Source organism: Eubacterium sp. ER2 (assembly GCF_000765215.1).
Taxonomy (GTDB): domain Bacteria; phylum Bacillota; class Clostridia; order Lachnospirales; family Lachnospiraceae; genus Claveliimonas; species Claveliimonas intestinigallinarum.
The window spans coordinates 1-56,026 of record NZ_JPJE01000036.1; the positions used below are offsets into that span (position 1 = coordinate 1).

The 56,026-nt window shown below is 52.6% G+C and carries 54 protein-coding genes, 2 tRNA genes, 1 pseudogene and 3 riboswitches (1 of these 60 cut by a window edge); of the genes and pseudogenes, 9 read left to right on the plus strand and 48 right to left on the minus strand.

Going from position 1 to position 56,026, the window contains the following annotated elements; genetic code table 11:
• Positions 1–87: 87 nt before the first annotated feature.
• Positions 88–1,536: a DUF4975 domain-containing protein gene (locus tag NI21_RS0112690; protein ID WP_033126578.1), complete on the minus strand. Its 1,449-nt coding sequence runs from the start codon at positions 1,534–1,536 to the stop codon at positions 88–90.
• Positions 1,537–1,815: 279 nt separating this feature from the next.
• On the opposite strand from NI21_RS0112690, the gene NI21_RS0112695 reads away from it, so the two are divergent.
• Both NI21_RS0112695 and NI21_RS17310 read left to right on the plus strand, forming a co-directional pair.
• Positions 1,816–2,871 (plus strand): substrate-binding domain-containing protein, encoded by a 1,056-nt coding sequence (locus NI21_RS0112695; protein ID WP_033126579.1) that lies wholly within the window; start codon positions 1,816–1,818, stop codon positions 2,869–2,871.
• Between the two features lie 57 nt (positions 2,872–2,928).
• Positions 2,929–3,156, plus strand: a pseudogene (locus tag NI21_RS17310) (YesL family protein); the annotation flags it as partial.
• A 178-nt stretch (positions 3,157–3,334) separates the two neighbouring features.
• On the opposite strand, the gene NI21_RS17110 reads toward NI21_RS17310, so the two are convergent.
• The 6 genes from NI21_RS17110 to NI21_RS0112725 form a co-directional block, all read right to left on the minus strand.
• Positions 3,335–3,547, minus strand: a complete 213-nt coding sequence (locus NI21_RS17110; protein WP_242842866.1) for a hypothetical protein — start codon at positions 3,545–3,547, stop codon at positions 3,335–3,337.
• A gap of 65 nt (positions 3,548–3,612) precedes the next feature.
• On the minus strand, positions 3,613–4,941 hold the full coding sequence (locus NI21_RS0112705) for a glycoside hydrolase family 32 protein (RefSeq protein ID WP_033126581.1): 1,329 nt from the start codon (positions 4,939–4,941) through the stop codon (positions 3,613–3,615).
• A 48-nt stretch (positions 4,942–4,989) separates the two neighbouring features.
• Positions 4,990–6,093, minus strand: coding sequence for an ABC transporter ATP-binding protein (locus NI21_RS0112710; protein ID WP_033126582.1), 1,104 nt, complete (start codon positions 6,091–6,093; stop codon positions 4,990–4,992).
• 6 nt (positions 6,094–6,099) lie between these two features.
• Positions 6,100–6,951, minus strand: a complete 852-nt coding sequence (locus NI21_RS0112715; RefSeq protein ID WP_033126583.1) for a carbohydrate ABC transporter permease — start codon at positions 6,949–6,951, stop codon at positions 6,100–6,102.
• Entirely contained in the window at positions 6,923–7,822 is a 900-nt protein-coding gene (locus tag NI21_RS0112720) for a carbohydrate ABC transporter permease (RefSeq protein ID WP_033126584.1), read from the minus strand. Before NI21_RS0112720 ends, NI21_RS0112715 begins: the two co-directional genes overlap by 29 nt.
• Before the next feature lie 3 nt (positions 7,823–7,825).
• Positions 7,826–9,148: a sugar ABC transporter substrate-binding protein gene (locus tag NI21_RS0112725; protein WP_033126585.1), complete on the minus strand. Its 1,323-nt coding sequence runs from the start codon at positions 9,146–9,148 to the stop codon at positions 7,826–7,828.
• 285 nt (positions 9,149–9,433) lie between these two features.
• Between NI21_RS0112725 and NI21_RS0112730 the strand changes: the two genes are divergently transcribed.
• Entirely contained in the window at positions 9,434–10,459 is a 1,026-nt protein-coding gene (locus tag NI21_RS0112730; RefSeq protein WP_033126586.1) for a LacI family DNA-binding transcriptional regulator, read from the plus strand.
• A gap of 19 nt (positions 10,460–10,478) precedes the next feature.
• On the opposite strand, the gene dnaJ is transcribed toward NI21_RS0112730, so the two are convergent.
• The 4 genes from dnaJ to hrcA all read right to left on the minus strand — a co-directional run bounded on the left by dnaJ (position 10,479) and on the right by hrcA (position 15,541).
• On the minus strand, positions 10,479–11,663 hold the full coding sequence (dnaJ, locus tag NI21_RS0112735; RefSeq protein ID WP_033126587.1) for a molecular chaperone DnaJ: 1,185 nt from the start codon (positions 11,661–11,663) through the stop codon (positions 10,479–10,481).
• A 196-nt stretch (positions 11,664–11,859) separates the two neighbouring features.
• On the minus strand, positions 11,860–13,749 hold the full coding sequence (gene dnaK / locus NI21_RS0112740; protein ID WP_033126588.1) for a molecular chaperone DnaK: 1,890 nt from the start codon (positions 13,747–13,749) through the stop codon (positions 11,860–11,862).
• Between the two features lie 44 nt (positions 13,750–13,793).
• Complete coding sequence (gene grpE, locus NI21_RS0112745; RefSeq protein ID WP_347562459.1) at positions 13,794–14,480, minus strand: nucleotide exchange factor GrpE; 687 nt, start codon at positions 14,478–14,480, stop codon at positions 13,794–13,796.
• A 17-nt stretch (positions 14,481–14,497) separates the two neighbouring features.
• Complete coding sequence (hrcA, locus tag NI21_RS0112750; RefSeq protein WP_033126589.1) at positions 14,498–15,541, minus strand: heat-inducible transcriptional repressor HrcA; 1,044 nt, start codon at positions 15,539–15,541, stop codon at positions 14,498–14,500.
• A gap of 260 nt (positions 15,542–15,801) precedes the next feature.
• Between hrcA and NI21_RS0112755 the strand changes: the two genes are divergently transcribed.
• On the plus strand, positions 15,802–16,719 hold the full coding sequence (locus tag NI21_RS0112755; protein ID WP_033126590.1) for an RluA family pseudouridine synthase: 918 nt from the start codon (positions 15,802–15,804) through the stop codon (positions 16,717–16,719).
• 73 nt (positions 16,720–16,792) lie between these two features.
• On the opposite strand, the gene NI21_RS0112760 is transcribed toward NI21_RS0112755, so the two are convergent.
• From NI21_RS0112760 to NI21_RS0112840, 16 genes are all read right to left on the minus strand, one after another.
• A complete protein-coding gene (locus NI21_RS0112760) occupies positions 16,793–17,086 on the minus strand; it encodes a hypothetical protein (RefSeq protein ID WP_033126591.1) in 294 nt (97 codons plus the stop codon).
• Between the two features lie 72 nt (positions 17,087–17,158).
• Positions 17,159–18,094: an MOSC domain-containing protein gene (locus tag NI21_RS0112765; protein ID WP_033126592.1), complete on the minus strand. Its 936-nt coding sequence runs from the start codon at positions 18,092–18,094 to the stop codon at positions 17,159–17,161.
• A gap of 9 nt (positions 18,095–18,103) precedes the next feature.
• Positions 18,104–18,823, minus strand: coding sequence for a HesA/MoeB/ThiF family protein (locus NI21_RS0112770; protein ID WP_033126593.1), 720 nt, complete (start codon positions 18,821–18,823; stop codon positions 18,104–18,106).
• Between the two features lie 26 nt (positions 18,824–18,849).
• Positions 18,850–20,757 (minus strand): molybdopterin biosynthesis protein, encoded by a 1,908-nt coding sequence (locus NI21_RS0112775; RefSeq protein ID WP_033126594.1) that lies wholly within the window; start codon positions 20,755–20,757, stop codon positions 18,850–18,852.
• 20 nt (positions 20,758–20,777) lie between these two features.
• Positions 20,778–22,010 carry a gephyrin-like molybdotransferase Glp gene (gene glp, locus NI21_RS0112780; RefSeq protein WP_033126595.1) on the minus strand — a complete coding sequence of 411 codons (1,233 nt, stop codon included), beginning with the start codon at positions 22,008–22,010 and terminating at the stop codon, positions 20,778–20,780.
• Positions 21,940–22,611, minus strand: a complete 672-nt coding sequence (locus NI21_RS0112785; protein ID WP_081958080.1) for an ABC transporter ATP-binding protein — start codon at positions 22,609–22,611, stop codon at positions 21,940–21,942. The genes glp and NI21_RS0112785 overlap by 71 nt, the downstream gene beginning before the upstream one ends.
• Positions 22,598–23,281, minus strand: a complete 684-nt coding sequence (locus NI21_RS0112790) for an ABC transporter permease (protein WP_033126596.1) — start codon at positions 23,279–23,281, stop codon at positions 22,598–22,600. Before NI21_RS0112790 ends, NI21_RS0112785 begins: the two co-directional genes overlap by 14 nt.
• A 16-nt stretch (positions 23,282–23,297) precedes the next feature.
• A complete protein-coding gene (locus NI21_RS0112795) occupies positions 23,298–24,200 on the minus strand; it encodes a substrate-binding domain-containing protein (protein WP_033126597.1) in 903 nt (300 codons plus the stop codon).
• A gap of 94 nt (positions 24,201–24,294) precedes the next feature.
• A riboswitch (molybdenum cofactor riboswitch) is annotated at positions 24,295–24,416 on the minus strand.
• A 68-nt stretch (positions 24,417–24,484) separates the two neighbouring features.
• A complete protein-coding gene (gene moaA, locus NI21_RS0112805; RefSeq protein ID WP_033126599.1) occupies positions 24,485–25,462 on the minus strand; it encodes a GTP 3',8-cyclase MoaA in 978 nt (325 codons plus the stop codon).
• Between the two features lie 40 nt (positions 25,463–25,502).
• On the minus strand, positions 25,503–26,249 hold the full coding sequence (locus NI21_RS0112810) for a 2Fe-2S iron-sulfur cluster-binding protein (RefSeq protein WP_033126600.1): 747 nt from the start codon (positions 26,247–26,249) through the stop codon (positions 25,503–25,505).
• A complete protein-coding gene (locus tag NI21_RS0112815) occupies positions 26,246–28,048 on the minus strand; it encodes an NADH-ubiquinone oxidoreductase-F iron-sulfur binding region domain-containing protein (RefSeq protein ID WP_033126601.1) in 1,803 nt (600 codons plus the stop codon). The genes NI21_RS0112810 and NI21_RS0112815 overlap by 4 nt, the downstream gene beginning before the upstream one ends.
• A 4-nt stretch (positions 28,049–28,052) precedes the next feature.
• Positions 28,053–28,523 carry an NADH-quinone oxidoreductase subunit NuoE gene (nuoE, locus tag NI21_RS0112820; RefSeq protein ID WP_033126602.1) on the minus strand — a complete coding sequence of 157 codons (471 nt, stop codon included), beginning with the start codon at positions 28,521–28,523 and terminating at the stop codon, positions 28,053–28,055.
• Between the two features lie 20 nt (positions 28,524–28,543).
• On the minus strand, positions 28,544–28,819 hold the full coding sequence (locus NI21_RS0112825) for a MoaD family protein (protein WP_033126603.1): 276 nt from the start codon (positions 28,817–28,819) through the stop codon (positions 28,544–28,546).
• A 48-nt stretch (positions 28,820–28,867) separates the two neighbouring features.
• The gene (locus NI21_RS0112830; RefSeq protein WP_033126604.1) at positions 28,868–30,670 is read right to left on the minus strand and encodes an aldehyde ferredoxin oxidoreductase family protein; all 1,803 of its coding nucleotides are present in this window, start codon (positions 30,668–30,670) and stop codon (positions 28,868–28,870) included.
• The gene (locus NI21_RS0112835) at positions 30,667–31,146 is read right to left on the minus strand and encodes a 4Fe-4S dicluster domain-containing protein (RefSeq protein ID WP_033126605.1); all 480 of its coding nucleotides are present in this window, start codon (positions 31,144–31,146) and stop codon (positions 30,667–30,669) included. Before NI21_RS0112835 ends, NI21_RS0112830 begins: the two co-directional genes overlap by 4 nt.
• A gap of 44 nt (positions 31,147–31,190) precedes the next feature.
• Positions 31,191–31,322: riboswitch (molybdenum cofactor riboswitch) on the minus strand.
• A gap of 74 nt (positions 31,323–31,396) precedes the next feature.
• Positions 31,397–31,864 carry a hypothetical protein gene (locus NI21_RS0112840; RefSeq protein ID WP_033126606.1) on the minus strand — a complete coding sequence of 156 codons (468 nt, stop codon included), beginning with the start codon at positions 31,862–31,864 and terminating at the stop codon, positions 31,397–31,399.
• A gap of 196 nt (positions 31,865–32,060) precedes the next feature.
• Between NI21_RS0112840 and NI21_RS0112845 the strand changes: the two genes are divergently transcribed.
• Positions 32,061–32,801 carry an ABC transporter ATP-binding protein gene (locus tag NI21_RS0112845; RefSeq protein ID WP_033126607.1) on the plus strand — a complete coding sequence of 247 codons (741 nt, stop codon included), beginning with the start codon at positions 32,061–32,063 and terminating at the stop codon, positions 32,799–32,801.
• Positions 32,795–33,640 (plus strand): ABC transporter permease subunit, encoded by an 846-nt coding sequence (locus tag NI21_RS0112850; protein WP_033126608.1) that lies wholly within the window; start codon positions 32,795–32,797, stop codon positions 33,638–33,640. The genes NI21_RS0112845 and NI21_RS0112850 overlap by 7 nt, the downstream gene beginning before the upstream one ends.
• A 91-nt stretch (positions 33,641–33,731) precedes the next feature.
• Here the strand turns inward: NI21_RS0112850 and NI21_RS0112855 are convergent, their stop codons facing one another.
• The 3 genes from NI21_RS0112855 to ilvB form a co-directional block, all read right to left on the minus strand.
• On the minus strand, positions 33,732–34,757 hold the full coding sequence (locus tag NI21_RS0112855; RefSeq protein WP_033126609.1) for a branched-chain amino acid aminotransferase: 1,026 nt from the start codon (positions 34,755–34,757) through the stop codon (positions 33,732–33,734).
• A 156-nt stretch (positions 34,758–34,913) separates the two neighbouring features.
• Complete coding sequence (gene ilvN, locus NI21_RS0112860; protein ID WP_033126610.1) at positions 34,914–35,423, minus strand: acetolactate synthase small subunit; 510 nt, start codon at positions 35,421–35,423, stop codon at positions 34,914–34,916.
• A 16-nt stretch (positions 35,424–35,439) separates the two neighbouring features.
• On the minus strand, positions 35,440–37,161 hold the full coding sequence (gene ilvB, locus NI21_RS0112865; RefSeq protein WP_033126611.1) for a biosynthetic-type acetolactate synthase large subunit: 1,722 nt from the start codon (positions 37,159–37,161) through the stop codon (positions 35,440–35,442).
• 598 nt (positions 37,162–37,759) lie between these two features.
• On the opposite strand from ilvB, the gene NI21_RS0112870 reads away from it, so the two are divergent.
• The gene (locus NI21_RS0112870; RefSeq protein WP_033126612.1) at positions 37,760–38,143 is read left to right on the plus strand and encodes a hypothetical protein; all 384 of its coding nucleotides are present in this window, start codon (positions 37,760–37,762) and stop codon (positions 38,141–38,143) included.
• A gap of 39 nt (positions 38,144–38,182) precedes the next feature.
• Here NI21_RS0112870 and NI21_RS0112875 read toward each other — a convergent pair whose 3' ends face one another.
• From NI21_RS0112875 to NI21_RS0112920, 10 genes are all read right to left on the minus strand, one after another.
• On the minus strand, positions 38,183–38,866 hold the full coding sequence (locus NI21_RS0112875; protein WP_033126613.1) for a PHP domain-containing protein: 684 nt from the start codon (positions 38,864–38,866) through the stop codon (positions 38,183–38,185).
• Between the two features lie 41 nt (positions 38,867–38,907).
• On the minus strand, positions 38,908–40,119 hold the full coding sequence (locus NI21_RS0112880) for a glycosyltransferase family 4 protein (RefSeq protein ID WP_033126614.1): 1,212 nt from the start codon (positions 40,117–40,119) through the stop codon (positions 38,908–38,910).
• Positions 40,116–40,616, minus strand: a complete 501-nt coding sequence (locus NI21_RS0112885) for a dihydrofolate reductase (RefSeq protein WP_033126615.1) — start codon at positions 40,614–40,616, stop codon at positions 40,116–40,118. Before NI21_RS0112885 ends, NI21_RS0112880 begins: the two co-directional genes overlap by 4 nt.
• 27 nt (positions 40,617–40,643) lie before the next feature.
• Positions 40,644–41,492: a thymidylate synthase gene (gene thyA / locus NI21_RS0112890; protein ID WP_033126641.1), complete on the minus strand. Its 849-nt coding sequence runs from the start codon at positions 41,490–41,492 to the stop codon at positions 40,644–40,646.
• A gap of 194 nt (positions 41,493–41,686) precedes the next feature.
• Complete coding sequence (locus NI21_RS0112895; RefSeq protein WP_033126616.1) at positions 41,687–41,968, minus strand: DUF2325 domain-containing protein; 282 nt, start codon at positions 41,966–41,968, stop codon at positions 41,687–41,689.
• A gap of 36 nt (positions 41,969–42,004) precedes the next feature.
• On the minus strand, positions 42,005–42,439 hold the full coding sequence (locus tag NI21_RS0112900) for a flavodoxin (RefSeq protein WP_033126617.1): 435 nt from the start codon (positions 42,437–42,439) through the stop codon (positions 42,005–42,007).
• A 34-nt stretch (positions 42,440–42,473) separates the two neighbouring features.
• Positions 42,474–43,070, minus strand: coding sequence for a DUF3793 family protein (locus NI21_RS0112905; protein WP_033126618.1), 597 nt, complete (start codon positions 43,068–43,070; stop codon positions 42,474–42,476).
• A 134-nt stretch (positions 43,071–43,204) separates the two neighbouring features.
• Entirely contained in the window at positions 43,205–43,636 is a 432-nt protein-coding gene (locus NI21_RS0112910) for a MarR family winged helix-turn-helix transcriptional regulator (RefSeq protein WP_033126619.1), read from the minus strand.
• 15 nt (positions 43,637–43,651) lie between these two features.
• Positions 43,652–44,215: a folate family ECF transporter S component gene (locus NI21_RS0112915; protein ID WP_033126620.1), complete on the minus strand. Its 564-nt coding sequence runs from the start codon at positions 44,213–44,215 to the stop codon at positions 43,652–43,654.
• Positions 44,216–44,281: 66 nt separating this feature from the next.
• A riboswitch (THF riboswitch) is annotated at positions 44,282–44,382 on the minus strand.
• Between the two features lie 135 nt (positions 44,383–44,517).
• Positions 44,518–45,804 carry a homoserine dehydrogenase gene (locus NI21_RS0112920; RefSeq protein WP_033126621.1) on the minus strand — a complete coding sequence of 429 codons (1,287 nt, stop codon included), beginning with the start codon at positions 45,802–45,804 and terminating at the stop codon, positions 44,518–44,520.
• 148 nt (positions 45,805–45,952) lie between these two features.
• Here NI21_RS0112920 and NI21_RS0112925 point away from each other — a divergent pair.
• Positions 45,953–46,025: transfer RNA gene (locus NI21_RS0112925), tRNA-Gly, on the plus strand.
• A gap of 85 nt (positions 46,026–46,110) precedes the next feature.
• On the opposite strand, the gene NI21_RS0112930 is transcribed toward NI21_RS0112925, so the two are convergent.
• Entirely contained in the window at positions 46,111–46,848 is a 738-nt protein-coding gene (locus NI21_RS0112930) for a metallophosphoesterase (RefSeq protein ID WP_033126622.1), read from the minus strand.
• 146 nt (positions 46,849–46,994) lie between these two features.
• Here NI21_RS0112930 and NI21_RS0112935 point away from each other — a divergent pair.
• Positions 46,995–47,067: transfer RNA gene (locus NI21_RS0112935), tRNA-Gly, on the plus strand.
• Positions 47,068–47,230: 163 nt separating this feature from the next.
• Here the strand turns inward: NI21_RS0112935 and NI21_RS0112940 are convergent.
• From NI21_RS0112940 to NI21_RS0112970, 7 genes are all read right to left on the minus strand, one after another.
• Positions 47,231–47,497, minus strand: coding sequence for a hypothetical protein (locus tag NI21_RS0112940; RefSeq protein ID WP_033126623.1), 267 nt, complete (start codon positions 47,495–47,497; stop codon positions 47,231–47,233).
• A 197-nt stretch (positions 47,498–47,694) separates the two neighbouring features.
• Positions 47,695–49,491 carry an aspartate--tRNA ligase gene (gene aspS, locus NI21_RS0112945; protein ID WP_033126624.1) on the minus strand — a complete coding sequence of 599 codons (1,797 nt, stop codon included), beginning with the start codon at positions 49,489–49,491 and terminating at the stop codon, positions 47,695–47,697.
• 79 nt (positions 49,492–49,570) lie between these two features.
• Entirely contained in the window at positions 49,571–50,836 is a 1,266-nt protein-coding gene (gene hisS, locus NI21_RS0112950) for a histidine--tRNA ligase (protein WP_330635913.1), read from the minus strand.
• Complete coding sequence (gene hemZ, locus NI21_RS0112955; protein ID WP_369792828.1) at positions 50,827–52,221, minus strand: coproporphyrinogen dehydrogenase HemZ; 1,395 nt, start codon at positions 52,219–52,221, stop codon at positions 50,827–50,829. The genes hisS and hemZ overlap by 10 nt, the downstream gene beginning before the upstream one ends.
• 200 nt (positions 52,222–52,421) lie before the next feature.
• Positions 52,422–53,042 (minus strand): MBL fold metallo-hydrolase, encoded by a 621-nt coding sequence (locus NI21_RS0112960; protein ID WP_033126627.1) that lies wholly within the window; start codon positions 53,040–53,042, stop codon positions 52,422–52,424.
• 94 nt (positions 53,043–53,136) lie between these two features.
• Positions 53,137–55,425, minus strand: a complete 2,289-nt coding sequence (locus NI21_RS0112965; protein WP_033126642.1) for a bifunctional (p)ppGpp synthetase/guanosine-3',5'-bis(diphosphate) 3'-pyrophosphohydrolase — start codon at positions 55,423–55,425, stop codon at positions 53,137–53,139.
• A 115-nt stretch (positions 55,426–55,540) separates the two neighbouring features.
• Positions 55,541–56,026: the 3' portion of an adenine phosphoribosyltransferase gene (locus NI21_RS0112970; protein WP_033126628.1), read on the minus strand. 39 nt of this gene lie beyond the right edge of the window; the window shows 486 of its 525 coding nt (coding positions 40–525); its start codon lies beyond the right edge, outside the window; it ends in the stop codon at positions 55,541–55,543.

The following is a 56,026-nucleotide window of genomic DNA, read 5'->3' on the forward strand; positions in this document are numbered from 1 at the left end:
TTTTGTCGCAGGCCTATTTGTTGTACCCTTTTTTATCTGTTTTCATTGAAATCTTTTTTTATCACCTCTTGACATATCACCAAATTGCTATCTCTTTAACAAATGAAAATTTTTCACCTTTACTTCGCCCTGGATAACATATACTCCAATATTTCCACCTTTATGGTCATACATTCTCCAGGAAAGTGCCGTCTCCTCATTGATGTAGACTATACAGATATCTTTATATTTCAGAAGCTGGATATGATATATATCATTATGTGGGATTTTTCTTTCTGTCTCGATCTGGCAGGGAACATCTCCTTTTATCTGCCATTGGTAAAATCCTTTTTCAGATCTGGGCCACATATCCCATGCAGCTGTACCCTTCTGAGGATCCATTCTGAGAAAGTACCCTTTTTCCATCATCTCGTCTGCATGCACTAAAATCCCGAATTCTGATGCTTTCCGGACCTCCACATCAAATTCTGCCAGAAAGCACTCCGATGACAGCGGATACATGGCCGCCCCCAGCGTTCTGCCGGCAAGACAAATTCCATCCTGCTCCTGTCTGATCTCTCCCTGATAGCTTTTTATCTGCAGATCTTTCTCCTCATGTTGAAATGACTCCTGTATACCTTTGATCATCTTTGTCCCAAGACGGCCTGTTGTCGGATCCTGTATAAGCTCGTGAAAAGCCATCGTTCCTCCCCATTCCCATGGGCCGAAATCCCGATTTTCATATTTGCTTGCTATCCATCCAAAAGCATATCTTTTTTTTCCATCAGAGGCGGTCTTTATGGCATAGTTCGCACGCGTATCAAACAAGTCTTCTTCCGGGATCTCCCACTCTCCGTTCAAGCTCCTGCCAATACGGTAATGAGTGGCAAAACGATCTGAAAATGTTGAAAAGACCAGATACCAGTACTTTCCCATCTTAAAAACTTCCGGACACTCCATTGTGATATACATTCCCGGTGCATAGAAAGGTTTTTCGTAACTCCAGTGCATAAGATCCCTTGACCTGCACAGAGCCACACATCCTCCTCTCCGTTCGCCTGATCCCTTTATACGAGCTGCCAAAAGCATATCGTAACAGCTTTCTTCTTCATTCCAAAAAACATATGGATCTCTCCAGTCAAACTCTTCGTACAGTTCTCCATCTGCTGTAAAAATGAAATCTTCAACAGTTTCCAAATGTTCAGGATCCGGGCCTGTCGCCTGCATGACCGACTGAATACTCTTTCCATTTATCATTACACGACTGTTATATGCCGTGTAAAACGCATGATATATTCCGTCCCTGTCCTTTATAACAGACCCCGTATAAATATTATAATTTGGATCTTTCTCTCCCCCTCTCTTTATCGCCTCACCCTTATACTCCAGATTCACAAAATCCTTTGTCTTTACAAGATGCCACGTCGTCTCCTCTGCATATTCTTCAGGATTTTTTCTCGGATCATGCAAATAAAACGCATAGAACATTCCGCCATCATAATAGGGTATAAGGTCTCCTACCCAGGCGTCCTTTGGTTGATAAAGTAACTCTTCCATATTCACTCCTTTCTAAAATGCACATTTTGCACTATGTATTTCGTGCATTTCTTTTTTTGTTTCTGTGCATATATATTACCATATGCACTATTTATTTTCAATTATTTGTCCTCTTTTTCCTTTTTTCCTCCCTTTTCCATATAAAAAAAGCCTTTGTTTTGTATATTTTCTATAATTTGTTCTACTATTTTTGTGCGTTTTGTGCATTTTTGTTTTTATTTCAAACTTCTCTTTCCTTATGAGAAAATTCGTGTTAGAATATGCGCAGGAGGTGAATGCATGAAATGCACAATTAAGCAACTAGCAGAAGAGCTCGGTCTTTCAAGAAATACCGTCGCAAAGGCGTTGAAAAACAGTAGCGATGTTTCTGACAAAACAAAACAGATTGTTCTAGCCAAAGCAAAAGAACTAAATTACAAAAAACTTGATCCGGACACTCTAAGTCAATTGCCGAAACAAGAGGAGATTCCTGAATCTCCGGTAACAAATGGATCCATCCTTTTTCTCACAAGAACATATGCAACCGATTCCGAATTCTGGACAACTGTGTTGACCGGCATAGAATCCATTCTTTCAGCTGCTCATTACCACCTGGTCATTGGAATTATGTCTGAAAGTGACCTGAAAAAGCTGGAATTTCCAAATGCAATAGAAGATCCTTCTATCAAAGGCATTATTATGGTGGAGATTTGTGATGAAACCGTGTGCAACGCACTGCTAAAGTATGGCCTGCCCATTGTGACAGTTGATATGCCAAAGAAATATACAAGCGCCATGGAACATATTGACGTGATCACGATGGAAAATAAAAGAAATGTATATACGATTGTCAGCCAGATGATTGAAAAAGGTTCCAAAAAATTCGCCTTTATCGGAGACCTATATTCAGCAAACGTGGGACGGGGATTTCAGGAAAGATACGAAGCTCTCTGTGAATGTCTGTCAGACCACCATCTAGAGATTGAGCAGGCCTGTTGTCTTTTGCATGAGACATCTGAAGATTTCAGAGATTTTCAGTTTGTCATCAAAAAAATACAGGATATGCCTTATCTTCCAGATGTCTTCATCTGCGGCAACGACTGGACAGCTATTCAACTGATATATGCGCTCCAGGCATTGGGCTATCAGATTCCCAGAGACGTAAGTATAGTAGGTTTTGATGGTATTCCCGCATCCGAGCGTATTGTCCCTTCGCTGACCACTATTTATACGCCCAAAAAATACCTGGGCATAGCTGCTGCACGGCAGATGCTTGAGCGCATCCAATATCCTGATTCACCGAAAGTATATTCAGAGTACAGCACCCAACTGTTCATACGTGACTCCACAAAATAGAGATGAGGAGGGACCCAAATGGAACATATTTTTGATATAAACGGGAAATTTTTTTCTATGTTCACCCGTCTGGCAGATATAATCCTGCTGAATATTTTATTTATCATCAGCTGCCTTCCGATTGTCACTGTGGGAACAGCTCTCTGCGCTCTTTATCAGACTGCCATGCAGATAACCGAACATACAGAATCGTATATACACCAGGATTTTTTTCGCAACCTGAAGCAGGGATTGTATCCCAATGGACTTGCTGGACTTCTCTCAACAGGATGTGTCTGTATATGCGTTCTTAATCTCAGAACACTTCCTTTTTTACACAAAGGATCTGCTGGTATAGTTCTTTTCTGGTTGCAACTGTTATTTCTGTTTTGTCTGTATGTTTTTTTACTTTATATCAGCATTCTTCCAAAGCCATACAGAAGGACACTGAAAAATGCCTTACGCAATGTTTTCTATCTGGCATTTAAGCATCTCCCCACCAGCTTGGTTTGCTTGTGTATCTCCTTGCTCCCAGTCGGATGCTTTCTACTATTTCCAGGGGAAGTGAAATGGATCCTTTCATTCCTTCTGACAGTAGGATTTTCATTAATTTCTCTCGCCCATTCTTTCCTGCTGCTGAAGGCCTTAAAGAGAGAGAACATTGAACTGTAAACGTGTATGTCAAAAAGTTTTCCATAGTAAAAGCCCCTCCTAAACAGCTCCAGCATTTTGCTTCATCTGTCTAGGAGGGGCAGTCTTTCATCAGTTCTCTCTTCCGGTGAAAATCCGCATCTTCTTTCCCTCACCGCTGTACCCGATCTGGTCCTCCAGGCCGTACACAGCGTTGGTGATCACGTACTCTCCGTCATTCACGAAGACCTCAACCAGGTTCTTGTCCACCACCACGTCCAGGTGGAAGCCCCCCTTCAGGGCCGGCGTCTCCGAGTGGATATGGGCTCCCTGGAAGGCGGGGAACACGGCGCTTCGGTCTGTGCAGATCCGGTCGCCCTCCCGGCGGATGACAAATCCGCCCACATCAAGCTCCTCCCCGTCCTCCAGGTCAAGGGAGATCAGGTAGCCGTCCTGGGCCCTCTGGGAGCCTGCCGGTATCTCCTCCGAGTAGGCGGCACGCACGTTGGGGTGCATGCGGAAGAAAATGTGTCCGTCCTCCATCTCCACAACCCTGGGGGTGGAGAACATGCCGATCCAGCCCTCGTCTGTGACCTTGGGCATCCTGACCCAGGCGGAGAGGACGCGTCTTCCCTCCCTGTCCAGTGTGGTCTGGGGCGCGTACAGGTCCATGCCGTAGTCCAGGAACTGGTACGCATCCGGGATCTCCATCCGGCAGGAGTCCTGATCAAACTCCACATGGAAGCAGATGGACTGGTTTTTCTCCTTCTCCCCGTTTTTCAAAAAGCCCATAGCGGAGAGGATCAGCACCTTGCCTCCCTCTGTCTCAAAGTAGTCCGGACACTCCCACATCCAGCCAAACTCAGGGCCCTTGAAGGCCTTGTCCACGTAGGTCCATGTGTGGAGATCGTCGCTCCGGTAGAAGAGCACCTCCCCGTACTTCTCCTCCACAGTGCTTCCAAGGACGAGGTACCAGTGGTCCCCGCTCTTCCATACCTTGGGATCCCTCGTGTGGGTCCGGTCCCCGATGGCCGGGTCCGTGATGGGCGGGATGATCACCTTTTTCCCGTTCTCGTTGTCAAACTGAAAGCCGTCCTCCGAGGAGATCATGAGCTGGGCTGACTCGAACTGTTCGTTCAGGCATGTGTGGGGATCCTCCGGATTTACCACCTCATACCGGACGCCGGTGTAGACAAGGTACAGCTTTCCGTCCTCCTCCACCGCGCTTCCGGAGAAGCAGCCGTTCTGGTCCTCCCGCATGGTGGGATACAGAGCCATATCCTTGTGCTCCCAGTTCACCAGATCCCTGCTCACCGCATGGCCCCAGTGCATGGTCCCCCACCGGGGACCATAGGGGAAATACTGATAAAACAGATGGTAGTATCCTTTGTAGTATATAAAGCCGTTGGGGTCGTTTACCCAGTTGTCCGGCGCCTTCAAGTGTAATCTCTGCGTTTTCATACTGCCTCCGTAATAAATAGTAGTTTTTCTTTTTTTCTGTCAGCCCTTCTACTGCATCTCCGTGTAGTTCACACCTGTCTCTCTGTCAAAGAAATGCATCTTGGAGGGCATAAACACGAAATCAATTTTGTCGCCGATCTGGCTGATCTCGTACTTGGACACTCTGGCCACTGCCTGGGCTCCGCCAAAGCTAAAATACAGGTTGTTCTCATTTCCCATAACCTCTGTGTCCGTGATGACTGCGTGAAGTCTGTTCTCGCCGTTGATCTCCATATTCTGGGCGTCCATCTTGATGTCCTCTCCGCGGATACCGAGAATCATCTCTCCCTGTCGGCCGTTCAGCTTCCTTACCGTTCCCTCGGAGAGGGTGATGGTATTGCCGTCGCTGAATTTCACAGTATCATTTTCCACTGTCACGTCAAAGAAGTTCATCTGGGGAGAACCGATAAAGCCTGCCACAAACTGGTTGACCGGGTGGTCATAGAGCTCCATGGGCCTGCCTACCTGCTGGATGACGCCCTCCTTCATGATGACAATGCGGTCCGCCATAGTCATGGCCTCCACCTGGTCGTGAGTGACGTAGATGGTGGTGGCTCCCAGCTGTCTGTGGATCTTGCTGATCTCCGTCCTCATGCTGACACGGAGCTTGGCGTCCAGGTTGGAGAGAGGCTCGTCCATGAGGAACAGCTTCTGGTTCTTCACGATGGCCCGCCCCAGGGCAACCCTCTGGCGCTGGCCGCCGGAGAGGTTCTTTGGCTTCCGGTAGCGGTACTCCTCCAGTCCCAGCATCTCAATGGCCCAGTCCACCTTCTTCTTGATCTCATCAGCCGGCATCTTCATGTTCTTCAGGCCGTAGCCAATATTCTTCTCCACAGTCATGTGGGGATAGAGAGCATAGTTCTGGAACACCATAGCGATGCCTCTGTCTCTGGGCGCCACCTCGTTCACCTTTTTTCCGTCTATAAAGAGCTCTCCCCCTGTGATCTCCTCAAAGCCGGCGATCATGCGCAGGGTGGTGGATTTTCCACATCCGGAGGGACCTACGAAAGCGATAAACTCCTTCTCCTCGATATTGAGATTTAAATTGTCCACTGTATTTTTATCTGATCCGGGATACCTTTTACATACATTTTTAAATTCTATAAAACTCATCTTCTCTTATCCTTCCTTTGAACCTGTTGATGTCACACCCTCCACGATCTGCTTGGAGAACAGAGAGTAGATGATGATGACAGGGATTGTTACAAGCGTGATGACCGCCAGGGTCTGACCCATGGTAGTATTTTCATTTGACGTGATGGAGTTCAGACCGATCTGGGCTGTCAGCATATCGCTGGATGTAAATACAAGTGCCGGCCACAGGTAGTCGTTCCACACATTCAGGAATGTAAATACGCTGACTGTCGCCACCACAGTCTTGGACATCGGGATGACCATGGTGAAGAAATATTTCACAGGTCCGCAGAAGTCCAGCTGGGCCGCCTCGTACACGTCGTCCGGAAGGCTTACGAACACCTGCCGGAACAGGAAGATGTTGAAGGGGTTGACGATGGACGGCAGTATATAGCCCAGGATGGTGTTCAAAAGTCCCGCCTTGGCGATGATCAGGAAATGGATCGTGATGACCGTCTCTGTGGGCACGATGAGCAGCATCATGATGATCAGCAGCCACTGCTCCCGGAAGGGAAAGTCGATCTTCGCCAGGGCATATCCCGCAAGGCCGTTCACGATGATACCGAGCACGATCAGGATAGCCGCGTAGAGAAGAGTGTTCCCCATGTATCTCAGAAAGCTTGTGTTTGTAATGATCTCTATGTAGTTGTCAAAGAAGCTTCCGTCCAGCGCCGGCGGGATAAAGGCCGCGATGGAGTTCATGTCCGCCGTGATGGCCGCGTCCGGCTTGAAGGAGTTAGCCAGCATCCAGATCACCGGGAACAGGAAGAAGATGGAAAGCACCAGCAGCACAGCTACCAGGATCCAGTTAATTCGCTTTTGCTTTTTTGATACCATGCTTTTTCTCCTCCTTGTCCTTAGTCAGTACATTCTGGATGATTGTCAGAATGACTACGAATACAGTAAATACAATGGCCATTGTGGACGCCAGTCCCATCTCCCAGTTCACGGTGCCGGTCTCGTAAATGTCGTACACGATGGTGTAGGTGGAGTGGTCCGGTCCGCCTCCGGTCATGACCATGGGCTGTACCAGCATGCGGAACGCGCCGATGGTGACTGTGATGAACACGAACACACACAGGGGCTTCAGCTCCGGCAGAGTGATGTCCTTGAATTTCTGCCAGGCGCTGGCGTGATCCATCTCCGCCGCCTCGTAGAGGGCCGGGTTGATGTTCTGCAGCCCTCCCAGGAAAATGATCATCTGGTATCCCACTCCCTGCCATACGCTCATGATGGCGATGGAGGGCAGCGCCTGGCTGGCGCTGTGGATAAAGGGCTGGGCGTCAATGCCAAAGTTTGCCAGCAGCGTGTTCAGGATACCCTCCGGGCTGTAGATCTGCATCCACAGGGTGGAGACAACAGCCAGGGACATGACTACCGGTACGAAAAATGCCACCTTAAAGTATTTCTTGCAGTGTGCCGCCTTGTTGATAGCCAGCGCCAGCACCAGGGCGCCGATGCACTGGCAGGGCACGATGATGATGACAAATTTGACTGTGTTTAAAAATGACTGTACAAAAAGCTCGTCCTTAAAAATATTAAAATAGTTTTCCAGTCCCACAAAGTGGGTCAGCTCCGGGTTCAGAGCGAAGTAGTCGGTAAAGCTGAACACGAATGTGAGCACCATTGGCAGAAAGAGAAATATGGTGAGCAGCACAAGCGCGGGGCCGAAAAACGCCATTCCCAAAATTGAATTTTTCTTTTTCATCCTTTACTCCCTTGTATAACGTTCCAGTTTCTGATCGATCCGTTCCACCTGCTTATCCAGCTCGGTCTGGGCGTCCTTGCCTCCCAGAGCCACACTCTCCAGCACCTCCTGGAAGCATGTGCTCACCTGGGGGTAAACCGGCGTCTTCGGTCTCGGGTGTCCGTAGTTGGTGAGCTGCTGATACAGGGCGCTGTAATTTTCGTCTGTCTGGAACACGTCGATGTTTTCAAATGCTTCGTATGTAGACGGGAAGTTCTTTGTCATATCCCAGATGCGGATCCCGCTGTCCACACCGCTCATCCATTTGACAAGCTCTGTGGCCGCATCGATGTCCTTCGCCTCAGAAGAGGCTGCAAACGCCCAGGAGCCTGTGGGGGTGTAGGTGCCGCCGTCCCAGTTATCACTTACAACGTAGGGCGCCACACCGAGATTGAAATCCGGGTAGCTTGTGTAGATGGTGTTGACCTCCCACGCCCCGTCGAACTTGAAGGCAGCCCGTCCGCTCTCAAAGAGCTTGTCAATGGGAGCCTCGGACATATAGCCATTTTCTACGACAGTCCGGAAGAACTCCATGGCCTCCTTAGTCTGGTCTGAATTAAAATATCCGTCCACTGTCAGCCCGTCGTCGCTGACCAGCTCTCCGCCGCCTGACCAGACAAACGGGGCATAGTAATAGATACTTGTCTCGCCTACCGGGAATGTCATATCCAGCGGATAGCCGTCCTTCTCGTCCATGAGGGGCTTCAGCTCCTCCAGAATATCCAGGAACTGGGACCAGGTCCAGGGATGGTCTGCATCAGGTATCTCGATGCCCGCCTCCTCGATGATGTCCTTGTTGTAGTAGAAGCCCACACTGGACTCCATGACTCCCAGGGCATACAGCTCATCGTTTACTGTCCCCTGCTCGATGATGGAGGGCAGATACGCGCTCTCCTCCTCCTCGGTCAGGTCCGCCAGGGGCTGGATGATCCCGTTGGCCGCGTAGGCTGAAATGTTGGGCCCATCCACAGTGAGCACGTCCGGCAGTCCCCCCGACATGACTGAGGCGTTGACCTTGTCTGAATAGCCGCCTCCGCTGTCGTTTCTGGGCACGAACTCAATGTCCGCGAAATACTTTCCGTCGTAGGCCTCGTTGAAGCTGTCCACAGACTCCTTGTAGGCCTGTCCCTCTTCTGTGTCCTCGATGGAGTGGACCCAAATGGAGAGGTACTCCTCTCCCTCGTCATAGCCTGCCACTTCCCCCGGCTCCGGATCCTTCTGCTGACAGCCGGTGAGACAGGCCGCCGCCAGGACCACGCCGGTCAGGCACAGCCTCCATTTCTTCATTACATCTCCTCCTTTATAAAATGATCTCTAGTATAACCGTTTCAGTTACCGGTTAAGTTACCGGTTCCTTTAATGCAATCATATCTCTCACGGAACGGGATGCCAACAGAAAAATAGACTTTCGTCGCTTCTGACATTTTTTCCCTTCTCTTTTTGTACACCTTTCACAAAACCGGTTTTGTTACCGGTTACTTTATTGATAATGCGCCCTTTTTTCTGTTATACTACAAGCAGTATTTAACCTTCTCCCTCTTGGGAGCCAAAGAAAAGAGGATTTGAAATTATATGAAGGCAAAGAAAGTGACATTTGCAGACATAGCCGCCTACACCGGCTTTTCCAAGACCACTATCTCCCGGTACTTCAACAATCCGGACTCTCTCACTTTAGAGAACCAGCAGAAGATCGCGGACGCCCTGGTGGAGCTTGACTATAAGGAGAACAAGGTGGGGCGTATCCTGGCCAGCGGCCAGACGGAGTTTGTGGGCATCATCATCCCCAACCTGTACATGCACTACTACTCGGAGATGCTCAGCCAGATCCTGGCCACCTATGAGACATACGGCTACAAGTTTCTCGTCTTCTCGGGAAACGCCAGGGCTGACGTGGAGCGCAAATACATTGAGGAGCTGCTGGCCTACAATATAGAGGGCATGATCATCTTAAGCCCCACCATCTCCTCCCAGGAGCTGGCCTCCTATCACGTCCCGGTGGTGGGGATCGAGCGGGAGGACGCGTTCATTTCCAGCGTCAACACAGACAACTACATGGGCGGCGTCCAGGCTGCCGGCCTTCTTCGAAAAAGCGGCTGCGACATCCTGATCCACGTGAACGCGCAAATGCCAGACACTGTCCCGGCCTCCGGCCGTGTCCACGGCTTCGAGGACACCTGCCGGGAAAACCAGGTCCCCTACGAGCTCATCCTGACCCACATGGGGGATACCTTTGATGAGAACAAAGCAAAGGTGCTGGAGCTGATCGACTATATGGAGGAGAAATATCCCACACAGAAAAAGGGAGTCTTCATGCCCAACGACACCCACGCCAACGTGCTCCTCAACACCCTCATGCAGAAATACGGGCGGCTGCCGGACACCTACCAGATCATCGGCTTTGACAACTCTCCCATCTCCCGTGAGGCGGTCATCCCCATCAGCACCGTGGGACAGCAGGTCTCTGTCATCGCGGACCAGGCCATGAAGCTTCTGTCTGAGCAGATGGCTGAGCGGAAAAAGAGAAGACCGGCCCCCCAGAGGGAACCGGTCCACAGAGTCATCCCGCCGGTGCTGATCCGGAGGGACACGACCATATAAAAAGGGGAGGCCCTGATGACTAATCATCAAGAGCCTCCTTTACTTTATCCATAAAGCCTTTTTTCTTTTTCTTGTGCTTCTCCAGCTCCTCCGGCGTCTGGTTCAATGTGTTGCCGGAGAGGGCGTCAAACTGCCGCAGGGCTTCCTTTGCCTCAGCGCTCAGGTGCTCAGGCGTCTGGATGACCAGCGTCACATAGTGGTCGCCCCTCACCTGGGAATTGCGCACAGAGGGAACGCCCTTGCCCCGCAGGCGGACCTTTGTGTCTGTCTTTGTGCCCGGCTTTACATTGTACACCACATCGCCGTCCACGGTCTTGATGCGGATGTCTCCGCCCAGAGCTGCCTGGGCAAAGGAGATGGGCACTGTGGAGAAGATATTCATATCCTGCCGCATAAAGATGGGGTGACGAGACACTGCCACCTCCACAAGCAGATCTCCTCTCGGGCCGCCGTTTACGCCCGGCTCTCCCTTCTCGCGGATGCGGACGCTCTGTCCGTTGTCAATACCCGCCGGGATGGACACAGCGATCTTCTTCTTGCTGGAAATATAGCCGGTTCCGCCGCAGTCCGGGCACTTGTCCTTGATGATCTGTCCGCTGCCGTGGCAGTCCGGACATGTCTGTACGTTCTGCACTGTGCCGAAGAAGGACTGCTGGGTGTAGACAACCTGGCCCTTGCCGCCGCATTTTGGACAGGTCTGGGGGGATGTACCCGGCTTGGCCCCTGTCCCGTTGCACTTCGGACAGGGATCCTTGAGGACAACCTCAATCTCCTTCTCGCAGCCAAACACAGCCTCCTCAAATGTGATGCGGACGCTCTTGCGGATGTTCATCCCCTTCATGGGACCCTGATTTGTCCTTCCTCCGCGCCGGCCTCCGCCGAACAGATCGCCGAAAATGTCTCCGAAGATGTCACTGAAATCAGCGCCGCTGAAATCAAATCCTCCGAAGCCTCCGGCTCCGCCGGCGCCGCCCTCAAAGGCAGCATGGCCGAACTGGTCATACTGACGGCGCTTCTCCGGATCGCTCAGGACCGCGTAGGCCTCCGACGCCTCTTTAAATTTCTGCTCCGCCTCTTTATCTCCGGGATTCATATCAGGATGGTACTTTTTTGCCACCTTCCTGTATGCCTTTTTCAGAGTTGCCTCGTCCGCGTCCCTGCTGACGCCCAGCACCTCGTAGTAATCTCTCTTTGACTCTGCCATTCTCTATCAACCTTTCGTTTTATTCAGGGAAATGCCGTACATGCCCTCCACACGGGTGCAGTACATGCAGACAAAGTTCTGCGGGATCCGCAGGAAGTGGAACCCTCCACCCTTCGAATTCCGCAGAACGATTTTCCTTTGAAGTCTTACAAGGTTTTATCCTGGTTCAGGCCTGCCTGACAGCTCCGCCTGTCTCTTAGACTTCTTTGTAATCTCCGTCTACCACGTCATCGCTGCCGTAGCCCTCCGGGCCAGCTCCTGCTCCTGTGTCAGCGCCGGCTCCTGCTCCCGGGTTCGGGCCTGCGCCTGCGCCTGCATTTGCGCCTGCCTGCTCGTACATCTTGGCAAATACCTTCTGTGCGCTCTGCATCAGTTTGTCCTTGCCTGCCTTGATCTCAGCGATCTGCGCGTCGGATATATCTTCCATGTTTACTTTTTCCAGTAATTCCTTCAGAGCCTTGCAGTCAGCCTCAACAGCGGCCTTCTCGGAGGCGTCGATCTTGTCTCCCACTTCCTCGAGAGCCTTCTCTGTCTGGAATACGAAAGCGTCGGCGTCGTTCTTTGTGTCAATGCCCTCTTTGCGCTTCTTGTCCTGTGCCTCGAAGGCAGCCGCCTCTTTCACAGCCTTGTCGATATCCTCCTCGGACATGTTGGATCCGGCTGTGATGGTGATGTGCTGCTCTTTTCCTGTTCCAAGATCCTTAGCGGAAACATTTACAATACCGTTTGCGTCGATGTCGAATGTAACCTCGATCTGCGGTATTCCACGGGGTGCCGGCGGGATGCCGTCCAGTCTGAACTGGCCGAGAGATTTGTTGTCCTTTGCGAACTGTCTCTCACCCTGTACTACGTTGATGTCAACGGCTGTCTGGTTGTCCGCAGCTGTGGAGAAGATCTGGCTCTTCTTTGTAGGAATAGTCGTGTTCCTCTCGATCAGCCTTGTAGCTACGCCGCCCATTGTCTCGATGGACAGTGACAGAGGTGTGACATCCAGAAGCAGGATATCGCCTGCGCCTGCGTCGCCTGCCAGCTTGCCGCCCTGGATGGAAGCCCCAAGTGCCACGCACTCGTCCGGGTTCAGGGATTTGCTGGGCTCCTTGCCTGTCAGCTGTTTTACCTTATCCTGTACAGCCGGGATACGTGTGGAACCGCCTACCAGCAGTACCTGGCCAAGCTCAGATGCTGTGATGCCCGCGTCAGAGAGAGCTCTCTGTACAGGCTCTGCTGTCTTCTCTACCAGGTCGTGTGTCAGCTCGTCGAATTTTGCCCTTGTCAGGTTCATATCAAAGTGCTTCGGTCCCTCTGCTGTTGCAGTGATGAACGGAAGGTTGATGTTTGTCGTTGTAGCGGAAGAAAGCTCCTTCTTAGCCTTCTCAGCAGCTTCCTTCAGTCTCTGGAGAGCCATCTTGTCTGTGGACAGATCCACGCCCTCCATCTTCTTGAACTCGGAGATCATGTAGTCTGTAACCTTCTGGTCAAAGTCATCGCCGCCCAGCCTGTTGTTTCCGGCTGTGGAGAGAACCTCGATAACACCGTCACCGATCTCGATGATAGACACATCGAAGGTACCGCCGCCCAGGTCGTATACCATGATCTTCTGCTCTTTCTCATTGTCAAGGCCGTATGCCAGCGCTGCCGCTGTAGGCTCGTTGATGATACGCTTTACATCAAGGCCGGCGATCTTTCCGGCATCCTTTGTGGCCTGGCGCTGCGCATCGTTGAAGTATGCGGGAACTGTGATGACAGCCTCAGATACCTTCTCGCCAAGGTAGCCCTCTGCGTCCGCTTTCAGCTTCTGCAGGATCATGGCTGAAATCTCCTGGGGAGAATATTTCTTGCCGTCAATCTCTACCTTGTAGTCTGTTCCCATCTCTCTCTTGATGGAGGAGATCGTTCTCTCAGCGTTTGTGACTGCCTGACGCTTTGCGGGCTCGCCCACAAGACGCTCACCTGTCTTTGTAAAGGCAACTACAGAGGGTGTGGTTCTCGCGCCTTCTGTATTCGCGATAACTACCGGCTGTCCGCCTTCCATGACGGCTACACAGCTGTTTGTTGTACCTAAGTCAATACCTATGATTTTTCCCATGATGTAATTCCTCCTGTTATATTTTAATTTTACTTGTCAGCTTTCTAGTTTGCCACCTTCACCATGCTGTGTCTCACGACACTGTCACGGTACATGTAGCCCTTCTGGAATTCCTCGGCTACTATATTTTCGCCTAAGCTCTCATCCTCCACATGCATCACTGCGTTGTGGAAGGCGGGATCGAACTCCTTGCCCACCGCCTCGATCGGTGTCACGCCGATCTCCTTCAGTGTGGTCATCATCTGTTTGTACACCTTATCCATGCCCTGCATGAAGGGGTGCTCCTTCTCCTCCTCTTTGACCGCGTCCAGGCCTCTCTCGAAGCTGTCCACGATGGGGAGGATCTTTTCTATGATATCTTTCGCACCAACCTCGTACATCTGGGATTTCTCCCTCTCCGTGCGCTTGCGGAAGTTATCAAACTCAGCCATCTGTCTTGTGAGCTTATCTGTCAGCTCCTCGATCTTCTCGTCTTTTTTGTCTTTCTTCTTTCTGCCAAAGAGCTTCTTCCCCTCGGCCTTGTCTTCCTCCGGGGAAGCCTCCTCAGACTCCTCCTGGCCGTCTGCTCCGGCCTTCTCCTCCTTCTCCCCGTCCTCAACGGGAATCTCGCCGTCACCAGGATCCCCCTGGGCGGAGGCGGTCTTCTTAGCCTCTTCCACGGCCTCCTTTACCATCTCCTCCTGGCTTTTTTCCTGTTTTACTTCTTCCTGATTGTTTTTATTTTCTTCCAAGGGTCCATCCACCTTTCTTATTCTTTATTATGGAAAATCGCATCCAGCTCGCCCTGCAGGTGCTTCAGCGATTTCAGTACATGCTCGTAATCCATCCGCTTCGGCCCGATGATACCTATCGTTCCCTTCATGCCGTCCCCCAATTCATAGGTGGCGGTGACGACACTGCAGTCCTTCATGGTCTGCACCGGCGTCTCGTCTCCGATATACACCTGGATGCCTGTGTTGTCCTCCTGGGAAAGGGTCTGCGTGACCAGCTCCGTGAGCTGCTGCTTCTCCTCAAAGGCACTGATGATCTCCTGTGCGCTCTTCTTGTCACTGAGCTCCGGATATTTGAAAATATTCGTGGCTCCGCTTGTGTAGATCTGCATATCCTCGTCCACCTGGATAGCGTCCGCCACTGCGTCGAGCACATCGCTGATCACCGCGCTGTGGATGCCCGCCTGTTCCTTCAGCCTTGCTATCAGTCCCAGATTGATCTCCTCTATGGACATGCCGTTCAGCGTTGTGTTGAGCAGCATGTTCAGCTTCAGGAGATTTTCATTGCCAAGCGGCTCATCTACATTGATGATCTTGTTCTTGATAACATTTCCTCCAAGCACGATCACCGCAATGATCTGCTCATCGTCCACCTGGGAAAGCTGGATGAACTTCAGCTTGTTGGCGCTGTTCATGGGAGTGGAAACCATGGTCGCATAGTTGGTGTTTGCCGCCAGGACTCTTGCGGCCTGCTTCAGGAGCTGATCCATCTTGTCTGCCTTATCCAGCATCTGCTCCTGCATCTCATTTAGCTCCTGTTCCTTCTCCTCCATCAGCATATCCACATATAAGCGGTATCCCTTGTCGGAAGGGATCCTTCCCGCTGATGTATGGGGCTGCAGGATATATCCCAGCTCTTCCAGATCCGCCATCTCATTGCGGATCGTCGCAGAACTCAAATTCAGGTCCGTGTATTTGGAAATGGTCCTGGAGCCCACGGGCTCACCTGTTTCCAGATAGTTCTGGATGATCGCATGAAGGATTTTCAGTTTTCTTTCACCCAGTCCATCTTTGGCCTGCATCCTTACTGCCTCCTTTTTGTATTGTTAGCACTCATTTGGTACGAGTGCTAATCTCTACGGTTACTAATGTATCACTATGGTTTTTATTTGTCAACAGGATTTACAAATTTTTTATACTTTACAGGAAATTTGTGAAAATTCTTATTTTATATGCTATACTCAGATTCTGACCACGCCTTCCCGTGGCGCGCAGAGGACCGGAGCTGCAGACCGGGCCGAGAGAAAAACAGGAGGTCAGGACCGAGAAGGAGGACAAAAGGATGGACAGGACCATTTCATATATAATAGGGAATAAAGAGGACGGCCTTCGGGTGGAGCAGGTGCTCCGGCGGAAGGGCTACTCCCGCCAGAATCTTTCCTCCATAAAAAGGATGCCCGAGAGCATCCTTGTAAATGGTGTACCTTATTATATGCGCCGACAGGTCCAGGAGGGGGACACACTGACCGTGCGCATCCGCGAGGCCGGCGTCTCCGAAAAAATCCCGCCCATCCATCTGCCGCTGGATATCGTCTATGAGGACGAGGACATCATCGTCCTCAACAAGCCCGCCGGCATGCCCGTCCATCCCTCCATGAACAACTACACAAACACCCTGGCCAATGCCCTGGCCTGGTACTACAAAGAGCAGGAAAAGCCCTTCATCTTCCGCTGCTCCAACCGGCTGGACCGGGACACCTCCGGCCTCACGGTGGTGGCTAAGCACCTGGTCAGCGCCGGCATCCTCTCCACCATGACAGCAGAAAAGATCCTGGAGCGGGAGTATCTGGCCATTGTATCCGGGCACGTATCCCCCTCCGCCGGCACCATCTGTGCCCCTTTAGCCCGTAAGGGCACCTCCATCATCGAGCGGATGGTGGATCTTGAAAAGGGGGAGGAGGCAGTCACACACTACGAGACGCTGGGGCACTACGGACCCCACAGCCTTGTAAAACTGAAGCTGGAAACCGGCCGCACCCACCAGATTCGGGTCCACATGCAGTATCTGGGCTATCCTCTCATTGGAGACTACCTGTACAATCCGGATATGACGCACATCAGCCGACAGGCACTCCACTCCCACCGGCTGTCCTTTTCCCATCCCATGACCGGGGAACCTATGGAATTCACTGCCCCTCTTCCGGAGGATATGCAAAAAGTGCTCCGGGTCACATCGTCCTCTCCAGCTTCAAAAGAGTAAAAAAAGAAGACCCCGGAACCATTTTCTCTTCTCCGGGATCTTCTCTTTGCACGTCCGCTTTCAGCACGCTCTTTTAGCTCAGTTCGATCTTTGCAGCCTCCTCAGGCTTAAAAGTATTGTCCAGATCATAGATATTGTGTCCGGTAGACTCTCCCAATACTCTTCCCTCCAGGGAATAGCAGCGGATAAAGCGCTTGGGGGCAATGCTGGACCAGTGCTCCACATCCCAGGTCATGTACCCGTCCTCATCCGACTTTTTCTCCTTCAGATACAGATCCACCTGGCGTCCATCCTGCATGATCTTGATGAGTTCCTTATAATCAGCAATCTCCACGTCTTCCTTTTTTACTGTGTCGTAAATCTTCATCTCTCTCCTCCTGCCCTGCCCGGGCTGTCGTTCTAGCATCAGTGTACGCTTTTCGCCGCTGTATGGCAAGCCTTATTTTCTCCCGCACTCGCCCGCTGTCCCCCGCAGGACCTCAAGCCCGTGGCCCAGCTGGGGCAGGAGGAACTCCAGGGCCTCACGCACCGCCTTGGGACTGCCGGGGAGGTTGACGATCAGAGTACCGCCCCGGATGCCGGAGACCGCCCGGCTGAACATGGCCCTGGGGGTAATGGACAGAGAGTGGCTGAGTATGGCCTGGGCAATACCATCGGCCATCCGGTCGCAGGCAACCCTGGTAGCCTCAGGCGTTAAGTCCCTGGGGGAAAATCCGGTACCGCCGGTGGTGAATATCACATCCATCTGCCGCTGGTCCGCCAGGCGGATGAGCTGGCTCTTTAACGGCTCGATGCCATCTGCAAGGAGCAGCTGCTCCTTCACCTCATAGCCCGCCTGCTCCAGCATCTGGGCCGCCAGAGGGCCGCTCCTGTCCTCCCGCTCTCCCGCAGCCCCCTTGTCGCTTAAGGTGATGACCGATGCTGTAAAGGGGCGGTCTGATGCCGGAAGCTCCATCTCCACTTCATCCCCTCTGTGGATACGCCCGTCTTTCACAACCTCGGCAAACACGCCCTCTCTTGGCATGATGCAGTCCCCCATCTTCTTATATATTTCGCAGTGGCTGTGGCATTCCTTGCCGATCTGGGTCAGCTCAAGGACCGCCTCCCCGATGTGGAAGCGGGTGCCCACCGGCAGTTTTCTCAAGTTATATCCCTCCACGATCAAGTTCTCCCCGAAGGCTCCAAAGTCCACATCTGCGCCCTTGGCCCGGAAGTCTTCAATCTTTTCAAAAGACAAAAGGCTCACTTGGCGATGCCAGTTTCCTGCATGGGCGTCCCCCTCGATACCCCAGTTTTCCTTGAGTACAGCTTCCTCTACTTCCTTTTTCTGCGTACCCCTTCTCTCGCTGATACAGATTCCCAGCACTCTTCCCATCACATCCTCCTACTCTTCCCTACAGGACATATGCGCCCTGCATTTGGGATCCTTTTCTACCTCGATTTTGTCAAATTCGCAGCTTAATCCATCATACTGCAGTATAGTCCCCAGAAGAAGTCCCCTACCTCCCAGGATCCTTTTCACTGCTTCTACCGCCTGCAGGCATCCGATCACTCCCACCACAGCGCCAAGCGCCGGCACCAACGCAGGGCTTTTTCCAAGGTGATACCCGATACATTCCAGACAGGCCGTCTCCCGGGAAATATCCATCACATATCCGTAAAATCCATGCACAGCGCCTTCTACAAGAAAAATGTCCTGTGCAAGGCAATATCTTTCAACAAGAATCCGCGTCTCAACACTGTCTACACAGTCCACGACAATATCCGAACTGCCCAGAATCTGATCTACATTTTCTTCTGTCAAATAACATGAAAGGGCCTCCACACAAATCTGTGGATTCATCTTTTTCAGCTTTTTCGCTGCCAAGTCTGCTTTTTTCTTTCCGATATCTTCTTCCCAGTAAAGAAACTGTCGGTTCAGATTTGATTCAGAAACCATGTCTCCGTCCACCATGCGGATTGTTCCCACGCCGGCTTCAGCAAGATAGACAAGGGCTGGCGCCCCCAGGCCGCCGCATCCTACCACGGTCACCACAGAGTTTCCCAGCTTTTTCTGCCCTTCAATTCCAATCTCCGCCATCAGGATTTGCCTGTCATATCTCATACGCCTTCTCTCCTGTCTTTATATCTTTATATCAGAATAATCTTTCCGGTATTCTCCGTGCCGTATCCGCCGGCCTTCTTCACTCTTTCATGGAACTGTTCTGACCGGAGAGTGTGGATAAAATCCTGAATAAAAGGCAGTGCCAGATTCTTTCTATCTATGGCGAAATCATATTCTTCTTCCCCCACCTGGATAAATGAGAGATCCATGGTCTTTGCCGCCGCATAAATGCCCATGGCTGCATCAACACCTCCATCTTTCACCAAAGCCGCAGCCGCCATATGGGTCGCTGCCTCCAACTCATATCCCTCGATCTGTTCCGGACGGATACCCGCTTTTTTCAGCAGATAGTCCAAAAGCACACGGGTACCCGCTCCCCGCTGACGGTTAGCATACCTACATTCCGGAAGGTCTTCTATACCGCGTATTCCCTTCGGATTTCCCTTTTTTACCATCAGTCCCTGGATTCTGCTCACTCCTTTGATAAGAGCCATCTCCTGGTCCGGAAAGATGCGTTTCAGATAGGCAGTATTATAGACTCCAGTCTCCTCATCCAGAAGATGGGTGGGGGCAATGTGGGATTCGCCCCGTTTCAGCGCCATCAGTCCCGCCATACTGCCCACATGAGTACTGGACAGATGCATGCCGGGAAAAAGCGTCGGCAGAAGGTCGGCCAGAAAATCCATGATCATATCATGGCTTCCTACGGAAACAATGGTATGCCGGATTTCATCTCTGGGCCGCCACAGCTCAACCTGTACCGTCTCTCCTGCTTCGTATCCCTCCAGGTTCTGGTCTATAACACACACGCCATCTGCTTTTACCAGGCTGGTAGCTGCAGCCGCACCTCTTGCCAGAGGGGAGGCCACAAGCCTCCCGTTCACTTCCCCTACTTTAACACGCACATATTCTTTGTGCTTCAGTGATGAGACAAGACGTTTAGAGACCACTGCCTCCTCCATCGGTTGAGCATCGGAAACAGCACCAGTAAGCATTTCCATGACCGGCTTTACAAAGGTCGCAAAATCAATGTAGGCCGAAACAGGATATCCTGGAAGTCCGATCACCGGTTTATTGTCCGCAATCGCCAAAATCACCGGTTTCCCCGGCTTGATGGCAACACCGTGAATCAAAACGGTTCCCAGTTCCCGCATGACATGAACCGTATAATCCTCTGTACCAGCACTTGAGCCGGCGTTGACGATTACTATGTCATCTTTTTCCAGAGCCCTGCTGACTGCCCCTTTGATCTTCTCATAGTCATCTTCAATGATGGGGCTCACATCCGGCTCCCCGCCATACTGCTGCACAAGTGCGGCAAACATGCCGGAATTGGAATCGATGATTTCTCCTTCTCTGGGCGTCTGTCCCGGAGCTATCATCTCCGTGCCGGTAGGGATGATTCCTACTCGAGGACGGGCGGTCACCATAACCTTGCAAATCCCGCCCCCCAGCAGGACGCCGATATCCACCGGCCTGATCCTGTGATGTCCCGGCAGGAGCATTTCACCGGCCACAATATCCTCCCCAATCGGGCGGATATGACTCCAAGGTGAGACCGCAGCAATAATCTGAACCGTATCCTCGTCTACCTCCAGAAGATCTTCTGCCATGATGACTGCATTATAGGGCTCCCGGACCGGATCCCCAGTATCCACCACCTTAAAATCCTTCCCTCTCTTCAGCGTGAGGGGATGCTCCTCGCTGGCTCCTGCCGTGCGTGCTGCGTTCACCATAATTCCGTCCATTGCAGACGCATTGAAAAGCGGCGAACACAAGACGGCGTGAACCGCCTCCGCTGTAATCCGTCCTAGGCTGTCCTGTACAGGTACCTCCTCTTTTCGAACCGACACACACTTCTTAATTTCTTTATTATATAGTTCTTTTGCTTCATCCACCGGCGTGGTGTGCAGATACAAATTCCTTTTTTCCATATGTCTGCTCCGTCCTCCTTCTAAATCAGGAATACGTCCACTGTCTCTCCCTTTTTCAAGCCTTCCTGATTTTCCGGAATCATGATATATCCATCCGCTTTTGTCAGGATGCTTATCAAACCTGATCTTCCAAACACAGGCACTGCCTTTCTCCTGCCATCTTCATCTCTTACAAGCTGTACCGTCTGACAGACAGCCCGCCCCGGTGCTGCAGGGATATTCACTGTCAGTTCCGCAGGAATCGGCCAGGACTTTTTCTGACCGCTTCTGTCTTCCCAAAGCCAGCCGATCAAAAGCTGAAACACGATCATAGCCGCAGAAGGGTGACCCGGAAGTCCCAGAAGGATTGTCTCCGTCGACGCATCGTACCCCAGGATTGTGGGTTTTCCTGGCTTAAGGGCAAGTCCCTGGGTTAGAAGTTCCCCATCTGCAAGTTCGCCGATCACGGATGCCGTCTCATCTTTACGCCCCTTGGAACTCCCCCCAGACACCGCTACGATATCACTTTCCCTCATTGCTTCCCATATCGTTTCTTTCAGCAGATTCCTCTCGTCTTTCAGTACATGGCAGCCGCAGACCTCTAGTCCGGTCTTTTTCGCAACCGCCTGCAGGGCGTACGTATTGATATCCCGCACCTTTCCAGGGTTCATTTCCCCACCAGGCGGTATCAGTTCATCTCCTGTGGAGATGATGGTAATCTCCCAGGGCTTTACAACCTGGACCCTCTGTTTTCCCAGTGCCGCCAAAAGTCCGATTTCCTGGGGCCTCAGAACAGTCCCTTTCGCAAGGGCTACCCTGCCGGAGTGCAGGTCGTCACCTCTGTAGACAATATTTCCGCCGGAAGGCACGGATGCATACACTGCTATCTCCATATCTGAAAAAAGTTCGCAGTATTCCACCATGACAACGGCATCAGCTCCCGGGGGAAGCATGCCGCCAGTTGGAATATACATACATTCTCCCGGCCCGATGCCGTGCGTTGGTGCACAGCCCATCTCCACTTCCCCGGTAACCTGCAGGATTGTGGGAAGGTTTTCCGATGCACCAGATGTATCGGCGCTCCTCACAGCATAGCCATCTACCGTTGACCGATCAAATCCAGGCACATCCTCCTCTGCATGCACATCCTCCGCCATTACTTTTCCGAGGGCATCTTCCACAGGAAGCTCCTGCACTTTCACTTCAAGCCCCTGTATGGCCTTTTTCAATTTCTCTCTGGCCTGAGCCACGGTATCTACCTGCAATAGTTTCATTTTTTATCACGCTTCCTTTTTCCATGTAATGAATGGTCTCACATAGCTGATGCACTGCCTCCAGCTGGTGGCTCACAATAATCCAGGTGATAGGCTCCTTTTTCTGTATTTCCCTGATCATCTCTATAAAAAGAGTCTCACTCTCCGTATCTAAATTAGAAAATGTCTCATCGATCATGACCAGTTTCGGCTGGAAGATCACAGCCCTCAGAAATGAGAGCTTCTGTCTCTCCCCGCTGGACAGAGATCTGGCGTACTGCCTCTTCTGCCCCAGAAGCCCCGCCTTCCTAAGGAGTTCATCTGTCTTATTCTCATCAGGATGGATATGCCGTATCTGCAAAGGATAGATGAGGTTTTTGTACACAGATGCGTCCATCAGGTAAGGTCGCTGAGACAGCATGGTGATTTCCCGAAAGCCAATCCCTTCGTAATCAATAATGCCACTGTCAGGTGTATAGATGCCCGCCAAAATCTTAAGAAGGACTGTTTTCCCGCAGCCATTTGGTCCGATGATTCCATGTATCCGACCTGGTTCTATATCAAGATGATCGATCTGAAGGCAGAAATTTCCAATTTTCTTTTCCAGGTCAGTAATTTTCATTTTCACTTTCCTCTCTCTGCAATATGTCGCAAATCCACTGAAGGATAAAAGCCATTACAAGAAGCAATATGCCCAGCGCCACACCTTCTGTAAAGATTCCCTGGCTTTTCAGAAGGGAAATCGTTGTCGTCATGGTCCGGGTCCGGCCTCTGATGTTACCTCCCACGAGCATGACGGCCCCTACCTCACTAATGGAGCGACCGAACCCGGTCACCATGCAAAAATAGATTTCTCTTCTCAGCTCCCGGATAATAAGCCCGGTCGTCTGCCACCTTGTTGCTCCCATAGTCACCGCAAACTCACGGATGGAAGGGGCTGATCTTCTGAGGTAGGAGTAGATCATGCCACAGATGATCGGGGTGATGATCAGCGTCTGGGCAATCACCATTCCTTGTATCGTAAATAAAAGCGACAGAGAGCCAAGAGGCCCCCTGCGCATCAGTAACAGATATACGATCAAACCGACTACCACAGGCGGTGAACCCATAAGCGTGCGGTTAAATCGGATCATAATCTTTTTACCCGGGAACTGGAAACGTTCCAGCAAAAGACCAAATATGATTCCCAATACGGAAGCAATACCGGTGGAGCAGACTGCCATGGTAAACGTTACTCTCACAGCACTCAGTATATCCGGGTCAGAAACAACGCTTTTCAGCCACTCCAGCATCCTTCACTTCCTCCTTTTATGCGTCTGTCCCCGCATTCGGTGTAAACAGTGCCTGTCCATACTCTTCGACCCCGTATTCACCGATCAATTCCTGTACTTTGTCAGAACAGATCCATTCGATAAAGTCATCCGCGCCTTCCTTGTTGACTTCCGGATACTTTTCCGGATTGACAGCGATCACACCGTACTGGTTCAGCAGGCTGTCATCCCCCTCACAGATAATATCCAGCTGGTAATCCAGCGTTGCGTCCTGGCTCTGCTTCAGCCATGTACCACGATCTGTCAGGCAGTATGCCTGCTGCTCGTCCGCCATGGTGATAGTAGCTCCCATTCCCTGTCCGGATTCCACATAATTTGGATCTGTCGTCGGATCGATCCCCAACTCTTCCCAGATTCCTTTCTCCTTCTTATCTGTACCGGAGTCATCGCCTCTGGAAACAAACGGGAGTTGGTCATTGACAATCTGTGTAAATACTGCATTGATATCCTCTGTCTTTTCGATGGGCTCAGAAGGGCCTACCACGATAAAGTCATTATACATCACAGGGAACCTCTCAACCCCATATCCCTCTGCCACAAATTCTTCCTCGCTGGATTTCGCATGTACCAAAACAATATCCACGTCCCCGTTCTCGCCCATAGCAAGAGCCTCACCAGTTCCGACGGCCGTCCACTCCAGATCCCATCCCGTGTCCTCCTTAAACAGAGGCTGGAGATAGTCCAGAAGGCCGGTATCCTCTGTGCTGGTGGTAGTTGCCATCATCAGCGTACCCTTGTCTTCGGGCGCTGTCTCTTCCGTCTGCTCCTCGCTCTGAGCATCTGTTCCTTCACTTTCCGCAGGCTCCTCTGACTGCCCGCCGCAGGCTGTCAGCCCGATGCACATCACTGTCACAAGAAAAGCTGCTATTAACCTCTTCATAAAATCTCCTCCTTTTCAGTCAGGTATTTCTAAAATTGTTCCATTTTCACAAAAGAAAATGGTCTCTGAAAAAGAAGACCACACAAAAATAACCTGTTCTTTTTGCGGATGTTCTTTTCAAATACGGAAGGCATCCTCTTTTCAAAAGATACCCATTGGCCTGCTGCCCTGGTCCCCGTTGACTTTAGGCATACAGGCTCGAATTCCTGCAAACTATATAAAATTGTATATATTGCCTTCAAGCTGCCATCTCTTATTCTACCCTCCTTATTTGTTCTTGACTCCTATCCACCGATCCGAAACATCTTTTTATGCTCGAATTCCGCTGAATCGTCCACTTCAAAATGATGGCATGCTGGTTTGTAATAAATAGTCCTATTTATCGCCCGGATCAGTTCTTCCTCCGAAGCACCGTTCCGTATCATCTCTCTTAAATCCTCTCCGGACGCATATTGGAGACAGGGCTTTAAAAAACCTTCTGCCGTCATACGAATCCGGTTGCATTCAGAGCAAAACTTGTGGGAAAGGGCGCTGATAAAACCAATCTTTCCCGCAAACCCGTTAAAGTGTACATATGTGGCAGGGCCATTTCCAAAATTTCCGTCAAGGTACTGTTCGGGGCCAAAGGTCTCCCGCAGTCGCTCTAATACTTCTTTCTGGGAGCTCCCCTGAAAATCTCTTCCAAGCCCCATCGGCATCATCTCGATAAACCGCACATCGATTGGTCTTTCTCTGGCTATCTGCGCCAGCCTGACCCACTCTTCCTCGTTCAGCCCCTTAAGTGGAACACAATTGATCTTTACTTTCAGTCCAGGGCAGGACACTGCAGCCTCCATGCCTTCCAAAACCGCAGCCAGCGCATCCTTTCTCGCTATGGACGCATACATGTCCGGATCCAGTGAATCCACACTGATATTAACGGCACTGATCCCAGCTTTTGCCAGCTTCCCGATCTGTTCTTTTAAAAGGATTCCGTTTGTTGTAACTGTTACTTCCTCGATTCCCGGAACTGCTCTTAAAGCTTCGACAAGTCCGGCCAGGTTTTTCCTGACAAGGGGTTCCCCCCCTGTCAGTTTGATTCTGGTGATTCCGACTGCTGCTGCTGCATTTACGATCTGCACGATTTCATCATAGGTGAGGATATCCTGATGGGACACCTGCTTAATGCCCTCCTCAGGCATACAGTATATGCAACGAAGGTTGCAACGATCCGTGACCGATACCCTCATGTAATTTATCTGTCTTCCGTATTGGTCTTTCATGAGCCGGTATACTTTCTCCTCCTTAAATCATATCTCTATTTTACACAATTCCATAGGTATGTGCCATTGTATCTGTCATTTTTTTCTTCCGGCATTCCGGACATAGTTCTTCCGTCTCTTCCCCTGTTCTTTTAGCTACAAGCTCCAGCTCCTCTTTTGTCCCGATAGGAACGCCGCACTTACGGCAATGGGCGATTTCAAAGGTCCGTCCCCATACCTCCCGCGTCTGCCCGTCATCTTTATAAGAAATGGCATCAGTGGGACAAATACTGACACAACTTAAGCAGCCCACACAATCTTTGGACGGCTCATCGTAGGGCGTGGAAATCTTCTTTGAAGTCCCCCGCAGCACTGTTGAAATTGCTCCCGTCCCCATCTTTGCGCAGGCTCCTACACAAAGGCCGCACATGATACACTTTTCTCCGTCAATCTGTATAAACCTGCTACCATCCGCCGCGCCGTAAGCGCTACACAGCGCATCGATCAAATCACTTTCCGGCGCCCTCTCCTTGAGTAGCATGAGCACCACCGCCCTGTCTTCCTTCACCCGTTCACTGTCGGTATAGACCTCGCAGGGACGTTCCACCGGATACACACAGGACACTACGATCTTGCTCCTGCCTTTTTCCACAACTTCCACAAGACAGACTCTGCAACAGGCCTGTCCGGGAATTGCGGGGTGATGGCAAAGTGTGGGAATGTAAAACCCGTTCCGCCTCGCTACATCCAGAAGATACTCTCCTTTTTCGCAGATACATGTTTTCCCGTTAATGGTGATCTCTATCATGCTTCCTGCCTCCTTCCCACTGCTTTTACCGCATCGAATCTGCATGCTTCTCTGCAGCTTCCGCAGGAAATGCATTTCGAAAAGTCGATCTTATGAGGCATTTTTTTGTCTCCGCTGATTGCTCCCACCGGGCATCCTTTCGCACACATGTCGCAGCCGATACATTTTTCTCCATCAATCTCGAACCGGGTCAGATTCTTGCAAACGCCCGCCGGACATCTCTTTTCCCGGATATGAGCCTCATACTCATCCCTGAAATACTTGATCGTTGTGAGTATTGGGTTGGGTGCGCTCTTTCCCAGGCTGCAGAGGGAAGAGTCCTGTACCGCATGGCCAATCCGCTCCAACAGTTCAATGTCTCCTTCTCTTCCCCTGCCCTCGCAGATATCTGTCAAGATTTCCAGCATACGCCGAAGGCCCTCCCTACAGGGCGTACACTTCCCGCAGCTCTCCTCACAAAGAAAATTTGTATAGTATCTGGCCACTTCTACCATGCAGCTTCTGTCATCCATGACAATCATGCCGCCGGATCCCATCATGGCGCCGTACTTTGCCAAAGAGTCAAAATCCACTCTCAGGTCCAGCATACTCTCTGGAATACAGCCTCCGGAAGGTCCACCTGTCTGTACCGCTTTAAAAGGCCTGTCGCCAATGATGCCGCCACCGATGTCAAAGATCAGATGCCTGAGAGATGCGCCCATAGGCACCTCCACAAGGCCGGTCCTTTTTACTTTACCCACAAGTGCAAACACCTTAGTCCCTGTACTCGTCTCCGTGCCAATCTGCGCGAATTTTTTCCCGCCGTCCCGGATGATCAGGGGGATATTGGCCAACGTCTCCACATTGTTCAGAACTGTAGGCTGATTCCAAAGTCCTTTCTGGACGGAGCGTATATATTTTGCCCGTGGTTCACCGACCCTTCCTTCAATCGAGGCCATCAGCGCAGTGGATTCCCCGCAGACAAAGGCACCGCCACCACGGACCACGGACATGTGAAGTTTCTTTGACGTACCCATGACAGAGTCACCGATGATTCCCCTCGCCTCTGCGTCTTCCAGGGCCTTTCTCACATGCTTGACCGCCAGATCATACTCATCACGTATGTAGAAAAATCCCTCCTCTGCTCCAATGGCGATAGCCGCGATGGCAAGTCCCTCGATTACTGCATGGGGATCTCCCTCCAGAATGGACCGGTCCATGAAAGCTCCCGGATCTCCCTCGTCACCGTTGCACGACACATACTTCGGAAAATTGTCGTAGGAGGCTGCTGTCCTCCATTTCCTCCCTGTCGGGAACCCGGCACCGCCGCGTCCGCGAAGCCCCGACTCCTCCACTTCTGCGATCACTTCATCAGGCGTCATCTGCAGAGCTTTTCTAAGCGCCTCATAGCCACCCTGTTCCAGATAGTCGTCAATATTTTCCGGATCGATCTTCCCGATATGGCGCAAAGTCAGCTTCTGCTGGTGAGCATAGAATGGATTCTCTTCCTGAGAGCGCACCCGGTTTCCCTCATTATCCTTATACATAAGGCGGGGAATCTCCTGGTCGCCCAGCACGCTTTTCTCCAAAATTTCCGACACATCCTTTGGCTTTACTCTGTAGTAGACCAGGTTGTCTGGCATGATCTTTACAATCGGCCCATTTTCACAGAATCCATTACACCCCGTTGTCTTAATCTGCGGAATCACATCCACTTCTGCCTGCTTATGTCCTATCTCCTCCCGGAAGGTTTCTACTAAATACATACTGCCATTTGCACGGCACCCGGTACCGCAGCAGATCAAAATCTGTTTTCTCATACTACTAAGCACCGCCTTCCCTGACTGCCTGGAGTATTTCTTTGAGTTTCTCCAATGTAACTTTTCCATAGTAGACGTCATCCACTACCAGAACCGGCGCCAGTGCGCAAGACCCAAGACAGTTGACTGTTTCCAATGAGAACATACCGTCCTGCGTTGTTTCCCCCGGACCAATCTTAAGCTCTCTTTGAATCCCATCGATCAGCGTAGTTGCACCTCGGATATGACAGGCTGTCCCGTCACAGCATTTGATGATATGTTTTCCCTTCGGCACAAGACTTAGCGCTTTGTAAAAGGTCGCCATGGCATAGAGTGAAGCCACGGGGCAACCAAGTTCTCCCGCAAGTGCCTCCATCCCCTCCCGGGGCACATACTGAAATTCCCGCTGCATATCCTGCATGATCGCAAGGGCATACCTTTGGTCTGGCTGATAGGAATGAATGATCTCCCCAATCCTTTTCTCGGATACTTCCATCGTCTTTCACCACCTTATTGTTATCCGCCAGCCACCACAGGGAATATAGACACTGTATCTGTCGGGGACAGCTTTGTGTCAATCCCTCCAAGATGCTCCACATGCCGTCCGTTTACCAAGATAATGATTTCTTGTCCGAGCTCCGTTCCGTCCGGTGTCAGCAGCTTTTCGCGGAGTCTGTCCCCGTAGGTCTCGCTTAAGGCAATCGTCAGTTTCCGGACATCCTCCTGATAAGGAAAATCCACCGCCTTACATTTTGTATATTCTCTGAGGTAGGCAAAAAATTTCACTGTCATCTCTTACTCCCGGCAGGCGGACATAGCCGCCTGCCTTCCATATTGTCTTTATAATCCAAGTTCCCTGTCCTTCTCCGGTGTGGGGGTTCCTTCTGTATCCCAGCCTCTCACCTGATAGTACTCCTGCAGCATAGTATGCAGTTCATTGACTTTTCCCTTCGCAGGCCCATCAGTCAGCTGTTCTCTTAAAAGTCTTGGCGGAAGCGTATCCTTCTCCACGCCTGCCGCAATGTTAAATTTCTTCTCCAAGTTCCAGATTCTCTCGCCTTTCAGAAGAATATCTGCATCGCTCTCATCGCTGCCTACTGCCTCCCGGTACTGGGAGGCGATTTCCGGCAATCCCAGTGCAAAGGATGTGAACAGGCACACGCCTGCTGAGTCGATAAGAGCCGTTAGATCCTGAAATGTCTTTAGCATGGATGCCTTCCCTTCGGTTACCAGCGGATCCATCTTCACAGGCAGACCCAGGACTTCCGGGGAGGTCATATATCCACGCACATGGCAGCCGCCCCGATTGGATGTAGCATATTCCAGTCCGATCCCTTGCAGGGCGCGGCCGTCGTAAGCCGGCATCTCCTGCTTTTTCACGGACATTGATAGCTCTGGATGTCCATACTTTTCCGCCAGCCGGTATGAACCCATTGCCAGCTGCTTCCCGAATCCCTCGTTCTTGCCTGTCATTTCCGCCAGTTTTACCATAGTCGCCGCATCTCCGAAACGCACCGGAATACCGCCCGTATCTTCCTCTGTTATGTACCCTGCCTCAAATAATTCCATAGCACATGCAATGGTCGCACCAAGAGTGATGGGATCGAAGCCATATTCGTTACAGATAAAGTTTGCCTTGCAGACAGCCTCCAGATCATCAATGCCACAGTCTGCGCCAAAGGACCATCCCGCCTCATATTCCGGCCCCTCTCCTCTGGACTTGAAGGGACCGTTTGGGATATCGACCACACGGCCACAGCCAATACAGCAGCCGAAACATCCCTTGTTCCTGATCAGATACTTTTCTGTCAGTGTCTCGCCGGAAATATTATCCGCCTTATCATATACAGCACCATCTCTTCCATTACGGAGCGGAAGTCCGCCGCTCTCATTGATAATATTTACCAGTATCTCCGTACCATAGGCTGCCAGTCCTGTCCCTGTTACCGGGTGTGCCTTCAGAATCGTTCTCGCATTCTCAATAGCCTCCAGAAACTTCTCCGGTCTTGCCACATAGATGGATTTCGTTCCCTTTACAGCTACTGCTTTCAGCTTCTTACTTCCCATCACGGCACCCAGGCCACCCCGCCCTGCTGCCCGGTGTTTGTCATTCATAACGCCGGCATACAAGCAGAGATTCTCACCGGTAGGTCCGATACAGGATACACGGAAAGACTGCCCACAGATCCGGTTCAATTCGTCTGTCGTTTCATAGACAGTTCTGCCCCACAGATTGGAGGCATCCCGCAGTTCCACTTCATCATCATTAATGTAGAGATACACCGGATGATCGCTTACCCCTTCAAAAATAATGCCGTCGTATCCAGCATACTTCAGTTCCGGCCCAAAATGTCCGCCGGAGTTAGCTGCTCCAATAGTCCCGGTCAGTGGTGCTTTTGCCACCACTTCGAATCTTCCGCTGCAAGCTGCCGCCGTGCCGGTCAGCGGTCCTGTCATAAATATTAAGTTATTGTCCGGCCCCAGTGGATCCACATTCGGATCCACCTCATCACAGAAATATTTGGTCCCCAGCCCTCTGGCTCCCACGAAATCCTTTGCAGACTGCATATTCAGGGGCTCTTTGCGAATTGTTCCTGACGAAAGATCAACACGAATGATTTGTCCCATATATCCGTTCATCATGCCTTTGCCTCCTCTCCGAATACGTCTTTAAATCGGTCGGCCACAGCGCGTTTTCTATCCATTCCTTCATCCGGGTCCTCATAAGTGATCGCTCCGGTCGGACAGAATTTTGCGCATTTGGGTTCACCACCGCACAGATCACATTTATGTACCTGCTTTTTTTCCTTATTGAAGCTGATATTCCCCAGCGGACAGGCATTCATGCACATCTTACATCCGATACATTTTGTATGGTCCATGACAACTGCACCAATTTCATCTCTGCTGATCGCTCCCACTGGGCATATCTCCAGACAGCAGGGTTCTTCACACTGCAGGCACATAACAGGAATATTGATCGCCGCTTCTTCGTATGCCATGACTGTCACATTGGCATTTCTCGGATTGAACGCCTGGTCATGACCAAACGAACAGACCAGTTCACAGGTTCTGCATCCGATACATTTTTCAGGCTTGATCATTAATTGTTTTCCCATTCCGTTCCAACCTCCTTTACATAAAAAAATCCATTATCATATCTTCCGATATAATAATGGCTCCTTCGCAATCAGGCAGGCAGCCTCGTTCCCAAGACTACCCATTGGTCCCGCCTTCCCGTAAACAAATCGGCACGCACACGTCGGAAGCACTGGACTCGGAGTTTATATCATGTTTCTTTTATTCATTATAATACAAATCACCTGATTATTCTATATTTTATTTCTTTTTTTCTAATAATTTATAGTTCTATTCGTTATTTTTTTGACGTATTTTTACTCGCTCACCCTCGCAAATGCTCCCACCTGATACACTCACGGCATACCAGCACCCTTCCCGGAGCAGACAGGGCAGGCCCCGCTTCACTCTCTCACATTCTGCAAAGCATCTTCCCTTCCCTTTTTTGATCTCAAGAACTATTCCCTTACATACCAGTTGCATCCCTTTTTTGATCGTTCCCAGTTCGTCCTTGGGAATATCAATCCACATATTGGCCTTAAAACGTCTGAAGCACAGTCCCTGCACGCTCTGTCGCAACATCCATTCTCCAGCGCTGACCGCAGCTATGCTCACTGGAGCATCCACATCTTCAAAGTGGAAATCTCCTCTGACACCTTTCCCTTCCACGATTTCTGCGGTTCTTATCCTCCTTCCTGGTTTCCCTTTCTCCTCGAATATATATAGGGCATCTACCCTGCCGCTGCACTCTCTGCTCATGCTTTCACTCCACTCCTCTTCATAACTCCATCTAAATTAGCGGCGGCCTGCCCTCTACAGAGCCGTCTTTATCCAGAACTAAGTTTAACTGCATACGAAAAAAAAGGCAAGCCATGCTTGACATTTCATTCGCCTTGTCATATTATTGTACTACGAAAGTAATACATTAATACAAATCTGCAAAGGAGGCACACACATGGAACAAGTGATCTTAAAGACAAACCACCTCACAAAACGCTACGGCCACCGAGCCGTTGTAGAAAATCTGTCCATGACCATATATAAGGGGGACATCTACGGATTTATCGGAAAAAACGGAGCCGGAAAGACAACTCTCATCCGCATGGTGACCGGCCTTGCCGCCCCCAGCGACGGCAGCATCCAGCTCTTCGGGAGCGGCAGTCTCCTGGAGGGGCGCCGCAGGATCGGCACAGTCATCGAGGCGCCGGCCTTCTATCCCGGCATGACCGCCCGGGAGAACATCGTCGCTTTCTCCAAACTCCAGGGGCTCCACGATTTCTCCCACACAGAGGACCTGCTCGAGCTGGTCGGTCTGACTCATACGGGGAAGAAAAAGTGCAGGAACTTCTCGCTCGGCATGAAACAGCGCCTGGCCATCGCCATCGCACTCATAGGGGACCCGGAGCTCCTCATCCTGGATGAGCCCACCAACGGCCTTGACCCGGAGGGCATGAAGGAGGTCCGGGACCTGATCTTGAAGCTGAACCAGGAAAAAGGCATCACAGTCCTCGTATCCAGCCACATCCTTGGAGAACTGTCCAAATTTGCCACCCGCTACGGCATCATCCACCACGGGAAGCTGATCGAGGAGTTCACAGAGGAGGATCTGTGGCGCAGGTGCGCGGGGACTGGCCGCCAGGACATTAATCTGGAAGACTACTTTTTAAGTAGGATCGGAGGGAAACAGGCATGTTAAATTTGATAAGAAGCGACATTTTTAAACTGAGAAAGGCAAAGTATTTCTGGATACTGCTGTTCATCAACATCCTCCTGGCTGTCGGCACTGTCTATCTGCTGGACTTCACCTACAAGCTGGCCGGGGACTCCATGGAAGCCCAGCTCACACAGGAGCAGGCCGCCCTGGACGACGCGGGCATGAATGTGTCCGTGGAGGGCATTCCCACAGGTCACGACCAGCTCAGCACCTCCGGCCAGCTGCTGACCTTCTTCGCCGGCAACACCACGCTGCTTATGGCTGTCCTCATCTCGCTCTTTGTCGGGAGCGAATTCAACAACGGGACTGTCAAGATCATCGCCTCCCGAAATTACAGCCGACTGAAGATCTATCTGTCCAAACTGTTTGTAGGCATCCTGGCCTCCGTCCTCTTCACCCTGGTGTTTGTCCTGGCTGCCACCATGACCGCCACCGCACTGTGGGGCTTTGGGGATGTATCCGGCTCCTACGCCTCCCAGCTGCTGCTGAAAGGAGCTCTGGAACTGCTTCTGGGCGCCTCCTACGTGTCCCTCTTTGTCATGTTCAGTTTTCTGATCCGGCAAAACGGGGGCTCTCTGGCTGCCAACATCTGCTTTCTGGAATTCACTTCCCTCGTGGTCACCTTAGGGGAGATGCTTATCCACCATTTTCTCGGCAGGACAGTCACCCTGTCAGACTACCTGCCGGACATGTGCATGACAGCCCTCACCCAGAATCCGGACAGGAATACGCTCCTGCGAGCCGCCCTGGTGGGAGTTTGCTTCCTTCTCGTACCTGCCGTACTGGGAGCCGCCAGCTTCCGGAAAAGGGATATCAAATAGCGGGACAGCCGTTCAATGCCTGCCGGGCGCACCACCAAAAAAAGACACTGCGGGGATCTTGTATCCTCACAGTGTCTTTCTGTCAGCTCTGTTAGCAGATCTTGTGGATCCATCCCTCCGGAGCCTCGATGTGGCCCATCTGGATGCCTGTCAGTGTGTCGTACAGCTTCTGGATGACCGGTCCCATCTTCTCCATACCGCTGGGGAAGCAGATCTCCCTGTCGTGGTCCACGATCTTTCCAACCGGTGAGATAACTGCCGCTGTGCCGCACAGACCGCACTCTGCAAAATCCTTGACCTCGTCCATATAGACCTCCCTCTCCTCTGTCTTCAGTCCCAGGTAGTGCTCTGCCACATAGAGGAGTGAACGTCTTGTGATAGAAGGCAGGATTGTGGGAGACTTTGGTGTGACAACTGTGTTGTCCTTTGTCACGAAGAGGAAGTTGGCTCCGCCGGTCTCCTCCACCTTGGTCCTTGTGGCTGAGTCAAGATACATGTTCTCGTCAAAGCCCTTCTCGTGAGCGTCAACAATAGCGTACAGGCTCATGGCATAGTTCAGGCCGGCCTTTACATGGCCTGTTCCGTGGGGAGCTGCTCTGTCGTAGTCACACACGCGGATGGTAATCGGCTTTGCACCGCCCTTGAAGTAGGGTCCTACCGGTGTGGTGAACACGCGGAACTGATACTCCTCTGCCGGCTTTACGCCAATGACAGAGTTGGAACCGAACATATAGGGACGGATGTATAAGGTAGCGCCTGATCCGTAGGGCGGAACATAGGCTGCATTTGCCTCCACTACCTTGTGGACAGCCTCAACAAAACGATCCTCCGGAAATACCGGCATCTCCAGCCTCTTTGCGGAGGATGCCATCCTCTGTGCGTTCAGATCCGGGCGGAAAGTAACGATATGTCCGTCCTCCGTTGTGTAAGCCTTCAGTCCCTCAAAGCATGTCTGCGCATACTGGAGGACGCAGGCACATTCGTTGAGCACAATATTCGCGTCGGATGTCAGTGTACCTTCATCCCAGGCTCCATCCTTGTAGTTGGAAACGTATCTCTTATCGGTCTGCATGTAGGCAAATCCGAGATTAGACCAGTCGATATTCTTTTTTTCCATGGATAATTCCCCCGTTCTGTATTTTATTGGTCAATGGTTATCTTCTTGATCTTTTCTCATTATAGTACGGTCATTAACAAAATTCAAGAGTGCGCTCTGTTTTTTTGCAATCAATTTCAGAGTCCGCTCTGCGGGCTCCGGACACCCCGGAAAATGCTACCTCTCCATCATGCTGATGGACTCGATGCCGACGCTTCCTCCCCGCACCACCTCAATGCTCCTGAACTCCTCCTTCATGAGCTTGATCACGGCGTCATTCTTGGTGGCTGTCTGCACAAACTCCAGGAGCAGGCTGTCCTTCCCGTAGTCGATGACCTTTGCCTTGAAGGTCTCCGCGATCTGGAAAGCCTCCACCTTATCCTCAGCGCTGCAGTTTTTCACTTTCACGTACAGGATCTCCTTCATCCGCACGAAAATGTCTGTAAAGTCAATGACCTTGATCACCTCCACCAGACGGTTGAGCTGTTTTTTGATCTGCTCAAAGGTCTCGTCGTCGCTGACCGTGGCGATGGTCATTCTGGACACTGTGGGATCCTCTGTAGTCCCCACAGTCAGGCTGTCCAGGTTGTAGGACTTTCCGGAGAAAAGTCCTGAGATTTTCGAGAGAACACCTACCTGATTCTCCACGTAAAGGGATATCCATCTTTTTTTCATTCCGTTGCTCATTCTACTCTTCTCCTTTCTAGCAGTCCATGATCATTTCCTTCAGTGTGCCGCCGGGCTGGATCATAGGATATACCAGATCCTCCGGGTCAATGAGGAACTCAATGATATAGGGGGTCTTTTTGCTCTTTGCAGCCTCCTCGAAGGCGGGACGGATCTCCTCCTTCTTTGTCACCCGGATACCCTTGGCTCCGTAGCTCTCTGCCAGCTTCACAAAGTCAGGCGTGTAGGGCGGGCACTCCACTTCGCCGCATTTTCCCCGGCAGGCTGCACCGGACCGAAGACAGGTCATGGAATAGCGCTTGCCGTAGAAAAGCTTCTGCCACTGGCGCACCATGCCCAGCACGCTGTTGTTGAAAATGCAATTTATAATAGGAAGCTCCTCCAGCACAGCCGTGGCCAGCTCCTGGATGTTCATCTGCATGCCGCCGTCCCCGGAGATGGAGATGACTGTCTTGTCCGGATTGCCGATCTTGGCACCGATGGCGCCTGGAAGGCCGTAGCCCATGGTTCCCAGTCCTCCGGACATGATGAGCTGCTTCTTCGGCGTCATCTCCAGGAACTGGGAGGTGAACATCTGATGCTGCCCCACGTCTGTCACCACAATGGCCTCCTCAAACATGTCGTTGATCACATCCAGAATGTCCTTGGGCGTCATGATGGGCCTCTTCTTCATGGTCAGAGGATGCTCCGCCTTCCAGCCCTTGATCTCCTCCTGCCACTCTTTCGTCTCGCATGGCTCCACGTACTCCAGCATCTTGTCGATGGCCTCTCCCGCGTCGGCCACAATGGGAATATCCACCTGCACATTCCTGGAGATGGCGGAGGTGTCGATGTCAATGTGGACGATCTTGGCCTTGGGTGCAAAGGAGTGGAGCTTTCCTGTGATCCTGTCGTTAAACCTTGTCCCGATGGAGAAGAGCAGGTCGCAGGAGTTCACCGCCATGTTGGCCGCGTAGGCGCCGTGCATACCCAGGTTTCCCACAAAGAGAGGGTGCTGTGTGGGGAGAGCTCCCCTTCCCATAACCGTAGTCACCACGGGGACATTGGTCTTCTCCACCAGCTCTGTGAAGGCCTCCCCGGCGCGGGCGATATTCACGCCGCCGCCGGCCAGAAACAGAGGCTTCTCCGCTTTGGAGAGCATCTTGATCGCCCGCTTGAGCTGCCCGATATGTACGTGGGTGTTGGGCTTGTAGCCTCTTATATTGACCTCGGAGGGATACTCGGCGCTCCCCAGCTCTCCCATCACGTCCTTGGGCAGGTCGATGAGCACCGGGCCGGGGCGTCCTGTCCTGGCAATGTAGAAGGCCTCCTTGATAATTCTTCCCAAGTCCTCCCTGTTGCGCACCGTGACGCCGTACTTTGTGATGCTCCTTGTGATCCCCACAATGTCCACCTCCTGGAAGGCGTCATTTCCTATAAGGTGCCTGGCCACCTGGCCTGTAAAGCACACAAGGGGAACGCTGTCATAGTTTGCCGTGGCAAGTCCTGTCACCAGGTTCGTGGCCCCGGGGCCGCTTGTCACCAGGCACACGCCCACCTTTCCCGTGGACCGGGCGTAGGCGTCTGCCTCGTGTACGAGAGCCACCTCCTGGCGGGGCAGGATCACCTTTGTGTAGTCCTGTTTGTAGAGTTCATCGCTGATGTCAATGGTACAGGCGCCGGGATAGCCGAAGATGGTGTCTACTCCCTCCTCCTTCAGCGCTTTTACAAGCAGTTTGTTTCCAGAAATCTTTTTCATACCTTACCTCCTTAATAACTACTATTCATACGGGACACGGAATAAAAAAGCCCTAAGCCTTTAGCTTAGGGCGAATATCCATCCGTGTTACCACCTAAATTCAGAGCTCCTTTGTCTCTGCTCTCTGCCAGTACGGGAGCTTCTGCACACTCATATGCGGCGGGCGCTCCGATACCGTTTCCCGTAACGGGGGAATGCCGTTGGAGTCTACTGCCAGGCTCAAATACGATCCGCATTGCTCAACAGATCCTGCTGCCCGGGTTCGGTCCACTGCTCGAAGGCTACTTCCATACATCCATCACGGAGATTTACACCACCCATCTCCTCTCTGCGCTTCCGGTACCTATGTACTCCTCCTTGTCACTGCATTTATTCAGATAATTTTTATTATTATAGTTGATATTCCTGTCAATTGTCAACTGACTTTTTTATCCTTTTTATCGGGCCTGCACACATTTTGATCGAAATCAGACATACCACTGTTGCGCCCGCAAATTTTTCGTGTTACAATATGGGAGTTTTTCGGACACCTGTTCTGTTGCTACAGTGCAGGTTCCAGGACTGGCCGTACAGACTTTTTAGGAAAGGAGAACATAAGATGAGTCAAAGCAACAATAAAAATTCTAATTCCGGAACCCTAAAGATTTTCGGCGCAGTGGCCCTGCTTTTTGGTATCGTATATGCCATTCTGGGCACGCTGGCCCTGACCGGAGCTGTCAGCGGGCTGCTGCCGGGACATGAGGCCCAGGAAGCTCTGGTAGTGGTACTGGCCTATGCCGTCGCTATCCTGGCAATTATCTGCGGCGCCGCATGTATAAAGGGCGTCTACAGCGTATGCAGAGCACTTGGTCTTGTATTCGCCGTGCTCGGACTGGTCTCACTGATCTATCTTCAGATCACACAGGACAGCTTCAGCATCGCTGACTGCATCGCGCTGGTGCTTGGCGCAGCCATCTACGGAATTGCAAGAAAAGAGAACTGATCCCTGATCAGGAAAACAGGTATGAACGCCCGGCCATGTTCACAATGGCCGGGCGCTTTTTTTCATCCATACTTCATCCGGAAACTCTGACTCCGCCGCGTCGATGTCCACAATGTGGTAGGCGCCGTCCTCGTAGTAGGCCGGCTTCATGCCCCCGGTCTTAAAGGCCCTCACCAAATCCTCCTCGGACCGTATCTCCATGGGAAAATAGGTGGCGCAGACTCCCACCTTCTCCGGCACGTGGCAGTCGCTGGCCCCCACCGGTATCAGGTTCAGCTTCTTCGCGTAGGCCGCCGCAGTCAGGCAGGCCTCCCGGTGGGTGCTGCCGTTAAGCACCTCAATGCCGGACAGCCCGGTCACCTCGTCCAGATGCTCCTCCATCCCCCTTCTGTTGTTGCGGAAGGGGTGGGCGCTGTAGCAGACGCCTCCCTGCTCCCTCACAAGGTTGATAAACGCCTGGGCGCTGATCCTCTCCCTGGGATACTCCCTGACACCGAAGGCAATGATGTCCCCCTGGAGGGAATAAAACTCAATCCCCACAAATATGGGAAAGCCCGTCTTCTCCGAATACTCCCGGGCAAATTCCCGTATATCCATGTTGTCATGGTCGGTAATACAGATAGCATCCAATCCTTTTTTCTTTGCAATCTCAACGATTTCCTCCAACGGAAGGAAACTGTCGCCGGAATTGCGCATCTCGTGCATATGCAGGTCGATAAACATACCCGTCCTCCTCTTCTCTGCTTCGTCCTTCTCCCCGGCTTCTATCCCGCACTTTTTACCGCTTCCAGTATCCTGCCGCAGACCGCCTTCCATGATATCCGTGCCAGGTCCGGGCAGAGCATATGGCCGTCCCGGACGCGCCCGGCGCATACCTCTATCTTCTCCGCCAGCTCTCTTTCAAAGGCCGGCAGATCCTCCTCAAAGGGCTGATCCGTGTTCCTCATCCGGGGCGGCTTTACATAGAAGACAGGCGCGTGGGGCACGTAGGTCTCCATAAAGGGACGTATACCCGGCAGGTCCGTGACCACCACCTGACAGCCGCAGGCAAGCGCCTCCATGACCGTCAGGGGAAGTCCCTCATAGAAGGAGGGCAGCACAAAAATATGGCTCTCATTGTACACATCCGCCAGCTTCTCCTGGGGAAGCCTGCCGGTAAATGCGACAGGCCAGGGGCAGGCGTCCGCCAGAGAGCGGATGCGCTCCATCTCCCGCTCGTCCCCGTTTCCCCCGGCCAGGGTAAGCTGCAGCCCTTTGCCCTCCGCCTTCACCCGCCCCAGGCTGCAAAGCAGGCTTGCCACTCCCTTCTCCTGGCTCACCTTTCCCGCAAAGACAAGGCGCACAGGATCCGCCGCCGGCTTTTCCCCCTTCCGGAAGAAAATCCGGTCATTGTATCCTGTCCCGGCAATGCGCACCCGGCTCTCCTCCACTGGGTACACCTTCAGGATCTCCTTTTTCTGCTCCTGGTGGAGGGCAAAAATGCCATCCAGCTTCCCGATGCGGCTGCAGATAAACTCTCGCTGGAGATCGTGTTTTCTCATCTGCCGCAGGTCCGTATTGTGGCAGAAGCCAAAGACAGGAATATCCCTCACGCAGTCCCTTGTAAGGGCTGTCACAAGGTACAGGTGATGGCAGAGGATCAGGTCCGGCTGAAAGCTTTCCACCGCCTCCCGGATCTTTCTGCGGAAAGTCTTCATGTAGGTCTCTGTCATCCCCTCATCCATGGCGCTGTAGACCGTGCTCTCGTAGGGCATCCTGTCGGACATCCCGGGAATGGCAAAGGGCAGCTCCTCCGAGTGGAAAAAGACAGGGAAAAAGTCCACACCTGCGGGGAGGCGTACCTCGTCCTCCCGGTACACCCCGGCCAGGACTGCCTGCTCATGCCCCTGCCGGGAGAGCTCCCTCACCACCTCCGTGAGGTAGACGCCGCTTCCGGTGCTGTCCGGCTTCTGCGCGGTAATGCTCAAAATCCTCATTTTCCCCCGGCAATCCTTTCATAGACAGTGAAATAATATTCCAGATCAAAATAGGTCTGCTCGTCGCTTGTCTTTGTCATCTTCCACTCCGGGTCCGCGTCCAGGTCCGGGAACCAGGTGTCCGCGTCGTAGGCGTGATCTGTCCGCGTCACATAGGCCGTCCTGCACCAGGGGAGCAGGCTCCTGTAAATGCTCTCCCCTCCGATGACAAAGATGTCCTCCCGGGGATATTTTTTCAGCTCCTCCATGAGCTCCTCCATGGAGTGGACGATGACAGCCTCCCCCGCCTGGTAGTTCGGGTCTGTGGTGAGCACGATGTTGGTCCTCTTCTTCAGGGGCTGTCCGCCAGGGAAGCTCTCCAGCGTCTTTCTCCCCATAACCACCACTTTTCCCGTGGTGGTCTCACGGAAAAATTTCATATCCTGGGGAATACTGACAAGAAGCCTGTTGTCCTTGCCGATGGCCCAGTTCTTATCTGCGTTTACGATCAAATTCATAGCATCCTCCTTATTTTCTCCCCTGTTTTATATGGCTACCGGTATGTTCCTGATCTGCTCATGGGTATTGTAGTCGATGAGCTTCACATCATCCGGCGTGAAGTCATAGAAGTCCTTCACCTCCGGGTTGAGCCAGAACCGGGGGGCCGCTAACGGCTCCCTGGCGATCAGCTCCTCCACCATGGGGATGTGCCTGTCGTAGATGTGGGCGTCCGCGATCACGTGGACCAGCTCCCCTGCCTTCATGTCGCACACCTGGGCCAGCATGTGGAGCAGCACCGCGTACTGGCACACATTCCAGTTGTTTGCCGTCAGCACGTCCTGGGAGCGCTGGTTCAGGATGCCGTTCAGGGTGAGCCTGTCGCTGTCCTTCTCCTTGGTCACATTGAAGGTCATGCTGTAGGCGCAGGGATAAAGCCCCATCTCGTGGAGATCCTGGTGCACGTACATATTGGTCATGATGCGCCTGCTGTAGGGATTGTTCTTCAGGTCGTAGATGACCCGGTCCACCTGATCCATCATCCCCTCCTTATACTGGTGCTTTACCTGCATCTGATAGCCGTAGGCCTTCCCGATGGAGCCGTTCTCATCCGCCCAGCTGTCCCAGATGTGGGAGTGGAGATCGTGGATATTGTTGGATTTTCTCTGCCAGATCCATAAAAGCTCGTCCGTACAGCTCTTAATAGCCGTCCGGCGCAGGGTCAGGGCCGGAAATTCCTTTGACAGGTCGTACCTGTTCACCACCCCAAACTTCTTGATGGTGTAGGCGGGGGTGCCGTCCTCCCACACAGGGCGCACCTTCTCCCCCTCCGTGCTGGTGCCGTTGTCTATGATATCCCGGCACATATGGATAAATACTTGATCTGCGTAACTCATATTCTCCTCCGTTATCCTCCGCGCGCTGTCTGTCCGGCCGCCTTTTTGGCCCCAGACTTTTTTCGCGGACACTATGAGTATTATAGCAGTTCGGGGCCGCTTCTTCAACCACTGACAGCAGCGCCCCTGCAGTTCCCGCAGACACAAAAAAAAGAGGGAAGCCTGGTTTCCCGGCTTCCCTCCTCCCGCTTGCGCTAACCGCAGCACTCCCTGAGAATTCCGTCCAGCGCACTGGCGCTGCTGCTGTGGGATCGCTCCACGCGCACGTCATGGCGCTCCGCTTCCCTGAGTGCGCAGTGGACCATCTTGTGGGCCACAGTGGATGTAAAAAGGATGATCAGGTCCGGCTGCCCGATCTGTGTCTTCAGATTGCCGGCCATCCTCGTAAATACCTTTGCCTTACACTTATACTTTCTGCAGATTTCCTTGTACTGACATTCCATCCGCTCGTTTCCGCCTATGATGACAACGCTCATGTCCGCTCTCCTTTCTTCCGGGCTGTCTGCTGCCTGCTACTTGGCCGCTTTTGCCAGGGCCTCCCCGGCCTTCTCGCAGGCGTCCAGGGCCTCCTCATCAGGCGCCTCGTTAGCGATCACGCCCTGTCCGCCGACGAGCGCAGCTCCGGCTCCCTTCATCCTGTCCTCCCAGGTGCGCATCCACTCTCCGTCGCCCCATCCGTAGGATCCAAAGAGAAGGATCCTCTTTCCGGAAGCCATGCCCTCCAGGGCCTGCACGAAGGGCTCCATCTCGGACTCCTCCAGCTCCTCCGCGCCCATGGATGGGCAGCCCAGGGCAAATACATCTCCGGCGGCGATCTTTGCCGGATCCGCCTGGCCCACAGGGAGAAGCTCCGCCTCCGCCCCGCCTTTCGCGATGCCCTTTGCAACCGCCTCTGCCATGGCCTGTGTATTTCCGGTTCCACTCCAATATACAACTGCTATGCTCATAGTTTCTGTATCCTCCTTGCCTTTTCAGAAATTGTCAGGCTGCCCGGACGGCGATCTCACTCATCCCTTTTCCCTGGAGAAGCTCTCTCACAGCGCAGTCCCTGGCCCTGTCATAGGCCCGGAACAGCTCTCTCGCCCCGTCCGGATCATGGTACACCTTCCAGTAGCCTGACAGCAGATAATCTCTCCCAGCATTCCGGATAAACCCTTCCACATCGGCCAGAGGGTAGTCCAGGAAAACGCCGATCTCATGGGGAAAGACCAGCTCCCGGCTGGCATACATGCCGATCCTGTCCGCCAGTCTCTCCAGCATTTCTTCGGCGGAGCCCTCGGTGTAGCCGAAACCCGCCAGAAATTCCACATTTTCCCGGCGGCTTATATGCCGCTCAAAGGTGATCCTTCTGTACAGGAATACAAGGCATCTTTTCTTTCTTACGGCCAGCACTCTGTAGGATATCCCTGTCCCGGCCAGCACCTTCTCAAGCATCTCTCCCGCCTGGGAGGGAAGATTGGTGATGGCGGCGGCCTTGATCCCCTTCAGGAAGGGGGCACACTGTAATACAAGCTGTGACCGGAGTCTTTGCTCCCGGTCCCGTTCGGACAGAAGATATGAGATCACTTCAACCGGCATAGGTTCCTCCAATATTTTGAAATTGATTATCATTTGCTTTTATTAATATATCATAAATGAAAATGACTTTCAATATCTGTATCGATAAGTTTTATCAACACTGTTCCGCACAATAAAAAAAGTGGCCCATCCCGTCAGGGATCAGCCACATTGTACAGCACCTTGTCCAGCATTTTCCGCAATGCCTGCACTTCCTTTTTTGTCATACCGATGGTCAGCCTCTTGTCCACCTTTTTCCGGTCAGCCTCCATCCGCCTGCGGATGTCGTAGGCCTTCTCAGTCAGATAAATATTTTTGCACCGCTTATCCTTTGTGCTGGGAACGATCAGAATGTACCCCTTCTCGTCCAGCCGCTTCAAAAGCCCTGTCACCGTGGGGTTTTTGAGGCTGAGGGCCCGCTCCACATCCTTCTGGTTGATCTCTTCCTTCCGGCTGTGGAACAGATAATCCAGCACCGCGCACTGGGACGCCGTGATGCCCAGCGTGCGCAGGCTGTTGTTGACCTCTTTTTCGTATACGTTGTTGATCTGTTTGAACAGAAAACCAAGGGGGAGTTTTTCCTGCATGTGATCACCCTTTCTCTATTTGGCCGCTCCCTGCAGACTGTGGAACACTCTGGCCCGCCCCAGCACTCTGGCAATCGTATAGTAGAGCAGAATGTCTATGGGCAGAAGAATGGCCTCCTTCAGCATCCTGGCCGGCAGGAGCGCTCCAAAGGCATTGCCGTAGAGCACAGTGAGCCAGTAGGTGTTGAGGAGCAGATTGACAAATACCGTCACCAATGCGTTTGCCACAATGACTCTCTTCAGGCTGAGTGGGCGCTTGTAGAGCACTGCTCCGTAGATCACGCCGCCCAGGAGAGCGCTCACTGTAAACCCGGGGAAAAACGCTCCCACCGGCTTTACCAGATATTTCACGATATCAGCCAGAGCCGCCAGAAGCCCCCCTGCCGCCGGTCCGAACAGCATGCCGGTCAGCTCATTTGGGATAAAGGCAAAGCCGATCTTCAGGAAATCCCCCACCTGCACAGTGGCGTAAAAGCCGAGGACCACTGCCAGGGCCAGCATCATGGCCATAACCGAGAGCTTCCTCACATCCTGCAGCTCCCCAAGAGAGTCCGCAAACAGCTGTCTCATTTTTTTCATAAAAAAATACCTCCTTTCGAAGTAGTCCTTAAAGCTACCCATAAGCAGGTATTTCTGTCTATGTGTAGCAGCGGGATGCGGAACATGCACCGCAAGCACTCTTGCTTTTCGTCCAGCTGGCAACTCCCCGTCCATCCGGCACTTAACGCACATCTTCCTACTCTGCTTCGTCTGTTTGATTGTTTACTGGGTCATTGTAGCACACTTTCCCCGCCAGGGCAATGCCGCGGGGAAAGATTGTCTTAATAAGCTGATCGCAGAGGCCCGTCTCGAAAGCCTGTCCTGCAATCCTGCCCCGAAATCTAGTAGCTTCGGATCACGCTGCTGATCTCCTGCACAGGCTCCAGCTCTTTCAGATCCTCCAGGGCCTCGCTCATGTGGTACTCCTTCACGTCCTCGGTAACGATGACCAGCTCCGCGCTTCCCTTTGTGATCACCTTCTGCACCACCTTGGAGATGCTCACCTTGTGCCTGCCAAGCTCACCGGCAATGGCCGCCAGCACACCGGGGCGGTTGATCACCTGCATGCGGATGAAAAACTTGTTTTTCACATCCCGGAACTGCTTCACCGGCACAGAGCGGTAGCAGCCGCAGCCGATCCTTCCCGTGCAGCCGTACTCCATATTCCGCATCACGTCGATGACATCCCCCACCACTGCGCTGGCCGTGGGGAACTCCCCTGCTCCCCGCCCGTAGAACATGACGTCGTCCACCGCGTCGCCGTGGACAAAGACCGCGTTGAAGGAGCCTCTGACCGTGGCCAGGGGATGGTCCGCCGGGAGCAGCATGGGGCACACATAGGCCTCGATCTGCTCCTGCCTCTCCCTGGCAATACCCAGGAGCTTGATCACACAGTCAAATTCCTTGGCGTATTTTATATCGCTGGAGGATATTTTTGTAATCCCCTCTGTGTACACATCGTCAAAGACCACCGGAGAGTGGAAGGCTGTGGATGCCAGGATTGCCACCTTCCGCCCCGCGTCCAGCCCTTCGATGTCCGCCGTGGGGTCCGCCTCCGCGTAGCCCAGCTCCTTGGCCTTCTCAAGTGCCGCGTCAAAGTCCATGTTCTCCTCAAACATCTTGGTCAGGATATAGTTCGTCGTGCCGTTGACGATGCCCACCACATCGGAGAGCTCGTTGCCGGCCAGGCACTGCTTTAAGGGCCTGATGATGGGGATACCCCCGGCCACAGCCGCCTCAAACAGAAGATCCACTTTGTTTTCCCTGGCTGCGCTCAGCAGCTCGCTTCCATGCACAGCGATCAGATCCTTGTTTGCCGTCACCACATTCTTCCCCGCCCGCAGAGAGCGCAGGATCATGGTTCTTGCTGGCTCTATGCCTCCCATGACCTCGATCACGATGTCAATGGAAGGGTCGTTCGCAATCCTCTCAAAATCGTCCGTCAGCAGGGACGGGTCCACGCCCTCCCGCTTTTTATTTACATTGTGGACAAGCACAGCGCTTATCTCGAGAGAGGCTCCCGCCTTGTCCGCCAGTTCCTCTTTTCTTCTGTCAAGGAGCTTGTACACGCCGCCTCCCACTGTTCCACATCCGAGGAGCGCCGCTCTGATTGTCTTTTGTGTCTTCATGCCTTTTCTCCCTTCTTCAGTATCATGGGGTAAAGTATAGCATAATTTGCCCCCGTGCTCCAGAAAAATAATTTTTTAAAAATGTTGTTGACATCCGTGCAAATGTATAGTATATTATTTCTTGTTCTGAGGAAAACAAATCAGAAATGCGACAGTGGCTCAGTTGGTAGAGTACGACCTTGCCAAGGTCGGGGTCGCGGGTTCGAGCCCCGTCTGTCGCTCTCATTTAAAAAGCGTTGAAGCCTGATTCTTATAGTGGTTTCGACGCTTTTTCTTTTTTTGGTTTTCGCAGACAACCGCTGATTGTTACGCGATCCTCACAATCTGTTCATATATAATAATTTCTTTATCATTAATAGCATAGTTATCGTGGTAGTGCCCCATAAACCACTTTTTAAAGACAGCCTTCTGTCTGATTTCTTCCAGATAATCTGTCAGAACATCTGGTTTATATTCACCAAGAGAATACAATAATGTGCTGCTGGTAGCACCGCAATGAGTAACGATAAAGTCCACCCTATTATCTGTATTCGCTAAATTTTTGCGCCCTTCTTCCATTTCCTCTTGGGATGGCAATTCCTCTCTCCACCAGGATACATGATTGACCCTGAACATCTTTTCATAATCATGTTTCCATTTCTTAATTCTGGGATCATCCTTTTCCAAAATGCCATCTTGAATATCATGGCTGCCTGCGCCGCCGAAGGTCCAGAATGCCCTTCCTTCGATATGAAAGATCTGGCCGCGCATAAGGTGGATCACGGAAGGACGGATAAAATGCACTTTCCCTCCGCGCCACTTCGCGACCGACATGGAATACAATCTGTCAAAATTTTCATGATTGCCATCTACGAACAGTGTCGTAAACGATCTGTCTTCCAGCCAGTCCAGATTGTATTTTTCCTTCTTTGTGTCATTCCAAATTCCAAAATCCCCACAAATAATCACATAGTCCTGTTTCGTCATACTCTTTTGCTCTGGAAAAGCATTTGTATTTAGTCTGCTCATCCAGTCACCGTGAGTATCTCCCGTAATATAGATCATAAGCACTCCTCTTTGCGCATGTTTGCGCAGAAAAAAACAGCATGCAGCTGAAGTTGATTTTTGGTTGTCTAATTTCAAAAAAAGTATTGACATTTCTCCTTTCATATAGTATATTATTTTTTGTTCTGAGGAACACAAAAACGCATGCGACAGTGGCTCAGTTGGTAGAGTACGACCTTGCCAAGGTCGGGGTCGCGGGTTCGAGCCCCGTCTGTCGCTCTCATTTAGAAAGCGTTGAAGCTTGTATTTGGACTTGCTTCAGCGCTTTTCTTTTAATGCCGTGCGGGTTCAAGTCCCATCCTCCGCTTTCATAAAAAGGAGCCATTGCTCTCCAGATAGATAATTATATATCTGTCTTGCAACAGCCCCATATGGTTCGTTCTTATGCGCTCTCGCTCTCCAGCTTTTCCACGCGCCGCCTCAGGTCATCCGTAATCTTAAGTATCAGCGTTGTATTTTCCTGCTCCAGTCTGGAAATCCTGTAGTACCGGCTCATCTCGTCCACACCGGCCTGCACCTTCTCCACCTTTTTGTCCAGCTCATCATACACTCGGCTGATTTCATCGTACAGGCTGTTTTCCTCCTTCTTTGCTGTGTTTCTGATGTTACATATCAGATACTCCCGGAAAACATCCTCCTCATCTCTCACTGTAAACGGATTATAACATATAAACGCTTCTATATCCAGATACTTTTCTGAGAAATATGCCTCTCACACTCTTCTGATCAATTGTCCTCACAAGCCGGAGACAAGCTGCGAACGGGGAGCTTCACGTATACAAAAGAGACATCCCCCGTCAGGAGATGTCCCTTTTATCCTATAGCTCTTATCAATCAACTGTCAGTCTACTGGTTCTCTTCCTCGTCCACAATGGCCAGCCCAAGCTCGTCCAGCTGCTTCTGGTCAACCGGCGTGGGAGCCTCTGTCATGAGGTCTGAGGCGTCCTTCACCTTGGGGAAGGCAATCACGTCGCGGATGCTGTCCTGCTTTGCCATGAGCATGACAAGGCGGTCCAGACCGTAGGCCAGGCCTGCGTGGGGCGGAACACCGTACTTGAAGGCGGTCAGAAGGAAGCCGAACTGCTCCTGGGCTCTCTCCGGTGTAAAGCCCAGCACCTCGAACATCTTGCTCTGGATCTCCGGATTAAAGATACGGACGCTTCCGCCGCCGATCTCATTTCCGTTCAGCACGATGTCGTAGGCCTTGGCCCGCACTCTGCCCGGCTCGCTGTCGATGTACTGGAGATCCTCCTCCATGGGCATGGTGAAGGGATGGTGCATGGCTGTGTAGCGGTTCTCCTCCTCACTCCACTCAAGGAGAGGGAACTCTGTGATCCAGATGAATTTGTACTCGCTCTTGTCCAGCAGATCCATCTGACGGGCCAGCTCCAGCCGCAGATTGCCCAGCACATCCCAGACAACCTTGTTTTTGTCAGCTGCAAAGAGAAGCAGATCGCCGTTCTCCCCCTCCATGGCATCGATGAGGGCCTTCATCTCCTCCTCTGTCATGAATTTGGCAAAGGAGGATTTCACACTCCCATCCTCCTGGATGGCAATGTAGGCAAGTCCCTTTGCGCCGAAATCCTTTGCAAAGGAGACCAGCTTGTCGATTTTCTTTCTCGGCATGCCGCCCTGTCCCTTGGCGTTGATGCCGCGGACCGTGCCGCCGTTCTCGATCGCGCCCTTGAACACGGCAAACTCGCTGTCCTTCACTGCCTCTGTCACGTCGCGAAGCTCCATGCCGAAGCGAATATCCGGCTTATCAGAGCCGTAGCGGTCCATGGCCTCCTGCCAGGTCATCCTTGGGATGGGAAGAGATACCTCCACGCCCAGAATCTCCCGGAACAGCTTTTCCAGGAGACGCTCATTTACATCAATGACATCATCCACGTCCACAAAGGAGAGCTCCATGTCGATCTGGGTGAACTCCGGCTGGCGGTCCGCCCGCAGATCCTCGTCCCGGAAGCACTTTGCCAGCTGGAAATAGCGGTCGCACCCGGAGCACATGAGGAGCTGCTTGAAGAGCTGAGGAGACTGGGGCAGCGCATAGAAATGGCCGTGGTGAATACGGCTGGGCACAAGGTAATCCCTGGCTCCCTCGGGCGTGCTGCCCACCAGCACCGGCGTCTCGATCTCCAGAAAGCCTTCGTCCGCAAGGAACTGACGGGTCAGCGTGGCCACCCGGCTCCTCATGAGAAGGTTGCGCTGCATATCCGGCCGGCGCAGATCCAGATAGCGGTATTTCAGGCGCACCTCCTCCTTGGTCTTTGAATTCTCCTCCACCTGGAAGGGGGGCGTCTCTGCCTCAGACAGCACCCTCAGCTCCTGAGGGATGATCTCGATCTCACCGGTGGAAATATTGGTGTTGACAGCTCCGGAGCGTCTCTCCACCTTTCCCACGATGGCTACCACGTACTCTGCCCGGAGCTTTGCCGCCTTCTCGAGAAGAGCGCTGTCTGTCTTGCCCTCCTCAAACACTGCCTGTATGATCCCGGAGCGGTCTCTCACGTCCACAAAGTCTAGACCTCCTTTGTTCCGGTTTTTCTGCACCCAGCCCATGATGGTGACTGTCTCGCCGATATTGGCGGCAGACAGCTCGCCGCAGCGGTGGGTCCTCTTTAAGCCCTGCATTGACTCTGCCATTTTCTCTCTTCTCCTTTTTATTTATTTCTGCATATTCTCTGTCCGTACACTCCGCGCCCGCAAAGTTTCCATGTATCCTCTACAGTCTGTCCACGGAGTCCGCGTAGCAGTCCACGATGGTCCCGTAGCCCTCCTGCGTGAGCTGCTCCTTCTGGAACTTCTTGTTCTTCTTCATGTTGGCCACAAGCACCTGCTTTCCAGCCTTCCGATCCTCCCTCGCCAGGGAGAGCACTTTGAGAACGCCCTCTTTTGGCATGTTCTTCTCCATCAGATAGGCCTTCTTCTCCCCCTTTGAGGGAACCTGGTAGCCGTTCTCAAGGAGCAGCATGACGATGCGCTCAAAGCCGATGGAAAATCCGCAGGCAGGGGTGTCCTGACCGGTAAATTTTCCGATCATCTTGTCATAGCGGCCGCCGCCTGCCACGGAGCCCCCGAAGTCGTCCATGACCACCTCAAAAATAGTGCCCGTGTAGTAGGACTGCCCCCGCACCATGGTAGGGGTGAAGCGGATCTTAAACTCCGCCTCCTTTGCGGTCTCCACACTGGACATGATCATCTCCATGCTCTCTGCGGTCTCGTCGCTCAAATAGTCTCCCAGCTTCTCCTTCAGGAAGCGGATGCCGCTGACATCCTGGGGTGTCTGGTCAAAGAGTCCCAGGTAGGTATCCACATTTTCCTTTGTGTAGCCCAGCTCCATCAGCTCCCGGCCCACGGCCTCGGGACCGATCTTGTCCATCTTGTCCAGGATGATGAAAACCTCGTCGTAATCCTCCTCGGCAAATCCGCTGTAGGCTGCCATGGCCTTCAAGATATTCCGGTCGTTGATGCAGACAGTAAAATTCTCAAATCCCATTTTCCCCAGCATGGCCGTGGTGGCAAGGATCAGCTCGATCTCCGCCAGATTGCCGGCCTCCCCGAGGATGTCGATGTCACACTGCACGAACTGGCGGAAACGGCCCTTCTGGGGACGGTCAGCCCGCCATACATTTCCGATCTGCAGCGCCTTGAAGGGGGAGGGAAGCTCGCTTACGTGGTTGGAATAGTATCTGGCGAGGGGGACTGTCAGGTCATAGCGCAGACCGCCGTCCACCACGTCGCTCTCCTCCTGGGCCTCCTTTATCTTCAGCTTCTCTCCTCTTTTCAGGATCTTGAAGATCAGCTTCTCATTGTCTCCGCCCTGCTTGCTGCACAGATTTTCAATGTGCTCCACACAGGGGGTCTCCATGGACATAAATCCATAGGTCTTGTAAGTGTCTTTGATCATCTGGATCACGTAATCCCTGATCTCCATCTCACGGGGAAGAATGTCCTTCATGCCCGTGACCGGCTTTTTCTTCAGCGCCATAACCATTCTCCTTTTCGATTTATCATTTCATCAATGCGGGTGATGTACTCCCGGATGTTCTTCACATTCTCCGCCCGCACAAGCGTTGTCTTTCTGCCATGTCTGCTGCCCGGAACTGTGATGGGCTCATCCAGCAGGATCTTTGTGGAGGAGCCGGCTCCGGCCGCAATTATGGACTGTTTTTCTTCCATAATAAGTATATTGTAAATTCCCGCTTTGTCAACCTTTGCAAAGCCAACATTTTCAAAATTGCCGGCAATATTCTTCTGTCGGTACAGATAGTAGGGGAAAAGTCCCATCCTGCCGGCCGCCCCGTAGGCCTCCTCGATCATGGCCGAGAGCTCACGGGCCATCACCGCCGGATCCCCGGCCAGGGCCGCGATGCTGCCTGTGGCGCTCTTTTCCTGCCCCAGCTTCGCCGCCCTCTTGATGGCGAGGGAATGGACCGTCAGGCTGTCCGGTCCCAGGGCTCTAATCTTCTCCAGAGTGTCCGCCATGTCAGCGGCGGTCTCCCCGGGCAGTCCGGCAATGAGATCCATATTGATATTGTCAAAGCCAAGGCTCCGGGCCATGTGGAAGCTGTCCTCTATCTCTCCGGCTGTGTGGCGCCTTCCGATAAGGTCCAGGGTCTTCTGCTGCATGGTCTGGGGATTGATGGAGATGCGGGTGATCCCGTGTCCCTCAAGAACCCTCAGCTTTCCCTCTGTAATGCTGTCCGGCCGTCCCGCCTCCACGGTGTACTCAAGAAGCTCCCCTCTGGGAAAGCAGGAGTCTATGTGGGAGAGGAGCCTCTCCAGCTGGTCCTCGCTAAGAGTGGTGGGGGTGCCTCCGCCGATGTAAATGGTGTTCAGCTTCTTCCCCTTTTCCCCGGCTCTCTCCCCAATCCAGGAGAGCTCCTTCATCAGCGCCTTAAGATAGTCCTCCACAGAGTCCCTCCAGTAGTCAATGGGTCCGGAGCTGAAGGAGCAGTAGCTGCACACAGAAGGGCAGAAGGGGATGCCCACATAGAGGCTGTAGCCGTCCCGGTAGTCCAGGCGCTCCAGGATCCTCTTCTCCCTCCCGGCGATCTGCCAGGCGAGAGCCGCCTTCTCGGGGCTCACAAAGGAGTCCTCATGGAACCACTCCACAAAGGAGGCCTCATCCATCCCCTGCTCCTGCTTCTGCATGGCGATCTTTGTGGGGCGTACCCCGGTCAGGATGCCCCAGGCCAGATCCCTCCCCGTGTATTCCCGGCAGGCCTTGTAGAGGGCCACGTCCACGGCGTACTTCTTCCCGCCGCGGTCCGCCCCCTCCGGGATATCTTCTGTCTTTACCGCAAAGACACGGCCGTCAGGGAAGGTAATCCGAAAGACATCCTCCATATTTTCCGCCACATTTTGTTGCATTTCCTCCTCCGGGAAAAACGCTTTGGCAAGGTGATAAGTGTTGTATGTATACATATCGTTGCTGCAGCTCAAAAAAATCATGATCTTGTATGTCCATCCTTCCTGTTGTGGATATTGTTTCAGACACGATGCACAATTACGCGGGGGTTGACGCAATTCCGGACGTAATACTTTTGAAAAGTATTACGTCCGGAATTGCGTTAAATAAACGGATTATACTTCCTCTCGTGTCCGATGGTCGTCTCGCCCATATGCCCCGGATACACCTTCACGTCGTCCGGCAGCTTCATGACCTTCTCCCTGAGGGACCGGATCAGATCCGACATGCTGCTGTTCGGGAAGTCCGTGCGGCCCACCGAGTTCTGGAACAGGGTATCTCCGCTGAACAGCACGCCCTCACTCTCCAGGTAGTAGCAGACCCCTCCGGGCGTGTGGCCCGGTGTGTGTATGACCTGGAAGGAAAATCCCGCCAGCTCCAGCCTCTGTCCGTCCCGGATATAGTCAGCCCCGTCAAAGGTGTAGCCATTCGTGTAGCTGGAGGAGAGGTTCAGGGCCGGATCCAGGAGGGTCTCTCTGTCCCCCTCATGGACGTACACCGGAACCGGGAACTCTCTGCGGAGGTCATCGATCCCCATAATATGGTCAAAATGGCCGTGGGTCAGGAGGATGGCCTCCACCTGCAGTCCTTCGCTCTTCATATGTCCCATCAGGTAGGAGGGACAGGCCGCCGGGTCGATAACAACGGTCTGCTTTGTCTCCTCGTTGATGACAAGATAGCAGTTTGTGCTGATGATACCTGTGACAAATTTCTCTATTTTCATATCGCGTCTGTTCCTCCGTGCCTTCTAAAGCCCTGTCTTCGCTCCTGTTTTGTTCTCCTGTTTACTCCGGCATCCCGGCAGTCTTCCGGGCGCTCTAGCCCGCGGCCCTCTCGATGTCGATGATGCCGTCCAGCTGCCGCAGCTTCTTGGACACCGCGGCGAGCTCCTCCCTGCCGTGGACGATAAATCCTGCCTCGATGGTGGCAGTGCCCTTCTTGCTTGTGCGCACGTTCAGAGACTTCACATCCAGCTTTGCCTCTGTAAAGATCTTGGAGATCTCCATGAGAAGTCCCTGCCGGTCGTAGGCGTACATCTTGATCTCCGCCAGGTACTGGCCACCCTCTTCCTCAGCCACCTCGCTCTCCCACTCCACGTCGATGAGCCGGGCCCGCTCCGCGTCCGTCAGGTGGATCATGTTGACGCAGTCTGTCCTGTGGATGGAAAGACCTCTTCCCCTGGTGACAAAGCCCACGATCTCATCTCCCGGCACAGGATTGCAGCACCTGGAGAAACGGACCGCCATGTCGTCGATGCCCTTCACCACAATGCCGCTCTTGGACTTGGCGATGTGCACCTTGTTCCTGGATGCTTCCGCCACCTTCTCCAGCACCACCTCGTCGGTGAGCTCCTGCTTGTGCTCCTTGCTGTACTCCTCCATGAGCCGGTTCACCACCTGGCCCTCCTTCAGCCCGCCGTGGCCGATGGCCGCCAGCACAGAATCCCAGTCCCGGAAGCCGTACTTCTTCTGGACGACCTCCTGATACTTTGGCTTCATGATGTTGGACAGATTGATGGTCTTGGCCTTGCAGTAGCTGGCGATGAGCTCCTTGCCCCGGACGATGTTGTCCTCCTTGAACTCCTTCTTAAACCACTGATTGATCTTGTTCTTGGCCTGGGTGCTCTTGACAATGTTCAGCCAGTCACGGCTGGGCCCCCTGGAATTCTGGGAGGTGAGGATCTCGATCCTGTCTCCGTTCTGGATCTTGTAGTCGATGTTGACCAGCTTGCCGTTGACCCTGGCTCCCACCATCTTGTTGCCCACCGCGCTGTGGATGGCGTAGGCGAAATCCACCGGCGTGGAGCCGGCAGGCAGGCTCTTCACATCCCCGCCCGGGGTAAAGCAGTAGACGTCCTCCGCGAAGAGATCCAAATCTCCCTTGAGCATGCTTAAGAATTCCCTGTTGTCGGACATATCTCTCTGCCACTCCAGGATCTGGCGCAGCCAGTTCAGCTTCTCCTCCTCCTGGGCCTTCACGTTCTTCTTCCCGTCGTTGGACTCCTTGTATTTCCAGTGGGCGGCGATACCGTACTCAGCTGTCTTGTGCATCTCCTGAGTCCGGATCTGTATCTCAAAGGGCTGCCCGACGGAGCTCATGAGGGTGGTGTGAAGGGACTGGTACATGTTGGCCTTCGGCATGGCGATGTAATCCTTGAACCTGCCGGGTATGGGCGTGTACATCTCGTGGATCACGCCAAGGGCCGCGTAGCAGTCCTTCACAGAGTCCACGATAATGCGCACCGCAAAGAGATCGTAGATCTGATCCACCGTCTTGTCCTGGTTCACCATCTTTTTATAAATACTGAAGAAATGCTTCACCCGTCCGTTGACCTCAGCCTTGATCCCCGCGTTTTTGATGTGCTGGGAGACCTCCTCCACGATCTGCTGGACGAACTCCTCCCTCTCCGTCTTCCTGGCGTTGATCTGGTCCACCAGATCATAGAACACCTCCGGCTGGGAGTACTTGAGGGCCAGGTCATCCAGCTCTGTCTTGATCTTGGAGATACCGAGCCTCTGAGCAATGGGAGCGTAGATGTCCATGGTCTCCCTTGCCTTCTCCTTCTGCTTCTCCGGGCGCATAAACTGGAGGGTCCGCATATTGTGGAGACGATCCGCCAGCTTAATGATGATGACCCGGATATCCTTTGCCATGGCCAGGAACATCTTCCGCAGGTTCTCCGCCTGCACCTCCAGCTTATCTGAGGAGTAGGACAGCTGTCCCAGCTTGGTGACGCCGTCCACCAGGAGGGCCACCTCGTCGCCGAACTCCTGACGGATCTGCTCGTCTGTCACAGCCGTATCCTCCACTACATCGTGGAGCATCCCTGCCACAATGGTCTCCTTGTCCATCTCCAGGTCCGCCAGGATGATGGCCACCCAGAGGGGATGGATAATATAGGGCTCACCGGATTTTCTGCACTGCCCATTGTGAGCCTCCTTTGCCAGATTAAACGCCTTCTCTATCATGGAAACATCCGTGGAAGGATGATATTTGCGGATGCGGGCGATGAGCATCTGGTAGAGCTGCTCCGGATCCTGGTAGTCCTCCGGAGATTTCACCGCGTGTCCGTCCACGATCTCAAGCCCGAGCATCTGATTTTCCATTATAGATTCGGGCGCAATACGATTTTTATTGTCCGATTCATAGGTCATGACTGCCATATCAGTTCCCTCCTCCTTTTCCATGTTTTCCCCGCTCTCTCACGCTTCCTGCTGCGCCTCAGTTTCCGGGGTAGGTGATCACAGAGTCCAGATCATAGTCCTTCAGCCGCTGGCGGCCCTTCAGTCCGGCCAGCTCCATGAGGAAAATGACCTTTGACACTTCTCCTCCCATGCCCTCCACCAGCTTGATGATAGCCTCCGTGGTTCCCCCGGTGGCGATCAGGTCGTCGACAATGACCACTCTCTGCCCGGGCTTTATGGAGTCTCTGTGCATCTCAATGGAGGCAGTGCCGTACTCCAGCTCGTACTCGATGGATACAGTCTCCCGGGGCAGCTTGCCTTTTTTCCGCACCGGCACGAAGGGCTTGCGCAGATTGTAGGCGATGGGCACCCCGAAAATAAATCCCCTGGACTCAGGCCCCACGACCACATCAAAATCCAGCCCCTCCAGCTTCTCCTGCATCAGGTCAATGGCAAGATGCAGTCCCTCCGCATCCTGGAGCACACTTGTCACATCTCTGAAAATAACCCCCTGTTCAGGAAA

What these genes read in the sequence shown, in the direction of transcription:
- NI21_RS0112690 (WP_033126578.1), bottom strand. Translation starts at nt 1,536, where the DNA reads ATGGAAGAGTTACTTTATCAACCAAAGGACGCCTGGGTAGGAGACCTT.
- NI21_RS0112695 (WP_033126579.1), top strand. Translation starts at nt 1,816, where the DNA reads ATGAAATGCACAATTAAGCAACTAGCAGAAGAGCTCGGTCTTTCAAGA.
- NI21_RS17110 (WP_242842866.1), bottom strand. Translation starts at nt 3,547, where the DNA reads ATGGAAAACTTTTTGACATACACGTTTACAGTTCAATGTTCTCTCTCT.
- NI21_RS0112705 (WP_033126581.1), bottom strand. Translation starts at nt 4,941, where the DNA reads ATGAAAACGCAGAGATTACACTTGAAGGCGCCGGACAACTGGGTAAAC.
- NI21_RS0112710 (WP_033126582.1), bottom strand. Translation starts at nt 6,093, where the DNA reads ATGAGTTTTATAGAATTTAAAAATGTATGTAAAAGGTATCCCGGATCA.
- NI21_RS0112715 (WP_033126583.1), bottom strand. Translation starts at nt 6,951, where the DNA reads ATGGTATCAAAAAAGCAAAAGCGAATTAACTGGATCCTGGTAGCTGTG.
- NI21_RS0112720 (WP_033126584.1), bottom strand. Translation starts at nt 7,822, where the DNA reads ATGAAAAAGAAAAATTCAATTTTGGGAATGGCGTTTTTCGGCCCCGCG.
- NI21_RS0112725 (WP_033126585.1), bottom strand. Translation starts at nt 9,148, where the DNA reads ATGAAGAAATGGAGGCTGTGCCTGACCGGCGTGGTCCTGGCGGCGGCC.
- NI21_RS0112730 (WP_033126586.1), top strand. Translation starts at nt 9,434, where the DNA reads ATGAAGGCAAAGAAAGTGACATTTGCAGACATAGCCGCCTACACCGGC.
- dnaJ (WP_033126587.1), bottom strand. Translation starts at nt 11,663, where the DNA reads ATGGCAGAGTCAAAGAGAGATTACTACGAGGTGCTGGGCGTCAGCAGG.
- dnaK (WP_033126588.1), bottom strand. Translation starts at nt 13,749, where the DNA reads ATGGGAAAAATCATAGGTATTGACTTAGGTACAACAAACAGCTGTGTA.
- hrcA (WP_033126589.1), bottom strand. Translation starts at nt 15,541, where the DNA reads ATGCAGGCCAAAGATGGACTGGGTGAAAGAAAACTGAAAATCCTTCAT.
- NI21_RS0112755 (WP_033126590.1), top strand. Translation starts at nt 15,802, where the DNA reads ATGGACAGGACCATTTCATATATAATAGGGAATAAAGAGGACGGCCTT.
- NI21_RS0112760 (WP_033126591.1), bottom strand. Translation starts at nt 17,086, where the DNA reads ATGAAGATTTACGACACAGTAAAAAAGGAAGACGTGGAGATTGCTGAT.
- NI21_RS0112765 (WP_033126592.1), bottom strand. Translation starts at nt 18,094, where the DNA reads ATGGGAAGAGTGCTGGGAATCTGTATCAGCGAGAGAAGGGGTACGCAG.
- NI21_RS0112770 (WP_033126593.1), bottom strand. Translation starts at nt 18,823, where the DNA reads ATGAGATATGACAGGCAAATCCTGATGGCGGAGATTGGAATTGAAGGG.
- NI21_RS0112775 (WP_033126594.1), bottom strand. Translation starts at nt 20,757, where the DNA reads ATGGAAAAAAGGAATTTGTATCTGCACACCACGCCGGTGGATGAAGCA.
- glp (WP_033126595.1), bottom strand. Translation starts at nt 22,010, where the DNA reads ATGAAACTATTGCAGGTAGATACCGTGGCTCAGGCCAGAGAGAAATTG.
- NI21_RS0112785 (WP_081958080.1), bottom strand. Translation starts at nt 22,611, where the DNA reads ATGAAAATTACTGACCTGGAAAAGAAAATTGGAAATTTCTGCCTTCAG.
- NI21_RS0112790 (WP_033126596.1), bottom strand. Translation starts at nt 23,281, where the DNA reads ATGCTGGAGTGGCTGAAAAGCGTTGTTTCTGACCCGGATATACTGAGT.
- NI21_RS0112795 (WP_033126597.1), bottom strand. Translation starts at nt 24,200, where the DNA reads ATGAAGAGGTTAATAGCAGCTTTTCTTGTGACAGTGATGTGCATCGGG.
- moaA (WP_033126599.1), bottom strand. Translation starts at nt 25,462, where the DNA reads ATGAAAGACCAATACGGAAGACAGATAAATTACATGAGGGTATCGGTC.
- NI21_RS0112810 (WP_033126600.1), bottom strand. Translation starts at nt 26,249, where the DNA reads ATGATAGAGATCACCATTAACGGGAAAACATGTATCTGCGAAAAAGGA.
- NI21_RS0112815 (WP_033126601.1), bottom strand. Translation starts at nt 28,048, where the DNA reads ATGAGAAAACAGATTTTGATCTGCTGCGGTACCGGGTGCCGTGCAAAT.
- nuoE (WP_033126602.1), bottom strand. Translation starts at nt 28,523, where the DNA reads ATGGAAGTATCCGAGAAAAGGATTGGGGAGATCATTCATTCCTATCAG.
- NI21_RS0112825 (WP_033126603.1), bottom strand. Translation starts at nt 28,819, where the DNA reads ATGACAGTGAAATTTTTTGCCTACCTCAGAGAATATACAAAATGTAAG.
- NI21_RS0112830 (WP_033126604.1), bottom strand. Translation starts at nt 30,670, where the DNA reads ATGATGAACGGATATATGGGACAAATCATTCGTGTTGATCTTTCGTCA.
- NI21_RS0112835 (WP_033126605.1), bottom strand. Translation starts at nt 31,146, where the DNA reads ATGGGAAAACAATTAATGATCAAGCCTGAAAAATGTATCGGATGCAGA.
- NI21_RS0112840 (WP_033126606.1), bottom strand. Translation starts at nt 31,864, where the DNA reads ATGAGCAGAGAGTGCAGCGGCAGGGTAGATGCCCTATATATATTCGAG.
- NI21_RS0112845 (WP_033126607.1), top strand. Translation starts at nt 32,061, where the DNA reads ATGGAACAAGTGATCTTAAAGACAAACCACCTCACAAAACGCTACGGC.
- NI21_RS0112850 (WP_033126608.1), top strand. Translation starts at nt 32,795, where the DNA reads ATGTTAAATTTGATAAGAAGCGACATTTTTAAACTGAGAAAGGCAAAG.
- NI21_RS0112855 (WP_033126609.1), bottom strand. Translation starts at nt 34,757, where the DNA reads ATGGAAAAAAAGAATATCGACTGGTCTAATCTCGGATTTGCCTACATG.
- ilvN (WP_033126610.1), bottom strand. Translation starts at nt 35,423, where the DNA reads ATGAGCAACGGAATGAAAAAAAGATGGATATCCCTTTACGTGGAGAAT.
- ilvB (WP_033126611.1), bottom strand. Translation starts at nt 37,161, where the DNA reads ATGAAAAAGATTTCTGGAAACAAACTGCTTGTAAAAGCGCTGAAGGAG.
- NI21_RS0112870 (WP_033126612.1), top strand. Translation starts at nt 37,760, where the DNA reads ATGAGTCAAAGCAACAATAAAAATTCTAATTCCGGAACCCTAAAGATT.
- NI21_RS0112875 (WP_033126613.1), bottom strand. Translation starts at nt 38,866, where the DNA reads ATGTTTATCGACCTGCATATGCACGAGATGCGCAATTCCGGCGACAGT.
- NI21_RS0112880 (WP_033126614.1), bottom strand. Translation starts at nt 40,119, where the DNA reads ATGAGGATTTTGAGCATTACCGCGCAGAAGCCGGACAGCACCGGAAGC.
- NI21_RS0112885 (WP_033126615.1), bottom strand. Translation starts at nt 40,616, where the DNA reads ATGAATTTGATCGTAAACGCAGATAAGAACTGGGCCATCGGCAAGGAC.
- thyA (WP_033126641.1), bottom strand. Translation starts at nt 41,492, where the DNA reads ATGAGTTACGCAGATCAAGTATTTATCCATATGTGCCGGGATATCATA.
- NI21_RS0112895 (WP_033126616.1), bottom strand. Translation starts at nt 41,968, where the DNA reads ATGAGCGTTGTCATCATAGGCGGAAACGAGCGGATGGAATGTCAGTAC.
- NI21_RS0112900 (WP_033126617.1), bottom strand. Translation starts at nt 42,439, where the DNA reads ATGAGCATAGCAGTTGTATATTGGAGTGGAACCGGAAATACACAGGCC.
- NI21_RS0112905 (WP_033126618.1), bottom strand. Translation starts at nt 43,070, where the DNA reads ATGCCGGTTGAAGTGATCTCATATCTTCTGTCCGAACGGGACCGGGAG.
- NI21_RS0112910 (WP_033126619.1), bottom strand. Translation starts at nt 43,636, where the DNA reads ATGCAGGAAAAACTCCCCCTTGGTTTTCTGTTCAAACAGATCAACAAC.
- NI21_RS0112915 (WP_033126620.1), bottom strand. Translation starts at nt 44,215, where the DNA reads ATGAAAAAAATGAGACAGCTGTTTGCGGACTCTCTTGGGGAGCTGCAG.
- NI21_RS0112920 (WP_033126621.1), bottom strand. Translation starts at nt 45,804, where the DNA reads ATGAAGACACAAAAGACAATCAGAGCGGCGCTCCTCGGATGTGGAACA.
- NI21_RS0112930 (WP_033126622.1), bottom strand. Translation starts at nt 46,848, where the DNA reads ATGATCTATATTACGGGAGATACTCACGGTGACTGGATGAGCAGACTA.
- aspS (WP_033126624.1), bottom strand. Translation starts at nt 49,491, where the DNA reads ATGGCAGAGTCAATGCAGGGCTTAAAGAGGACCCACCGCTGCGGCGAG.
- hisS (WP_330635913.1), bottom strand. Translation starts at nt 50,836, where the DNA reads ATGGCGCTGAAGAAAAAGCCGGTCACGGGCATGAAGGACATTCTTCCC.
- hemZ (WP_369792828.1), bottom strand. Translation starts at nt 52,221, where the DNA reads ATGCAACAAAATGTGGCGGAAAATATGGAGGATGTCTTTCGGATTACC.
- NI21_RS0112960 (WP_033126627.1), bottom strand. Translation starts at nt 53,042, where the DNA reads ATGAAAATAGAGAAATTTGTCACAGGTATCATCAGCACAAACTGCTAT.
- NI21_RS0112965 (WP_033126642.1), bottom strand. Translation starts at nt 55,425, where the DNA reads ATGGAAAATCAGATGCTCGGGCTTGAGATCGTGGACGGACACGCGGTG.